The organism is Mesorhizobium sp. WSM4807 (genome assembly GCF_055811615.1).
Genome location: NZ_JBVVQY010000003.1, coordinates 337,949 through 389,627, shown reverse-complemented (window position 1 = coordinate 389,627; position 51,679 = coordinate 337,949). Strand labels below are relative to the sequence as shown.

38 protein-coding genes and 1 pseudogene (1 of these 39 only partly in view) are annotated in these 51,679 nt (G+C 61.0%); 10 read left to right on the top strand and 29 right to left on the bottom strand.

Going from position 1 to position 51,679, the window contains the following annotated elements; all coding sequences use genetic code 11:
• Positions 1-215, top strand: a 215-nt coding sequence (locus tag AC0L3N_RS06030) for a hypothetical protein (protein WP_473546335.1), incomplete at its 5' end; no start/stop codon positions are given.
• Here AC0L3N_RS06030 and AC0L3N_RS06025 read toward each other — a convergent pair.
• Entirely contained in the window at positions 198-776 is a 579-nt protein-coding gene (locus AC0L3N_RS06025; protein WP_473546333.1) for a DUF6931 family protein, read from the bottom strand. The genes AC0L3N_RS06030 and AC0L3N_RS06025 overlap by 18 nt on opposite strands.
• 194 nt (positions 777-970) lie before the next feature.
• On the opposite strand from AC0L3N_RS06025, the gene AC0L3N_RS06020 reads away from it, so the two are divergent.
• Positions 971-1,501 (top strand): OmpA family protein, encoded by a 531-nt coding sequence (locus AC0L3N_RS06020; RefSeq protein WP_473546331.1) that lies wholly within the window; start codon positions 971-973, stop codon positions 1,499-1,501.
• A gap of 85 nt (positions 1,502-1,586) precedes the next feature.
• Here the strand turns inward: AC0L3N_RS06020 and AC0L3N_RS06015 are convergent, their stop codons facing one another.
• The 7 genes from AC0L3N_RS06015 to tagH (AC0L3N_RS05985) all read right to left on the bottom strand — a co-directional run bounded on the left by AC0L3N_RS06015 (position 1,587) and on the right by tagH (AC0L3N_RS05985) (position 14,555).
• On the bottom strand, positions 1,587-3,920 hold the full coding sequence (locus AC0L3N_RS06015) for a M23 family metallopeptidase (RefSeq protein ID WP_473546330.1): 2,334 nt from the start codon (positions 3,918-3,920) through the stop codon (positions 1,587-1,589).
• Positions 3,917-4,300, bottom strand: a complete 384-nt coding sequence (locus AC0L3N_RS06010) for a DUF1036 domain-containing protein (protein WP_473546329.1) — start codon at positions 4,298-4,300, stop codon at positions 3,917-3,919. Before AC0L3N_RS06010 ends, AC0L3N_RS06015 begins: the two co-directional genes overlap by 4 nt.
• Before the next feature lie 134 nt (positions 4,301-4,434).
• Positions 4,435-7,038, bottom strand: coding sequence for a serine/threonine-protein kinase (locus AC0L3N_RS06005; protein ID WP_473546328.1), 2,604 nt, complete (start codon positions 7,036-7,038; stop codon positions 4,435-4,437).
• A gap of 5 nt (positions 7,039-7,043) precedes the next feature.
• Positions 7,044-7,811, bottom strand: a complete 768-nt coding sequence (locus AC0L3N_RS06000) for a PP2C family protein-serine/threonine phosphatase (RefSeq protein WP_473546327.1) — start codon at positions 7,809-7,811, stop codon at positions 7,044-7,046.
• Positions 7,812-7,970: 159 nt separating this feature from the next.
• Positions 7,971-11,534: a type VI secretion system membrane subunit TssM gene (tssM, locus tag AC0L3N_RS05995; RefSeq protein WP_473546326.1), complete on the bottom strand. Its 3,564-nt coding sequence runs from the start codon at positions 11,532-11,534 to the stop codon at positions 7,971-7,973.
• A gap of 22 nt (positions 11,535-11,556) precedes the next feature.
• Entirely contained in the window at positions 11,557-13,077 is a 1,521-nt protein-coding gene (tssL, locus tag AC0L3N_RS05990; protein ID WP_473546325.1) for a type VI secretion system protein TssL, long form, read from the bottom strand.
• 419 nt (positions 13,078-13,496) lie between these two features.
• Positions 13,497-14,555, bottom strand: coding sequence for a type VI secretion system-associated FHA domain protein TagH (gene tagH, locus AC0L3N_RS05985; protein WP_473546324.1), 1,059 nt, complete (start codon positions 14,553-14,555; stop codon positions 13,497-13,499).
• A 198-nt stretch (positions 14,556-14,753) separates the two neighbouring features.
• Here tagH (AC0L3N_RS05985) and AC0L3N_RS05980 point away from each other — a divergent pair, with 198 nt between their 5' ends.
• From AC0L3N_RS05980 to AC0L3N_RS05970, 3 genes are read left to right on the top strand one after another with little or no spacing between them, the layout of a single operon-like run.
• Positions 14,754-17,081, top strand: a complete 2,328-nt coding sequence (locus AC0L3N_RS05980; RefSeq protein ID WP_473546323.1) for a type VI secretion system Vgr family protein — start codon at positions 14,754-14,756, stop codon at positions 17,079-17,081.
• A 9-nt stretch (positions 17,082-17,090) separates the two neighbouring features.
• The gene (locus tag AC0L3N_RS05975; RefSeq protein WP_473546322.1) at positions 17,091-17,519 is read left to right on the top strand and encodes a DUF6484 domain-containing protein; all 429 of its coding nucleotides are present in this window, start codon (positions 17,091-17,093) and stop codon (positions 17,517-17,519) included.
• Entirely contained in the window at positions 17,519-18,604 is a 1,086-nt protein-coding gene (locus AC0L3N_RS05970) for a HEAT repeat domain-containing protein (RefSeq protein WP_473546321.1), read from the top strand. The genes AC0L3N_RS05975 and AC0L3N_RS05970 overlap by 1 nt, the downstream gene beginning before the upstream one ends.
• Before the next feature lie 16 nt (positions 18,605-18,620).
• Here AC0L3N_RS05970 and AC0L3N_RS05965 read toward each other — a convergent pair whose 3' ends face one another.
• From AC0L3N_RS05965 to tssA, 18 genes are all read right to left on the bottom strand, one after another.
• Positions 18,621-19,361: a hypothetical protein gene (locus AC0L3N_RS05965; RefSeq protein ID WP_473546320.1), complete on the bottom strand. Its 741-nt coding sequence runs from the start codon at positions 19,359-19,361 to the stop codon at positions 18,621-18,623.
• A gap of 11 nt (positions 19,362-19,372) precedes the next feature.
• On the bottom strand, positions 19,373-20,293 hold the full coding sequence (locus tag AC0L3N_RS05960; protein ID WP_473546319.1) for a type VI immunity family protein: 921 nt from the start codon (positions 20,291-20,293) through the stop codon (positions 19,373-19,375).
• A gap of 9 nt (positions 20,294-20,302) precedes the next feature.
• Entirely contained in the window at positions 20,303-21,292 is a 990-nt protein-coding gene (locus AC0L3N_RS05955; RefSeq protein ID WP_473546318.1) for a DUF4150 domain-containing protein, read from the bottom strand.
• Positions 21,292-22,347: a beta-ketoacyl synthase N-terminal-like domain-containing protein gene (locus AC0L3N_RS05950; protein ID WP_473546317.1), complete on the bottom strand. Its 1,056-nt coding sequence runs from the start codon at positions 22,345-22,347 to the stop codon at positions 21,292-21,294. Before AC0L3N_RS05950 ends, AC0L3N_RS05955 begins: the two co-directional genes overlap by 1 nt.
• Complete coding sequence (locus AC0L3N_RS05945; protein WP_473546316.1) at positions 22,347-23,405, bottom strand: DUF2169 family type VI secretion system accessory protein; 1,059 nt, start codon at positions 23,403-23,405, stop codon at positions 22,347-22,349. The genes AC0L3N_RS05950 and AC0L3N_RS05945 overlap by 1 nt, the downstream gene beginning before the upstream one ends.
• Positions 23,406-23,470: 65 nt before the next feature.
• Complete coding sequence (gene tagF / locus AC0L3N_RS05940; protein WP_473546315.1) at positions 23,471-24,013, bottom strand: type VI secretion system-associated protein TagF; 543 nt, start codon at positions 24,011-24,013, stop codon at positions 23,471-23,473.
• Complete coding sequence (tssM, locus tag AC0L3N_RS05935) at positions 23,995-27,531, bottom strand: type VI secretion system membrane subunit TssM (protein ID WP_473546314.1); 3,537 nt, start codon at positions 27,529-27,531, stop codon at positions 23,995-23,997. The genes tagF and tssM (AC0L3N_RS05935) overlap by 19 nt, the downstream gene beginning before the upstream one ends.
• 1 nt (position 27,532) lies before the next feature.
• Entirely contained in the window at positions 27,533-28,855 is a 1,323-nt protein-coding gene (gene icmH, locus AC0L3N_RS05930; protein WP_473546313.1) for a type IVB secretion system protein IcmH/DotU, read from the bottom strand.
• Between the two features lie 4 nt (positions 28,856-28,859).
• Positions 28,860-30,194 (bottom strand): type VI secretion system baseplate subunit TssK, encoded by a 1,335-nt coding sequence (gene tssK / locus AC0L3N_RS05925; RefSeq protein WP_473546312.1) that lies wholly within the window; start codon positions 30,192-30,194, stop codon positions 28,860-28,862.
• A 39-nt stretch (positions 30,195-30,233) separates the two neighbouring features.
• Positions 30,234-30,686 carry a type VI secretion system lipoprotein TssJ gene (gene tssJ, locus AC0L3N_RS05920; protein WP_352960720.1) on the bottom strand — a complete coding sequence of 151 codons (453 nt, stop codon included), beginning with the start codon at positions 30,684-30,686 and terminating at the stop codon, positions 30,234-30,236.
• 3 nt (positions 30,687-30,689) lie between these two features.
• Positions 30,690-32,162, bottom strand: a complete 1,473-nt coding sequence (tagH, locus tag AC0L3N_RS05915; RefSeq protein ID WP_473546311.1) for a type VI secretion system-associated FHA domain protein TagH — start codon at positions 32,160-32,162, stop codon at positions 30,690-30,692.
• A complete protein-coding gene (gene tssG, locus AC0L3N_RS05910) occupies positions 32,159-33,226 on the bottom strand; it encodes a type VI secretion system baseplate subunit TssG (protein ID WP_473546310.1) in 1,068 nt (355 codons plus the stop codon). Before tssG ends, tagH (AC0L3N_RS05915) begins: the two co-directional genes overlap by 4 nt.
• Complete coding sequence (tssF, locus tag AC0L3N_RS05905; protein ID WP_473546308.1) at positions 33,190-35,064, bottom strand: type VI secretion system baseplate subunit TssF; 1,875 nt, start codon at positions 35,062-35,064, stop codon at positions 33,190-33,192. Before tssF ends, tssG begins: the two co-directional genes overlap by 37 nt.
• 1 nt (position 35,065) lies before the next feature.
• A complete protein-coding gene (gene tssE / locus AC0L3N_RS05900) occupies positions 35,066-35,821 on the bottom strand; it encodes a type VI secretion system baseplate subunit TssE (RefSeq protein WP_473546305.1) in 756 nt (251 codons plus the stop codon).
• Complete coding sequence (locus tag AC0L3N_RS05895; RefSeq protein WP_473546358.1) at positions 35,808-36,257, bottom strand: Hcp family type VI secretion system effector; 450 nt, start codon at positions 36,255-36,257, stop codon at positions 35,808-35,810. Before AC0L3N_RS05895 ends, tssE begins: the two co-directional genes overlap by 14 nt.
• 60 nt (positions 36,258-36,317) lie before the next feature.
• Entirely contained in the window at positions 36,318-37,823 is a 1,506-nt protein-coding gene (tssC, locus tag AC0L3N_RS05890; protein ID WP_077382162.1) for a type VI secretion system contractile sheath large subunit, read from the bottom strand.
• Between the two features lie 3 nt (positions 37,824-37,826).
• On the bottom strand, positions 37,827-38,366 hold the full coding sequence (tssB, locus tag AC0L3N_RS05885; protein ID WP_123149512.1) for a type VI secretion system contractile sheath small subunit: 540 nt from the start codon (positions 38,364-38,366) through the stop codon (positions 37,827-37,829).
• 6 nt (positions 38,367-38,372) lie between these two features.
• The gene (tssA, locus tag AC0L3N_RS05880; RefSeq protein WP_473546303.1) at positions 38,373-39,542 is read right to left on the bottom strand and encodes a type VI secretion system protein TssA; all 1,170 of its coding nucleotides are present in this window, start codon (positions 39,540-39,542) and stop codon (positions 38,373-38,375) included.
• Between the two features lie 333 nt (positions 39,543-39,875).
• On the opposite strand from tssA, the gene tssH reads away from it, so the two are divergent.
• Positions 39,876-42,626 carry a type VI secretion system ATPase TssH gene (gene tssH / locus AC0L3N_RS05875; protein WP_473546301.1) on the top strand — a complete coding sequence of 917 codons (2,751 nt, stop codon included), beginning with the start codon at positions 39,876-39,878 and terminating at the stop codon, positions 42,624-42,626.
• Between the two features lie 354 nt (positions 42,627-42,980).
• On the opposite strand, the gene AC0L3N_RS05870 is transcribed toward tssH, so the two are convergent.
• Together AC0L3N_RS05870 and AC0L3N_RS05865 are read right to left on the bottom strand one after the other, a co-directional pair.
• Positions 42,981-44,426, bottom strand: coding sequence for a lipopolysaccharide biosynthesis protein (locus AC0L3N_RS05870; protein ID WP_473546300.1), 1,446 nt, complete (start codon positions 44,424-44,426; stop codon positions 42,981-42,983).
• Positions 44,427-45,120: 694 nt separating this feature from the next.
• Positions 45,121-45,276 (bottom strand): annotated as a pseudogene (locus AC0L3N_RS05865) (glucose-1-phosphate cytidylyltransferase); the annotation flags it as partial.
• Positions 45,277-45,408: 132 nt separating this feature from the next.
• Here AC0L3N_RS05865 and AC0L3N_RS05860 point away from each other — a divergent pair.
• Positions 45,409-46,233: a PIG-L deacetylase family protein gene (locus AC0L3N_RS05860; RefSeq protein ID WP_473546298.1), complete on the top strand. Its 825-nt coding sequence runs from the start codon at positions 45,409-45,411 to the stop codon at positions 46,231-46,233.
• A 1-nt stretch (position 46,234) separates the two neighbouring features.
• The gene (locus AC0L3N_RS05855) at positions 46,235-48,517 is read left to right on the top strand and encodes an FG-GAP repeat domain-containing protein (protein ID WP_473546296.1); all 2,283 of its coding nucleotides are present in this window, start codon (positions 46,235-46,237) and stop codon (positions 48,515-48,517) included.
• A 206-nt stretch (positions 48,518-48,723) separates the two neighbouring features.
• On the opposite strand, the gene AC0L3N_RS05850 is transcribed toward AC0L3N_RS05855, so the two are convergent.
• A complete protein-coding gene (locus AC0L3N_RS05850) occupies positions 48,724-50,064 on the bottom strand; it encodes a nucleotide sugar dehydrogenase (RefSeq protein ID WP_473546294.1) in 1,341 nt (446 codons plus the stop codon).
• 325 nt (positions 50,065-50,389) lie between these two features.
• Between AC0L3N_RS05850 and AC0L3N_RS05845 the strand changes: the two genes are divergently transcribed.
• Positions 50,390-51,352, top strand: a complete 963-nt coding sequence (locus AC0L3N_RS05845) for an NAD-dependent epimerase/dehydratase family protein (protein WP_123149518.1) — start codon at positions 50,390-50,392, stop codon at positions 51,350-51,352.
• Positions 51,353-51,375: 23 nt separating this feature from the next.
• On the top strand, positions 51,376-51,679 hold the 5' portion of the coding sequence (locus tag AC0L3N_RS05840) for a glycosyltransferase family 4 protein (RefSeq protein WP_473546292.1). The gene runs 986 nt beyond the window's last position; only the first 304 of its 1,290 coding nucleotides appear in the window; it begins with the start codon at positions 51,376-51,378; its stop codon lies off the right edge, out of view.

Below are 51,679 nucleotides of genomic sequence, written 5' to 3'. Positions count from 1 at the left end.
GAGTGGGGGGAGCGGCGGAGGAGGAGGCGGCTGGGGAGGATAGCGTTGAATGGCTGCTGCAAGTAAGCCAAGAAATTAGAGCATTTACGGCCAAGTGGAATCACTTGGCGTCGCAGGAAATGCGGCTAAATCAAACAGATAGAGCCGGATGCTCAGTTCAATTTGAACGTATCCCGCTCGCGGATCCGGGCTACGGTCTAATTCGCATCCGCTGATTGGCGCAGCGCCTCTGTCTCTGCCAACTGGATGCCCATTTCGACAAACGCGGAAAGAACTGAAAAGCGGTCCTCCAGTGCAACGCGTGCCAGCCCGGCCAGAACCCCCGCACTCACAGCGCGGGCGGGAGGTGCTGGCTGCAAGGCCGATACCGCTGACGCCTCCAGAGCCGAACCATTGCCATGCCGTCCTGCAGCCAGGGCAATCCAGGCGGCCGGCGTTGTTGGCGGCATTGCCGCAGCCTTGCTCACTTCCGGGCGATGGTGAGGGCTCTCCGGTTCGCTGACCCAGTCGCGAACAATCGCGAGCAATTCCTGATCCCTGCTGTCGAGCAGAACGGTGAGGTGGCTCAGGCATTCATGAGCCCACCACACCGCAGCCCGCTCGGGAAGCAGATAGGCACAGAACGTAATCGCCTCCTCGGGCACCCGCCCGGCCAGGAGGGCGCGGCAAAATTCGATTGAAGGCTGTTCGGTCGGAAGTGCCACCATGTCCCTGGAAACAGCGGGGCAGGCCATGAAAAGATCCCGTGCCGTTTTGAATCGAAGCTCATTGGCCATGGCCGCCACGCTTTCCCCAGGGAACAATCGACACTGAAGCCCTGGACAGGGCGCGGGTCAAGTCTCCAGTCCTGAGCAAGATGCAACTGCCCTTCACCACCCGTATGCTTGACGTTTATTGACAGACAATCGATTCGGAATTTGGTATTGTCCGCAGTCGATGAAATCGGATGCTCAAGACAGGAGTAACCGTCATGCAGTTGGGCAGTTTAGCCTTCGCGTTTACGGTCGCGCTTTTTTCGACCCATGCTTTTGCCGATCCGCTTCAGAAATCAGAAGACATCGTGAAGTTTTTTGACGCGGCGAGCGAGTTCGGCCCGTCGCGTGGAATTTGCGTCGGCACCGAGGAAGAGTGCAACAGCAAGAACAAGCAAGCGCCTGCCGAAAAAACCAGCCTCGACATGCTGATCAATTTCGGCCTGGATTCTGCGGAACTCGATGCGACTGCCCGCGCTGAACTGGACGAGTTCGCCAAGGCACTGAAGGACAGCCGACTGAGCACTCTGAACTTCGTTGTTGAGGGTCACACCGATGCAAGCGGCTCGGCTGATTACAACGAGGGACTGTCGGAACGAAGAGCGAGATCGGTAACGACCTTCCTGACCTCTAACGGCATCGATCCTGCCCGCATCAAAGCGACAGGTTTGGGCGAAGCGAATCCGCGCAACCCCAATCCGTTCGATCCGGTAAACCGCCGGGTGGAAATGCGGATAAGGACTGAGTAGACCAGACCCGCGCGTCCTGTTCGAGGCGAACCGAAGGTCAGCGCAGCAAACCAAACCGATTCCGATTTCCGGGCCATGCGCTGGCTCAAAGCGCATTCTGAACGGAACTCACCATAGCCGTGATCGCCTGCTTGTATTTTTCGAACTCGGGCGATGTCTGCCGGACTTCCGTCGTTGTCGTTGTCCGTTGGCTCGCTTCAACCATCGCCGGGCTCAGCTTCCGCCCCATTTTCCTTTCGGCCCAACTCACGACATAGCTGGCGGACTTGCCGGTGAGAAACGGGTTGGCTTGAATGACGGCCGATCCGAGCACGGCGCTCAATTGCGCCGAACCCGGCGACGACAACACTTGATGGGCGCCTTCCATTCCCAGGAAATGGCAGAGATAAAGCCGACCGGCTGTGATCTGGTGGCCGCGCGACCGAAGATAGGCTTCGCCTTCGCGCGCCAGATTGCTGACCATCTCGCGCGAGATGGTGGCGTCATAACGCAGAGCAAGCAGGTCGGCGGTTGACAGCGTCCGCGCAAGTTCGGGGCGGTAGGTGTTCATCATCCTGATCCAGGTCTTTGTTATGAACTGACCGGCGCCGGTCGCCGAAGACAGTGGGTTCTTGGCGCGGGCGCTGCCGCCACTTTCGACTTGAACGATACGGTCGGTCAGCGTTTCGACGGCGGAAGCGTCCGTTGCGATTGCCGTGACCGTACCCAGGGGATCGATCGCCTCGCCGTTGCGATAGAGTTCGAAATGCAGGTGCGGCCCAGTCGAGAGGCCGGTGGTGCCGATGTAACCAATGATATCGCCTGCTTTCACCTTCGCGCCGACACCGCCCTTGACCGCGAATTTCTGCATATGCGCATAGCGCGTCTCGCGCCCGTTTCCGTGCGAAATCTTCACCAGGTTGCCGTAACCCCCTCCATCGCCTTGAAAAACGACTTCGCCGTCGAAGGCGGCTGCAATCGGCGTACCCAAAGGCGCCGCCCAATCCACGCCCTTGTGAATGCGAACAGTCCCGAGGATTGGGTGCTTGCGTGGGCCGAAGGTGGACGTCATGACCCCGTTGACCGGGGTAACCATGCCGTTGGTGACTGTCAGCGAGCGAACCTGATCGTCGCCGCTAATGCATGCAAACTGGCCGTCGGTCTGCTGGAACACGAAACAGTCGAGGCTTTTTTCGCTACCCTGGACGCCAACATACAGCACCCGTCCGGCCGTCTCTTCCTTGCCGCGTGGCCTTTGCGAATAGATCAGCACCAGACGCTGGTCTTCGCTGGCGAAGGCATCCAGATCCTGTCCTCGCGAAAGATACATGATCGCTTCTCCGATCACGCCGGTCGGGACTTTGTTGCGCGCTGCTGTCGAGTAGATTGCGTCGAGCAGCCGGTATTGCCTTTTGTGCGTGCCTTGCGCCTGTGCACCCGAGTAGTTGAACAGATCTTCGCGGACCCAGGGGTCCACACCAGACACAAACACACCAGCGGCATTGCGCGTCAGCGTGCCGACAAATACGTTCTTGGCATAGATCGATACCTGCATGAGGGACATGGTTGTCGTCTCGCGCGTCGGCCTGAAACCGCGCATGGCGACGACATAACCCGGCTCAAGGCTTTCCCGATTGAAAAGCGCCTTCAGGGCTTCGCCTGCCAGCTTGGCATCCTCGGCGGAGAAACGAGCATCCAGCACAACGCTGTCCAAGCTGCGGTCGTTGAGAATCTTTACGAACGTGTCCTCGGTAGCCTCGTATCGTTGATGTTCGCTGGTGACATTTGCAACGCTGGTGTTGTTTTCGATCTGGGTTTTCCGGAATGCGGGAAGGGCTGCCTCGCCTGCATCGATTGTTTCGCCCCAACCTGCTTCGGCATCATCGGCGTCCACCAGCGGGTCCGAAGCAACCGGAGCCTTGTCTAGAACGGGCGGTGGCTGAACATCGTTTTGCAGATCATTGGAGGGCGCCGACGTGGTCTGTCGCTGTGCCTGGAAGAATGCAAAATCTTCCTGCGTGGACGGTATCGTTGTCATGAACTTTTCGCTGGCGCTAAGCATCATGTCAGTCAGAATTTCGATCTGGGGAGAAACTCCAGCCTGATCGAGTTCTGCCGGGCGCGGGATGACTTGGCTTTTTGTTGCGGCGCCGGTGTCGGGCGCAAGGGTGATCCACATCGGGTCGCCTGCGAGATCGATGATGGCAGGCACATAGACCGATGCATCGGCTGGGACATCGTCGGTTCCCTCGACCGCGTGCAACTCCTCATCTTCATCGCCAAACGACCAATAGTCCGCGGTGAGATAGAAGCCGGCAGCGATCGACAACAGGACAACCACAGCAAGACCGGCAAGGAGTCTGCGCCAGAGCCGGCGCCTGCGCTGGGCCGCGCGCGCCTGCTTTTTCAACCTGAAGCTTGTGTCGATACTGTGCGTCACGGATTGCTTCCGGTCAGGAAAAAGGTCCACCGCGCCTGTTCAAGTGTATCGACTTCGAGAAATCGTGCGGCGATATGGCCGCGCTGCCAGCATTCATTGATGCCGCGTATCGAAAATCGGCGCCTGTCGATGCACATTTCGGTCGACCCGGTCAGGGTTGCATGGCCAAAAACGTCCGTCGCATAGATGTAAATATAGCGGTTGGTGAGTTCCTCGCGGATCACGTTCACGCACTGATTTGCGCCGATGGTCCACCAGCCATCGGTCTGGTCCGCATTGTCGACCTTTTGGCCGACAGCGAGATTGACGACGTCGAGCGTCTGATTGCAGACGGTGAATTCGGCGCGCGCTTCGTGGGACGACAGGAGAGCCAGCAACATCGCGCCCGACGTGACCGTAAGTCTGATACGGCCTCTCAGGGTAAGTAGGCCGCGAAGCCAGTCACGCTGATTTTTGGGCGGGACAGCGGTCGGGAAGGAAAAACGCGAGCGGCGGCGGTCCATCGGCGTCCATGCTACCCGCCGAGCCGGAAGTACTTTGCAGTCGCGGAGAACTCAGATCGGGTGGTCGCGATCTCTTCGAGAATCCTGGGCAACAGCAGCGCGGCTGGTGTCGGCGCGGAGAACGCCGCAGCCTGAATATCCTGTGGACCCGTGATCACCATTATGATCTGCGGCACGACCTTGCCGGCCGCCTTGTCGGCTGCGCCGAGATCGATCGGAAAGTTGAACGTGGCCTTGCCAGCTTGCGCCAAGATACGACCGTCGAGGTTGAATGCCATGCCCCTGTGGTCGATCAGCAGCACGCTGGAAATCAGGCCGCCACGCGTCACCAGCGTGCCGCCGATCGGCGAACCGCTCGGCACCGTCGTTCGATCGAGAACAAGCTGCGGCTTGTCAGCCGCCGTCTGGTCCACAAAACGCAGAAAATTGGTGACTTCGCATTGAGCCGGTTCAATGAGGCGGACGCTGATGTCCGGTTCGACATGGAATCTTGCCTGGAAATCGGACAACATTCGTTCGAAGGGCTGAACCTCTGTGCCCAATCCTTCGATTGCGACGGCGGTCTCGGTTGCCGACGTCAACGTCGCATAGAAGCAGTCGCCGCCGTTGAACTCGCGCACCCAGGAGACCCGTTGCGCAGCCTTGTCGAGGGCAATTGCCGGCGGCAGCTCGAGTTCCGGTTTCGGCACGTTCAAGGTGATGGCGGGTCCGTCCGGCTGTTTGCCTGCCGCCGGTTCGTCCTGTTGCCCCTTTGCGCTCGCGTCGTCCGCCTGGCCTGCAGCGGGGTCGGGCACCTGGGTGGTGGCCTGCTGGCTGGCCGGCTGCTCGGGCTTCTCCATCACGTCGGGCTGGACCGCTGGGGGCGGTGAGACTTTGTCGGCCGGCGCTACCGGCGCGACCTGGACGCGCGGCGGAACAGCTTGCTGGCTATCGCTGGTCACGCTATCCGGCTGAATTGCCGGCGGTGGTTGTGCCTCGCCTGCCGCTGGCTCCGGGGTTTCTTCGGATGCCGCCGGCTCCGAGGTTTCCTCGGATGCCGCCGGCTCCGACGCTTCCTCGGTTGGTGAGAGGACTTCGGCGGGCCGTGCCGGCTCCAACTTTTGCGCCTCGGCATCTGCCTGATTTTCAGCTGGCGACAGCGCCTCGGCTGGCGCCGGCTCCGAAGTTTCCTCGGATGCCGCCGGCTCCGAAGTTTCCTGGGATGCCGCCGGCTCCGAGGTTTCCTCGCTTGGTGAGAGGACTTCGGCGGGCCGTGTCGGCTCCAGCTTTTGATCCGCTGCGGCAGCTGCCTGCTTTTCAGCTGAAGGCGCAGCGGCCTCTGTTTGTGACCGCTCAGGCGGAACTGCCTTTGCCGGCTCATCGCTCGGCGAATTTGCAACACTGTCCGTCGGGGCCGGCGTTGATGCTTCCGGTGCCGAGAGCTTTGTCTCACTGCCGGTCGGAGTGGAAGGCGTCATCAAGCCGCTTAGATAAATGCCTGCACCTGACGCGACAGCTAAGGCCGCCAAGGCAGCGATCACGATCGATCGGCTCTTGGCGGACTTTGCAGGAACCTTTGGCAAAACCGCCCGAGGACCGGCAACTGGCGAAGGCCTTGGTTCGGACAGAAGCGCCGGCCGGACATGCGGAACGAAGCGCTGTTCACCGGGAGCCGCCGGACGTTGACTTGGGAGCTTGGGGCCAGGCGCGGCGGTCCCCCCCGCTCGCGGCGTCCGGTCGCGCGGCGTGATCGACGTTGGCGGCGTTGTCTCCTGATCCGTATCGTCACGTGTCACCCTGGCGATGTCCGCCATGCTGATCGGCCGGTCTTGTGGATCCGGCTGCAGCATGGCTTCCACAATTCCACGAAAATCGCCGTCGATGTCGGACAGGTCCGGAACGGTTCGGCGCTTTTCCACGATCTCGAACTGGGAGCCGCCCATGTCGATCGGCTTCCCGCGCAGAGCAGCGGCCAGCACCAACCCCAGGCTGTAGATGTCGGATTGCTCGCTGACCTCGCCGCTGTACAGCCCGAGCTGTTCGGGAGAAACGTAGTTGTACTTCCCCGCGAACTTTCCGCCGATCAGCGTCTCTCCGCCGACGGTCGCCGACCGCGCGATGCCAAAATCGATGATCTTTGCGCGTTCCACCCGGCCTCCCGGCAGGATGATGTTATCCGGGGAGAGGTCGCGGTGTATTGCTCCCGCCTGGTGCACGGCGCTCAGGCCGGAAGCCAGGCGATGGCAGAGCTTGCGCACGTCTTCCGTCGGCATCGGGCCACGTCGCATGATATCGAACAGCGACGGGCCGTCGACGAATTCCATGGCAAGATAGGGGCGACCGATGCCGGGGTCGATCGTGAAGACGTGATAACGCACGACGGCGTCGTGCGACAGGTGATTGAGGATCGACGCTTCCTTGCGGAACAGCGACAGGATCGTCTGATCGCGGGCGAACTCGGGCAAGACGATCTTGATCGCGACATGGTCGCCGGTCTGAATGTTGTGGCCCCGGTAGACTTCGCCCATGCCACCGAATGCGATCCGCTCGTCCAGTTCATAGATGCCGCTGAGTTGCGTGCCTACGGCTGTGTTGGCGACGTTAGGCGATATTCGCGTCTTGTCGTCGGCGCTCATCAGCCTCAACCTTCCGCCCGGGAAGGATCAGGACGGGTCCCATTGCGCCCATCTCCGATCTTCACGAGCACGATCGTGACATTGTCCGTTCCCCCGCGCGCCAGCACCGTTTGTAGCAGGTTTTCGCATGCCGCCTGAGGCGTCGCCGACACCGCCGCCGCCTCGATCTCGGCGTCTGTGACATGCGCTGTCAGCCCGTCGGTACTCAACACAAATATGTCGCCCGGCATGATCTCGCCTTGCTGGAAGTCAATGACGATCTCGTCGCTGACGCCGACCGCATGCGTGATAACATTACGGCGCGGCCAGGTGAGCGCTTCGGCTGCGCTGATCATGCCCTTGTCGAGAAGTTCCTGAACTTCGGTATGGTCCTTCGAAATCTGGGAGATCGAGTTGTTGCGGATTAGATAGACGCGGCTGTCGCCCGCCCACAGGCAGGCAAACCGCCCATCCATCGCCAGCAGGGCGGCGACAGTGGAGCCGATGGTTATTCCGCGGGATTCCGATATCCTGCGAATTTCCGCATTGGCCCGGCTCAGCCGGTCCTCGAAGCGCGCACGAAGATCCGGTGCAGAGCTTGCAATGCCGATCGTTGCCAGATGATCGACGATGCTGGCCGAAGCGACTTCCCCAGCCTCATGTCCACCCATTCCATCGGCCACCACCCACAGGCCGGTTTCCGGCTCGACCAGATAGCTGTCTTCATTGAGCTCGCGGACACAGCCTCTGTGGCTAACGCCGAAGCTTTCAAAGGGAAGGGCGACATTGTTCACTTTGCCACCAAGCGCTTCTCAAGCGTCCTCTGCGGCGCACTGTCAGGCGCTCGCTCGCGCCAGTTTGCCACAGGCTCGAATATTAAAGTATCGAAATCAACGTCCGCGCATCTGTTGCTGATGAACAGCCTCACCGTATTGGAAAATTCAAAGGTCATCTCAAAACGCCTTTGGACAGCTGAACCCGGAAAGCGCAGGAAGGAAGAGAGGGTTGGGGTCCGAACTGGTCTGGATCGTATAGGCGACATCGCGTCCGCCGATCACGAAGCGGGCTTCCGTGTTGCCGCCGGTGCTGGTGATATCAGCCTTGTCCAGCAGGCGCTTCAGTGCCCACGGACCGTCGAACTTGATCGCGGACTCACGGCCCGGCATTTCCGGAATGAGGCTCAGGCTCGCGGACGCGGAAGCCATGCCGCTCGGCCAGGTCACCGTGCTTGGCGCGTTGCCCGCCTGGTTGCTTTGGACAATCTGGCCATCGACGTCGAGTTCCGCCGTATCGGCATCGCGATGCAGTGAAAACGGCGTAAAGGTGACGCTGACCGACGGCACCGAACCACCTGAAGGAAAGAAGGCGTTGCGGATTTCCGCGGCCAGCTGGAAGTTTTTCAAAGTCGACTTCGACAGGTCGCGCCCGAAACGCGCATCCTGTTTCCAGTTCCAGTCCTGGCCGGTCATGTCGATCAGCGAAGCGAGACTCTGTGCGAAGAACCGGTCCATCAGTCCGCCTGGAGCGAACAGTTTCGCGAAATCCGCCATCGCAATATCCTCCGAGCCATCGCTGGCGAAAGGATAACGGCCCTCGACCATCTCCTCGCAGGTGCGCGTGACCGTCTGGTCGAGCATCTGGTTCAAATTCGTTAGCGAGGTTTCTGCGACGTTGCCGTCAAGCTCGTCGGCGGTCGCGGTGACCATTCGGGCGAGTTGCTTGGGCAGACGCGAGACATTGGCGCGAAGGGTGGATATCTGCAGCTGCAGATTCATGTTGACGCGTTCCGTTTGCGAAGGGACGTCGGCCGCCAGTTGCAGGCTTTGGTAGATGTCGCGGAAATTCTGGGTCAATGCATCGATTGGGCGGCGTCCGGCGGGACCGTTCACCAAAGCCTGGAATGATCTGAATTGCGCTTCGACGTTCGCCCCAGGATTCTGGTTTTGCGCATTAGCGGACCCTATACCGGCCCGGCTTTGCGATTTGCCGCTGGCGACTTGAAGGCCGATGCGGGCCAATCCCCTGGCGACATCTGCAGCGTTCTGCGGCTGGTTTTGAAGCATGTCGGCTTCGGCCTCGGAGCCGAAGTCTTTGCCGGAACCAGCTTCTCGCGTCAGAGCTGTTTCGTCGGCGATCGCCGTAAAAAGCTGGTCGATTGGCGAGGTTGGTGACGCGGCAGCGGACAGCGCGATATACTGCGGCTTGTCCTTCAGCATCGCCTTGAACTTCAGCTTGTCGAGAACGCCGTTCCACGCCGCGGCGAACTCCCTCCCATAGCGATCGACAAGTTCGGGACCGAGTTTAAGCAACTCCTGGTCGATGCCACCTTGCTCGCCGCCGCCGCCGAGAACCCACTGGTCATCGACAAGCATCTGCGCAATGCGCGAGAGTTGTCCGAGATAGAAGTTGTTGAAGCCGTTATAGGTGTAGATACCGGGAACGCGAAGGCCTGACAGATCGCCACCATCGACACGCTCGAACAACAGCTGCGCTTCCGGGCCGCCTTTCACGGAGACGGAAAAATCATCCAGCGCTGCCGCGTATACCGCCGACTTGACCAAGGCGGAGGCACGATCGGCAAGGCTCATTCGTCCGAGCGAGCGTTGAGCGGCTTCGATAAGTGGCTGGTTGAGTCCGAAAACCGGATCATAGGCGTCGTCCAGCGCAAGCATGGCCCGCAGATGTTTTTCGAGTTGCGCCCGTCCCTCGCGGTTGTTTTCGCCCGGATACCGGTTCTGCTCCCAATCCTGCCTCATCCAGGACACGATCAACTCGTCGTCGACCTTCGGCGCCCTGCCACCAAGCATCAGATAGGTCTTCAGCGGTTCGTAAAGCGCGGCGGGATCAGCCATCTTGGCCTGGATGGTCCGTTCGGCCTGAAGCAGCAGGCGCGAACGGAACATGCGCTCCAGCGCCTGCCGGTACGCTGTTTTTGATGCCGAAAGCAGTCTTTCCCGCTGACTGAGCCCGAACGTCGCCTCGATCGGGGTCGGCAAGTCACTGGTGTCGAACCCGGCCGGCAGCTCGCGCAACTGGTCGAGCGGGCCAATGACGTTTTCGAGGTCGACATCGGCGACCGTCGGGGTTTTGAGGAGCGGGTCCGCCGTCTCGCGATAGCGGCTTACAGCTTGCGTCGTAGAAGCGATCAGCGACCTGTTGGCCGTAAAGCTCAGGGCCAAGGTGCCCAGAGCCGCGGCAGCGATCAATGTGATCAAGCCAAGGCCGCCATATCTGGCGATCGCTGCACGTCTTTCAGCCGATTTGTCGTATGAAACCCAGCCGGATTCCGCGAAAATGACGCCGGTCAGAAGATCGTGCAAGAAGAAGCTTTTGCCAGTGCCGGAAAGATGGGCGCGAGAAGCGCTGCCGAAACTGCGACCGATTGCGCCCAGCACCTGGTCGATCGGCGTCCCCTCCTGCGTGCCCGATGAAAAATAGAGTCCACGCAGGCTGACGTTCACCTGGCTGCGGGCCGGATCGAATACGCTTGCGATGAAACTGGCAATACGGCCCTTCAGCGCGCCAAACTGGGCTGGAAAGCCAAAGATGGATATACGAGCGACTGGATCGGTCTCTTCCTGCAGGCGGTCGGCCATCTCCTCCGCCAGGCGTTTTTCCAATGCGTCGAATTCGGCCGGTGCCTCACCGACCATGTTCTTGTTGCGATCGGCAGTCTGGAATGTCGCGCCCCATACTTTGCGGCGGCGCTGCTCGTCGAAACCGCCAAAATAATCCATGAAACCGGCGACAAGGTCGGCCTTGGTGAAGAGCAGGTACACCGGGAACTGGATTTTCAGCGTTTCGTGGATTTCGCGCAGGCGGCTGCGTATTTCAATGACATGGACGTCAAGCTGCCGATCATCGAGGCTGATGAGATCGGCAAGGCTGATGGCCAGGATAACCCCGTTTATCGGTTGCCTGGTGCGGTATCTCTTAAGCAGCGACAAGAAGGCGAGCCAGCTCTTCTTGTCGCTCTGCGCGTTGGAATCCTGCGTCGTGTAGCGTCCGGCGGTGTCGATCAGCACCGCCTGGTCGGTGAACCACCAGTCGCAGGATCGCGTGCCGCCAACGCCGGCCACCGGCTGGGCGTCGCCCGAACCGGCAAGCGGAAAATTCAGACCGGAATTGACCAACGCCGTTGTCTTGCCGGCACCAGGCGGGCCGATCACGACGTACCAGGGAACTTCGTAGAGGAAATTGCGCTTGCCGCTCGACCGCTTGAGCGCAGCGATGGCTTCGTTCATACGAGCCTCGAGCACCTGCGAGTCGTCATCCCTGTCGTCATTGCGGGCGACTATCGTCTCGAGCGCCTTTTGCGCCTTTCGCTTTCGCCAGAGGCGCAATCCATAGATCAGCGTCACGATCGCAACGATCATGCCGATGATCGCCACGCGGAGCCAGACGGGTGCCAGCGGGCGGGTGTCGGCAAAGCGGATCAATGGTCCGGCAAACCAGACGGCTGCCGCGAAACCGGCCAACGCGATCGCGCTGAATATCCGCAGCAGCCAGCGCGTCATAGGCGCTTCCAAATGGCCGTGCTCACAGCGTTTCCTCCTTGGGGATCATCAGGTCGACACGGCGATTCTGGGCGCGGCCTTCCGGCGTCGCATTGTCGGCGATCGGTTCGTCTTCGCCCTTGCCGTCGACCGTGATCCGGGAAGGCTTGCTGAACCGTGGCGCCATCATCGCTTCGACAGCCTTCGCCCGGGCGATGGAAAGGTCGAAATTGGATTTGAACGGGCTCGATTTTCGCGGCTTCACATTGTCTGTGTGGCCGACGATCATGATCGGTCCGGGCTCCGGTTCCAGCGCGGCGGCGATGTCCGCGGCGATCGGTCCAAACTCCGATTTTATCTCGGCCCTGCCGGACTGGAACAGCAGGACATTGTTGATCTCCACGACGATGAACTTGCCCTGCGTGCCGACGGTCAGCCCGCCGCGCGCGATAGTCTTGGCCAGTGCGGCATGGATGCGATCGATCTGAGAGGGGGTAGGGGCGACAGGCGGAGCGACTTTCACCGGCGCAGCCGACGGCACCACGCTGGCGCGTTCGATGGCGATCGGCGTCGATGGATCGAGCGCCAGCAACCTGCCGGCAAGGGCATCGCCCTCGTTGGTGATGAAGACCCGCAATGCGAAGAATGCCGCCGTCAGCAGCGCCGACGCTGCGGCCGCAACCACCCAGAGCGGCAACCGGGCCGACGACTGTGCGCTTGACACCGCCATGCTTTGCCAGTGGGGCGAGATGTCTTCGTCGGCGCGCGCCTTGAAGTAGCGAAGCGTCTCGTACACGTCGCGTCGAACGCGTTCGAGATTGTTGTCCTCGCGCGTAAGGCCTCGATATTGGCCTTCGAACCCCAGCGACAGGCAGGCATGCATCAATTCAAGCAAGTCGTAGTGTGCCTCCGGCGCGGCCAGTACCTTGTTCAGCGCTTCGTAGAAGCCCGAGCCGGTGGGCACGACGTGAAAGAACTGTGACAGCATGCTGTGCTGCGCCCAGGCGTCTCTCTTCGGCCAAGGCAGGTTGCCGATGAGGTCGTCAGCGGTTTCGCAGAGAGCAAATTTTGCGATCCGTGCATCTTCTTCGGGAACACCGGCTTTCTCCATTGTCCGGTCGAATTTTTCGATCGCCTCGGCAACATGTTCCGCCAGTTGTTCCGCCTGTCTTTCGACAGGCATAAGCCTGAGCTGGCCAAACAGCATCAGCAAAGGAGCGGCCGCAGCGAGGATCTGATTTGCTGCGGAATATCTGACACTGTCCGTGGCATTCAGCAGGATTTCCTGCTCAATGGCTGGCCTCGGCGTCGCCGCAAAGGAGCCGGTTGCCGCCGCTGCGCCGGGGTCTGCAGCCTGATAAATCGCGGTTCCGGAGGTCCAGCCCGGCGGTGCGTGCCGATCGACACCGGGATCGAAAACCGTTGAATCCTTGACCCGCGAGGAACCGGGCTGCCCGTCGTCGGGAACAGGTCTGTGAGGAGCCGGCGCTGATTTTTCGGCGCGGCGCGGTGCGCGAATGACGGTCTTGCCTGCTGGGCCGAAAGGATCGTCCTTCGAACTCATCGCCAAACGTCCGTCGACGCGGGGGCGCCGCGTGTGCGCCACATCAGGGCAAGACGGTCCCCGGCCAGGCGCAAGAACTTCAGGCGCAGGAACTGCAGGCGCTGCTGGCGAGGGCAGTGTCTGGAGAAAGGTCGGCTATATTTTTCTAACCCGCCGTAACATGACATGTGCCGCAGACCCCCAGGTCAATCAGCCTTACCCGCTGGCGAACTGTCGTAAGTGATCGTAAGCTTAGAAACGGTCGATTGGAACCAGATGCAGCGCTGCGAAAGGATTTTTCTTCGCCAACGACAGCGTCGCATCTTTGGGGCCCGCCAAGGACGCCCTGATACATTCCAGTTGGTGCTTGATCGGCTCCGCAGCCGAAGCTCAGCGCAGCAAACCGATCCGATTTCCGGGGCATCTGCCAGGTTTCCGGTCTATTTTTGCTTGTCGGCTTTGGCATAGGCTTCGCTGAAATAGGCCAGGAATATGTCCAGCATTCCGTTTTCGTGTGCTTCCTCCATGGTTCGCCATTTGGCGACGAAGGCGTCCCAAGCCAGGCTCTTCTTCGAAGTGAATGACGTGGGTGGGAGTTTTTTGCCGATCGCCTCAGGCGACAAATCGTCAAGCAGCCGTGAGAGCGCAGCTTGCATGGCTGCATAGGTGGCAAATTCGTGCGTCTTGAGATCGCGGAATGCGTCTTCGACACTGTGCCTGGCATCAAGGTAACCGGTTCTGCGCCGCGCGAACATGATTTCGAGGATGTCGTCGGTTCCCGGGACGAACTTCAAGGGGTTGTTATCGGCAGCGCTGATCATCGTCCGGTGTGTGCTCTTGGCCAGTATTTTCGCAGCCGCACGTGCCTTCAGCAGCAGGGCCAGCTCCTCGACAACCGTTCGAAGCACCGCGCCGATTTCGGCAGCCACTTCATGCGGATCACGCGATTGAAGCAATTCCGGCGAGATGCCGGCTGCGATCGCGATTTCCCGCAGCACCTCGTCTCTCGTCGAAGGGAGAGGCGCGGGCGGCGAAGGCGTCGACGCCGGTGCTCGCTGCCCGGGCCGTTGCTCCACCGGCTCGAAGAAAGGCTCGCCTCCGAAGTCCAGAGGCCGACCGGTTGCGACCGGCATTTCTCGTTGCGTCGAACCGTACCTGCTTTGAGGATGACCCATCGTGGCGCGCTCGTCATCGATCGATACCAAGATGACGTAGCGGCCGATCAGCAGCCGGTCTCCATGATCAAGCCGATGCGGGCCGGCCATGCGATGGGTCGATCCGTTGATGAAGGTCCCATTGCGCGAAACATCGTGCAGCCAGAACGCGCCTGCCTCGTATCGAACATCGCAATGTCGGCCGGAGATGAACTTGTCGGGATCGGGCAAGGTCCAGTCACAGGCCTCGCGGCCGATTTCGAAGCTGCGGTCACGAGCGGAGTAACCGGTCGACATACCGGCGGGCAGGGAGACGACATTGTTGATCTGCAGCCTGATGAACATTCAAAATCGCCGTCGATCCTGTCGGGAAACTCACTCAGGACACCCCATTATACCAGCAATTTGTGAGCGGCGGCACAGAAGCGTTCAAGTCGATAATTCCAAAGGCGACCAGGCTGCAGCCGCCAAGCGTCCCCTTTGGTCGGTGCGAGACATGTGCTAGGCTCAGGCAGAAACGAGCGGCGGGAGGGGGCACGACCCATGCCGAACGAACGTGCTACGGTTGTGCAGACGCCGGTTGGCGCTGACCTGTTGACTTTCACGCATCTCGTCGGGCGCGATGAGATTAGCCGTTGTCTGGCCTATACGGTCGGGTTCGTAAGCAGCAGCCCCGAGATCGATCCGCTGAAGATGCTGGGCGGTGCGGTTTCGATCGAAGGTGAATCCGATCCGAAACGCTGGTTCAGCGGCCTTGTCTCCGAGTTTCGGCTGACCCGGATCGAGGACCGGCTGGCATACTACGAGGCGGTCATCAGGCCATGGCTCTGGTTCCTCGGCAATACCACCGACTGCCGCATTTTCCAGAACATGAGCGTCATCGAAATCGTCGAAGAAGTTTTCTCGAAATACAGCACGGCAAAGTTCGAGAAGCGCCTGCAAGGGTCCTATCCGCCGCGCGAGTACTGCGTCCAGTATGACGAGACCGATCTCGATTTCGTGCAGCGGCTGCTCGAGCACGAAGGCATCCTGTATTTCTTCGAGCATGACGAGGGCAAGCACACGCTTGTGCTCGCAGACGCAATGAACAAGCTCAAGCCGGCGCCGGGCTATGAAAAGGTGCCTTATCACTTTGAAGGGCAGGGCTCCCGTCGCGATGTCGAATACATCACCGAATGGATTCCGGGCAGCTCCGTGCGGCCAGGTGCCTATGTCCATACCGACTATGATTTCAAGAAGCCGGGCGCTGACCTGATGGTCAAATCCGCCCAGCCGTTCAGTCACAAGCTGGCGGCGGGCGAGAATTACCGCCAGCCCGGCGCGCATCTCGACGTCGGCCGCGGCGACAGCCTGGCCGCGATCCGGCGCGAGGAAATCCAAGCCGTGCACCAGCGCATCGCTGCAGTCGGCACGGTGCGCGGCCTGTATTCCGGCTGCACGTTCAAGCTGGACGGCTTCCCAAGAGAAGACCAGAACCAGGAATATCTGGTGGTCAGCGCCGAATACAGGCTGTTCGATCCGGGCTACAGAGCCCTTGCCGACGTCGAAAGCGAGAACTTCAAGGTGATCCTCGGCGTGGCGCCGACCGCCTTGCCCTATCGTCCGCCGCGGGTGACGACACGGCCGATCATGCGCGGTCCGCAGACGGCGACGGTGGTCGGCCCATCCGGCGAAGAAATATTCACCGACAAATATGCACGGGTGAAGGTCCAGTTCCACTGGGACCGTCTCGGCAAGAAGGACCAGAACAGCTCTTGCTTCGTGCGGGTCTCGCAGACCTGGGCCGGCAGCGGCTGGGGTTTCATCCAGATCCCGCGCATCGGCCAGGAGGTGATCGTCGATTTCATCGAAGGCGACCCGGATCTGCCGATCATCACCGGCCGCGTCTACAACGCCTCGCAGATGCCGCCCTACGGACTGCCGGGCAGCGCCACGCAATCCGGCTGGAAATCCGACTCCTCGAAAGGCGGCGGCGGTTACAACGAGCTGATGTTCGAGGACAAGGCCGGTTCCGAACTGGTCAATTTCCAGGCACAGAAGGATCACAACCTTCTGATCAAGAACGACCGCACCAAGCTGGTGCAGCACGACCAGTCCGACCGCATCGACCACGACGCCAAGCACTCCGTCGGCCACAACCTCGATGAGGACGTCGGCAACAACAAGACGGTCAAGGTCGGCGTCGACCAGACCACGGATATCGGCAACAACGACACCGAGACGGTGGGTGTCAACCGCTCGCTGACGGTGGGCTCGAACGAGACGATCAATATCGGGTCGAACTCGACGGAGACGATTGGCGCCAATCATACGCAGACCGTGGCGCTCGTGCAGACGATCACCGTGGGCACGGCCCGCATCGATTCAGTCGGGGCCACTGAGACCCGAAGCGTGGGGGCGGCGCAGATGAACACTATTGGGGCGACGCGGTCGGTTAGCGTGGGCCTCGACCAAAGTCATGAGATCGGCGCGTCGGATAGCTGGACTATCGCGGCGGCGCAAAGCGTCAATGTGGGCGCTGATCAGAGTGTCACTGTTGGCAGCGCCCAGACTTTCAAGGTCGGCGCGGCGCGTAGCGCCAACGTCGCGGCCGACGATTCCACAAGCGTCGGCGGTGCTCATTCGCTGAGCGTTGCAAAGGATAGTACGATCAGCATTAGCGAAAATAGCTCGATCACAGTAGGCAAGAAACTGGTGATAGACGCGGGCGACGAGATCCTGATCAAGTGCGGCTCTGCCAAAATCATGATGAAGAAAGACGGCACGATCGGCATTGAGGGCAAAGATATTTCCGTGAATGGGTCCGGCAAAATCAACATCAAGGCTTCCAGCGACATCACGATGAAAGGCTCGAAGATCAGCGAGAACTGAGGGACAGCGATGAATGACATTCGCGAACGCATTGACGGTGTGATGATCGGCATCTTTCTCGGTTTCGACTCCGCCGCTTCGCCGCTGGTGGTATTCCCGGGCAATCCGGAAGAGACGGCCTTGCCCGCGCGCAGCTTGACCGGACTGACCTCCGAAATGATCGGTTCTGAGGTGGCCTTGCTCTTTCAAGAGGGCGATGCCATGAAGCCGCTTATCGTCGGCCGCATCGTCGAGCCGGCGCGCAAGACCGCCACGCCGCAAGTCGTGCGCGACGGCGAGCGCGTTCGCATCATCGGCGAAGAGCGCATCGAACTGCGCTGCGGCAAGGCAACGATCCTCATGGAAAAAGACGGTCGCATCACCATTCGCGGCACATACGTCACCAGCCAGGCGAGCGCCGCCAATCGTATCCGTGGCGGATCGATCGATCTCAACTGATGGTGGCGGCAACCGGAAATCCGAAATCGGAAGGCGCGTCGGAGCGGCGAATCGTTCCCGATGTCGTCAGGCAACACGCCGAGCAGGCCGCGTTCTTCTGGGCGCAGCGCGACACTCTGATGATGGACGATCCGCCGGACCTTGATGTGGTTGCCGGCGTCGACCGGCGCCTGGAAGCCAACCTCGATGGCCTTCGTATCGCCGGCCCAGCCGCTTGGCCGTTTGTCATCGCGGCGTATGAGGATTTTCCCGAGAAGGGCGAATTGTTCCTCTTCGGATGGATGGCGATCGAACAGAACGACGCGCGCCGCGTGGCCGAGGCGGTCGAGTTCGGCCGTCAACGCGATGACGACGCTCGCGGGTTGGTCGATGCGCTGGCGTGGCACGAGCCCACAACGATCGCTCCACTGGTGCGGGACTGGATCGGGGCGCCGGATGCGTTCAAGCGATTTCTCGGCGTATCTGCCTGCCTCGGGCATGGCGTCGACCCGAAGCAGATGCTGGCTCGACTTGCGCGCGATCCGGATGCGCGTGTTCGCGCAGCGTCCCTGCGGCTTGCCGGAAAGCTGGGACGAGCCGATCTTGTTCAGGAACTAAGGGCCGCGTTGCACGATGCCCAAGAGCGGCCGCGCTTCTGGGCCGCCTGGTCGCTGGCGGAGCTCGGCTCGGGCGACTTGGCCAGCCCCGAACTTCGCAAGGTTGCCATCAGCGGAAGCGCCGACGCAATGACGGCGCTCCGCGCTGCGGTCAAGGCCGCGCCCGACAAGGACATCCGCGCCTGGATGGGCGGGTTACTCAAATCGCCTGAAACCGTGCCTTTGGCGGTGCGCGGCGCCGGCATGCTGGGCGACCGAACTCTCTTGCACTGGCTGATCCACCAGATGCGCACGCCGGCTCTGGCGCCGGCAGCCGGCGCGGCATTTTTAGAGCTCTTCCCCGAAGCACGCGCGGCGGATCTGTTTACCACGGAGCCGAGCCAGGCCGGCAGGGCCTTCGAGGATCACTTCGGCGACGATGTTGCGAAAGTGCCATTTGCGGATAAAGTGAAGGAGTGGGGCGTAGCTTTACAGTTGTTGTCTGCGTAGCAGATCGATGGATGCGTTACGGACCCAGGCTGACGGATCGAATGGGCGCCACATTTTGATGGACCCATTCCAGCAGGTTTAACAGGCTGTCGAGCGCGCTCTCGTCGGCGCGCATTATTTCGATGAACCAGGCTATGTAGTCGGCCTCGACGTTCATGACGTCCGGCCCAAGAAAGATAACGGAATCCTCGGGTTTGAACATCTCATTCGCGAATCCTCCTCGATGAGTCGCGAGCAGCCAAGCCGAAAGCGCATCCACAACTCGGTCCGTTACCGCTTTTGGCTGCGGTGCTGTCAGCTCAATCTCCAAATCGATATCATCGATCAAATCGCCTACCTCGAGATCGTATGAATATCGCGGCCATGGACCGGGAAATTGAGGCTCGTCAGTGCTGACCACCTTTTCGTTGGCTGGCCACAGGATGCTCACACGCTGCAACGGGATTTTCTTCTCGTGGAGCCAATGCAGCATATTGGCTAGTATGAACAAGCTCGCTGGGTCGACGACTATATCCCGAAAGGTTGCGCTTACCGTTTTCTCCCGGAGATCAGTCGTGCTGACAAGTGCTCGTGCCATGCCTGGATCGTGGGTTTCCCCTGCCAATCCTCCACATTCCGCCAAACCCTGAAAGGCTTTCAACACATCGGCAATTCCAATCAACGCCTGATCGTCGGGTGAGCGTGCCAGTGCCAAGTTGACCACCAGCTCGCGTTGGTGTGCATTCGGTAGAACCGACAAGGCAAAGGGCCTGTTCATTAGCATTCCGATCAATTTACCGGCGGGTCAAAGCGGTTCGGCCACCGCGTTGCCAAATCGAGCTCACTTGGCCCCAGCATCTCCAATTCGATCCTGACAGGTTTGGTGATTTCGGCTAATTTTCGCAGACCCTTCACGTCGGCGGCGCCGCGGTTGACATCGCCAACAATCGGCAGGTCTGCAGCACGGATGACCAGAGCCTCCCCTACATCGAACATTGCTAGTTCGCTTTTACCTTGTTCCCGCAGCTTATCCTTTCCGCCCAACTCAGCCAGGATGCCTGGCCCGAGAGCGGTCAGCCATGAAACATTGTAGACCCGACCTCGAGCCCAAATCCTTATCGCGTCTTCCGGGACGTCGAACCCAGTGTATCTCATTGCCTTGCGCGCGATGAATTCGAGCGCCTCGTTCGTAAATGTCATGAACAGGTGCTTGAATGCATAACCGCAATAGCCTGAATCGGGTGCTCGGATTCTGACAATCCGCGCAAAGAACTCGGCAAGCCGCTCTGCTGCTGGTAGCGCGGCAAACTCCATCGGAAATTCCAGATGGAGTATATTTGCTTCTTTGTCGAAGAACTCGTCATCCAGGGGACCGGCCTTGAAGTGCGCACCATAGTCGCCGACATTGCCTGCAGGCTCCTGGCCAAAATGAAACTCCGAATAGTTTCCTTCTCCAACGTCCAACAGATTTGCGAAAACCGAGTTGAAGGTCCGTTGGGTCGCCTTCTTCCAGCTGCCGCTATCAGACAGGTAAGTCTGCAATGCACCGTCGGGGATAAATTTAAGGTACTCCTCCAGGATTGTAGCCACATCCGGACCGATCGTATCAGCCGTATCAGCATAGATAAGGCAGATCGACAATCCAGGACGCACAATCGTGTAGTCACCGTCTGTCGTATTTATGATGAACGTCAGGTCGCTATCTCGCATCTGGTGAACCTATTTCTTGCAGCGCTTGTTGGTCAAAAGCTCTGGTGGATTCTTTACCTTCGGATTCTGCTTGGCCCCTAGCTTTATCGTTCGAGTTCTTTGGTCTTGTTTGGTGATCTTACCTTTCCTGTTCTTTTTGGCGGGAGTCCAGCTGGTGTCCGCTGTCCCCTGCGAAGGCTTCTTCCTCTTTCCGCCTTTGGTCTTTCCCGTCGGCGTTCCTGCGGGGCATCGGAACTTGTATTCCACAAATCTGTTGATCGAACCGTCCGGGTTGAGCATGGCGGCATCAGGAAAGATCTTTCCTGAAATGCCTGCGAAATAATCTTTCGCTTCCATCCCGGAAGGCCATTCCCGAGATGCGCTAGGGTCGTGCTTCCCGGTCTTCTCGTCATAACCCTTCTCGGGATCAAACTTGGGCTCTCCGCCGACCTTCTTTACAGCGTCATCACAGCATTTATGTTTGGCATCTCCAAGCTCCTTGCAATTCATCATCTTCTGGTTTGACGCTTTGAGCTGCGCCTGCTTGGCGTCCACTTGGCGGTTGCATTCACAAAGGATGTCTTTCAGCTTTTGAATGCCACGCGCAGCGACAGCAGGGTCGAGGTCTCCCGCCAAATTGACCGTGTTCTTGTCATTATGGAACTTCTTGTCAGTGTGGCGGCAGGCATTCTTGCCATCCATCTTCACGTCGAACGAATAGGTGATCCAGTCCGTTGCTTTCTTGAAGACATTCGACTTGACGCCGCCGACCGTGCCAGGTTCGTCGCCGGTGCTCATGCCGTATTGCGAGCCCTTGATGGCGATCATCTTGCCGCCCTTAGCAAAGACGGTCGTCGTTCCGTCCTTCAGTGTTCCCTGGTTTGCGAAGTTGGGATATGGCAATGGCACGGGGCCGCCAGGCGTCGGCGTTTTGCAGACGTCGGGTATCGTCGCGATCGACACGCCTATCGTTCCCTTGTAGGTCAAGCCGAGGCTGTTGACGACGATGTGGGTGGGCATCAGGCGGCTCCCCTCGGTCCGCCCAGCAGCACGGCGGCGCGGGCGCCATTTTCAGAACCTGCCCAGATCAGCGACAGCGGCGCGTTCTGGTAGTTGCGCGCTTCGGCCTCGCTGATCAAGCTCACGAACAGAGGACCAGACGCCGCGCCGACATCACCCCAACAGTCGGCTGGCGTCTCGAAGTCCGCCGCATCCTTGAAGCGGCCCGGATTGCGGATCACGGCGAAGCCGTATTCGTTGCCACGATAGCGTTCGCCGTTCATGTCGCAAATGATTCGACCAACCGGATCGATCGGCGCATCCTCGAACAGAAAGCGGAAGGCCGCGCCCAGCCCTTCGCCGAGCACAACCGTCTCGGTCTTGACCCTGTTCTCTTCGCTCGCCGTGGAAGCGCCAACGACCTCAAGGAGAGGTTGCAGCCCATACGCCCGTGCCGTAGTCAACATCGTCAGCAGACAGAATCCTGCCGCCTCCCCAGGACAGAAGCCGTAGATGTTGCCCTCGGAATGGAGCTGTTCATTCTCGTCTAGCCACTCCAGAGTTTCCGGCTCTAGATAGGTATCGACCCCGCCTGCCAGGCAGAATTCGGCTTTGCCATCACGCAATGTTTTGCAAGCATGGTAAATGGCGAGCAGTCCTCCGGCGTGACCGCCTGCGGTGGACCCACCACCTTCGAGGACGACGTGCTGGGCCAGTCGGCTGCGCAATTTGGCGTTAACCTGCGCGGCGAACCCCTCAGCCTGTCCCGGTCGGGCCTCACCAGTTGAGAGGATGAGCGAAACCCCAGTTGCCTGCCGCGCAGCTTGCAAGGACTGCAACGCGTCCAGTGCCGGCGAGACTGCGATTTCCACCGCACGGTCCGGGCCGGTAAGGGTCACATCGACGCCAATGTCACGAGTGACCTTCATCCGCTCGCCGAACCGGTCGATCATATAGGGATGATCCTGAATGGCGGATATTCCGGCGCGGACCGCCGCGGCACTTGAGGCCGCGTCGAAACCCAGCGGCGTGCGCGCCCCCACGCCGACGACGACAATCGTGTCTGCCTTGGCCATCATTCGTCTTCGTCCGCCAGCCAGACGCCGGTCGCCGCGATTGTTGGTGAAATGCCGGTGCGCTCGCGGACGCTAAGGGTCGTCATCTTCAGGCGCTCCTCGTCGTAAGGCACTGCCATGGTCGACATCCAGGTGATCGAGAATTGCCTGAGATCGGGTTTGATGCGCAGCGTGTGGATGACCGCTTCGCCGTTCTTGCGATCCGGGCGGTTATAGAACTCGGTGGTCATGTCGAAGGTGATGCGCGGCAGGAGAAACTGCAGGAAGCCATCCGCAGTGAAATTGCCGAGCCGCACATCTTCATAGCCGATGAGCGGCGTCCTGGTCTGCTGGTCCTCCGGCGCGCACTGATAATACATGCGGCTGAAATCGCGTGGCAAAAGTGGATCGCGCGTTTTCTCCCATTCCTCACCATAGGTGCCGGCATATTTCATGCGCGGCTGCCAGTGCCGCGCCACCGGACCGAATCCGGCCGGCGTGCCGCTTCTGTGGTCGCGATAGGGCGCGTCGGGATACTCAAAGTTGGGCCCGGTCTTGCTGATCAGCCGCTGCGGGTCGACTGCAAATCCCGTACCGACCGGATTACGCTGATCCCAGTTCGGCTTCGATGCCTCCATATCCGTGCCGCCGTATGTCCGGCGCCAGCTGATCGGCATTTTCGTGAATGGTTCTGCCCGGCTCATCCGCACCGACACCGTGCCGGGCATGAACACACGGTCGCCCACGACGTTGATGGTCTTGTCCAAGTCGCCGACTTTCATGCGCGCTGCGCTCTCAATGCCTGGACGTCCGTCGGGCACATAGACATGTCCTTCGACCAGAATGTCGGTGTGCTTTTTCTCCAGATTGAGATCCGTCTCATCGAGAAGCTCGTTCGGATCCGCCCCGTGCACGGGCGCCAGGTTCACCGGCGTCTGGTCTTTCAAGAGCCGCTGTTTGCCGTCGGGATCGATCTCGAAGGACGCCTTGATCGCGATCAGCCAGACCTCATGTCCGCGCTCATCACGCGTCCAGCTTTCCTGGGCGGCGAATGGCGTCTCGTTGGACAGTATCCACATTTGAAACCACGCATCCTTACCCGATGGTGAAACGGCGAGCCTTCAACTGTCTTGGAAAGATTGCATCAGCTGGTCTCCCAACTTGCCGCAAAGAGCTGCTCCAGCGTCGCTTGCGGCGACAGCGGATCAACATCGAAAATGTCCGAACGGGCTGTCCACATCACCATGTCGCAGATGACCTCTTCGCCCGGCTCGACAGGCGGCACCGGCAGTTCGGTCAACGCGATGTCCAGTTCATCAGGCGTCATCTCGCCGCGCTGGGCGGCAAAGGCAGCCTCTTCAATCCCGGCAAACCACGCCTCGGCGTCGGCCAGCCGAACGGGTGCGTCAGGAAGCTGCGCGACGACGGTGAGAGGGAACTGCCTGCCTACCCGGTCGGCGCTCTGCAAGATGATGCCGGCCGATCCACCGAAAGAAGCCGGGCCCGCCAGGAAGCGCAGCGCGGTGGTGCGCGGCCAGGTTTCCAAGCCGATCAGCGGGACGATGTGCTGCGCCAGCCAGCGGTCCCAGATGCGCACAAAATCCCCCGGCAGCCGCCGCGTGACGAAATCGCCGGTGGCGGGCATTTTGCCGTAAAAGCCGGGCAGGTTCATATCTGCGGCGGACATGAGAACTTCTTGAACATCTGCAAATTGTAGGGATTTTCGACGCTTGCCGCCTTGAGCTCGAAATCCGCGTACATGCCTTGCGTGCCCAACCGCAGGCTGTAGACGTCGGACAGCGAGGTGCCGGTGAAGCGGCCACTGCGTAGCAGCCTCAGCCACGCCCAGCTGCCGGTTTCGTTCAACATGACTTCGGGCGAGCCGTCGATCGGCTGGAAGGCGAGCGAGATGACGCCGGTCCCGTCCTTGCCGGGCCAGGTCATCGGCTGCGGCCGCGTCGCGTTGTTGTAATAGACGAGGTTCTGGCCATCGAGATTAAGGGTCACACGCGTGACGTTGGGCGACAGGTCCTTGGGTTGGAGCGTGAAGCTCATCACTGGGCCGGTACCGCCTGGAAAGAGATCGTCTCGGATCCGCCTGGCCTGTTCGAACGCCGCCAGAGCCGCCGGGTCGAGCCCAAAATCGGCGCGCCATTTCCATGGCTGGGTGGCGGTGTCGACATAGCTGATCAGGTGGTCGTTGATGAAGGCGTCGATCATCCCGGCCGGCCCGAACAGGCGGGCGAAATCGCGGACATTGACGTCCACGGCACTTTCGGGGCTGAACGGATAGCGGTCGTTGAGCGCCGCCTGGCAGAACGGCAGGATGTCGGCGCGCCAGATGGCGTTAAGCTCCGAGGTGACCGCCTTCTGTGTCAGGCCGCTGGTGTCGCCGGCAATGCCGCCGAGCCAGTCGTCGACCGGATCGGGCAGGATCTGCGCTTGCCTGGCGACCGCTCCCGTCAGTTCGGCCAGCCCACCCTGCTTCTTGATGGCGTCCTGCGGATCGGGATTGGCCGTGACCGTCTGCAGCACGTTCGAAAGTGCGGTCAGCGCCACCACCGCGGCGTCGAGCGCCGGCGGCTGGCCGTCGACCTCGGCGATCGCCCCCTTGAGCGGCTTGAAGTGTTCGGCCACCAGACTGCCTGTTAGATCCACCTTGTTGGCGGATCCTGCGCGTGGCAGCAGTTTTGCCCCTGTCTTGGCCAGCTTGCCAAGCTTGCCGAGTTTGCTGAGCAGTTTCGAGCCGCCCTTGGCTGCTGCCTTGTTGTCTGCCGGCGCTTCATCGGATCGGGTCAGCTCGGTCTCCTGAACGACTGCGGTAAGCAGGCGCTTCAGCGCGGAATCGGCGCTCGAAAGGTCCTTTAGGTTCTCGCTGGCGACATTCAGGTCGGCCAATGGCGCGAGCCTGATATCGCGCAGGATGCTGTCCCATTGTGCGATATAGTCTTCGTAATAGAGTTTTAGAATGTCCTCGGACAGCGCCGAGACGGAGGTTTCGGAATTTTCCGAACAGCCTCCGGCAAAGACCGCCCGATCCAGCGCCGCCTGGGCGGCGACATCCTCGACCCGGTCGAGAATGGCATCGTGGAAGCCGGAATAGGTGAACGCGCCCGAAATGCCGACGCGTAGCGTCTTGTCGGAACGCCGTGCAAAAACCTTGGCGCCGTTGGGGCCGGCGAAATTCGCCGGGACCCATTCCTTGAGTTCGGCCACCGCCGGGTCGGCCAGCAACTGCCTGTAGGCACGCGCCGGCAATGAAATCGTGCAAACTGTTTTCAGCGCCTCGGCAACCAGCGCCTGATCCGGGGCGATGTAGCTGTCGTCGACCGCCATGCGGCGGATCGCGGCAAGCTGGTGCTCTTCCGCGTCGGCGGTCGGAAAGGGCGCCGCCGGTGCGAATTCTGGCAAATCACTGACCCACCAGTTCTGGACGAAATCGGCGTCCATCTGCGACAGGCCCGTCATCATGCGATAGGTCTTCAGCGCCCCCAGCATGAAATCCGGATCGCGGATCTGCCGCCACATGGTCGCCTCGAGCAAAGCGACCATGTGCGGCTCGAGGACATTGCGCAGTGCGTGGTCGTAAGTGTCGGTCTGCGCCCGCAGCAGTTCCGCCGAGGCCGATGGCCCCAGCAGATCCTGGGCACTGCTCGGCGGTGCCGTTCGGGCATTTGCGACCTCGGCCATCGCATTGAGCGCGCCATCGATGGCGGGCTGCTCCACCGATGCCGGGCTCGCGGCTGCCGCGGTCAGCGGCGCCTGCAGCGCTTCGAACTGGCTCGCCTGCGCTGTAATCGCATTGCGGTTGTCATAGTAGGACCAGGTGAACATCGCACCGGCCAACAGGGCTGCGGCGGCACAGGCGGCCGCGGCGCCACGCCAGATCCAGGCGCGGCGGCGCTGCGCCAGCGGATCGAACGTCCCTAGGCCGGCTTCCCTAAACATGACCTCGGTCAGCAGGTTCTTCAGGAAAAAGCTGCGTTTTTCAACGCGCGGCGCCGGCATGGCCCGTCGCGGCGGAAGACCGAAGGATGAAGACAGCGCCGCGGTCAGCCGGTCGATGGGCGCCCCTTCCTGGGTCGCCGACGTCAGATAGAGGCCGCGCAGCCAGGCGGCTTCTTCGTAGCGGCTTTCGCCGAACATCGCCTCGACCAGCACCTGGATAGGCTCGGACAGGCTCGTCAGCTGGGCGGGAAACCTGAAAATCTCGGCGCGGGCGGCGAGTTTGTCCTCGTCCTCCAGGCGCGGCACCAGCCGCCGCTCGAGTTCCGTCGCAAGGGTGGCGATTTCCCGTTCTATGGTCTTTGCGTCGACACGCGCATCCAGCGCGAAGGTCGTCCCCCACACCTGCTCGCGCGAGGCCGTCGACAGGCCGCCGAAGAAAGCCTCGAAACCCTTGACCAGATCGGCCTTGGTCAGCATCAGATAGACCGGAAGACGGATTTCGAGCCGGTCGTTGAGCTCTGCCAGCCGACGGCGGATCTTGCGGCCGTGAGCCTTGATGGCTTCGTCGCCCTCTGAAAGCGCATCGATCGACAGCGCGACGATCACGCCGTTCAGCGCACGGCGGCCGCGGTGCTTTTTCAGCAGGTCGAGGAAGCCCAGCCATTCCGCCGCATCGACGTCGGGCTGGCTCTCCTGCTGCACATAGCGGCCCGCAGTGTCGATCAGAACTGCGTTCTCGGAGAAAAACCAGTCGCAGTTGCGCGTGCCGCCAACGCCCTGCAGGTCGTCGGTGAGGTCGATCGGAAAGTTCAGGCCGGACTGGCGCAAGGCCGTGGTCTTGCCGGTGGCCGGCGGCCCGACGATCACGTACCAGGGCATCTCGCGCAGGAACTTGCGTCCGCCCAGTTTGCGGCGCTTCAATTCGACCATCACCTCGGCGAACTTGGCGCCGACGGCGGCGACGTTCTCTTCGCCGGGGCTCAGCGGTTTTTCCACCACTGGCGCAGCGATTTCGGCGACGAACATGCGGTTGGCTCGGATCGCCCGGCGCTGCGCGACGATCAGCCAGATCAGCCAGAAGATGACCAGCAGCGCAATGATGACAATGCGGACATTTTCCGAGGCGAAGGGTTCGTAAGCACCGACCCTGACGATCGGGCCGAACACCCAGATAACCAGAGAAAGCAGCGCGATGCCGATCAGCGTCCACAGCCAGCGCGATGTCAGAACCGCCCAGAGGAAGCGCAGGATGAACATCTCACAGCCTCTTTTCGACCAGCACCTCGACGCGGCGGTTTAAGGCCCGTCCCGCGCGGGTGCTGTCGTCGGCCACTGGATCGGTAGCTGCACGTCCTTCGAAGCGAATGCGGTCCTGCGGCACACCGTTCTGGACCAGCATCTCGGTAATGGTTGCTGCGCGCGCTTCCGACAGCCGCTGGTTGGTGGAAAGCGGATTGGACCGTTGCAAAGGAATACTGTCGGTATGGCCGACCACGGTGATGTTTCCGATCAGTTCCTGATTGGCGAGGATCACTTTGGCGATTGAACCGATCAGCGGTTCGAAGCCTTCCGTCAGTGTCGGCCGCGACGACTGGAACAGTTCGGGGTTGGAGGCCTGAATGATCAGCCTGGCCAGCGAAACGCTCTCGGTGCCGCTTAGCGCGGCTCTGAGATTTGCCGGCGCTCCGGCCTGAAACTCCGGCACCAGCGCGAAATCCACTGCCTCCGGCGGCGGCGCGTCGACCGGTGGCGATGTGCGGCTGATTTCGCCGCGCGTTGGCGGCGGCAAAGCACGAACGAGCGTGGAAAGCTCGACCGCCTGACTGCTCAGTCCCATCGACAGCCCGAGATAGATTGCAGTGGCGATAACCGCCGCACCGAGCCCCATCACCCAGATCGGAACGATGAAGCGCTGCGGCTCGTCGGATGCGATCACGCCTTTCCAGTTCGGCGACAGCGGCGCGCCGTCGGCATCGGCATCGCGCAGAAAGCGCGCCGCAGCAACGCGAACGGCATTGAGCGAGCGGTCGCCCGACCGGCCTGGCACACGATATTTGCCGCGGAAGCCGAGCGCCAGGCAATGATATTGCAGTTCGAGCAGTTCGCGATCCCGGTTCGGGTGGCGCTCGAGTTCGTCGAGACGCGTGAAGAACTGCGTGCCGGCATCGACATCGCCTCGAAGCATCACCACGAGCGGCTGGCGCGGCCATGCGCTGGCGCCGCCCCATGGCGTGTTCAAGGCCAGATCATCAAGCAACGCCGCCACCACCCAGGCTGCCTGGTCGGCTCGCTCCAGAGAGGACCCCGCCGCCATTGCCGCGTCACGTGCCCGAACCAGCTCATCGAGCAATCGGGTGCGCAACGCTTCCGGGTTTTCCGGCGGCAGCGCGCTTTCAAGCTCGGGCGCGAATTCGAGCAGGGGCGCGAATGCGTTGACAAGCGTGTTGGGATGCGTACGCGACCGTTTGATTGGCACACCCGACAGGAGTGGCGTCATCGGTCGCGGCATCGGCGCACCGGTCAGTCGTATGCGAGTGCGTTCGCGATCCTCCGACAGTCCGAAAGGATCATCCCGGCTCATCGTCTCACCTGTTTACCGAATAGCAGTCCACCTGCGGCTCGCTCGGCAGTACACCCGACACGCCAATGACGAAGCCGGGGGCATCGAGCAGCGAGGCCCAGTGCTCGCTTTTCTGATCCAGCTCAAGGCACAGCCGATCGCCATCGTAGGGGATTTCGCGGGGCTGGGAATGAAGCGGTTTCAGCGGAATGCCGGGTAGACGGGATTTCCACAGGCCCTCGAACTGATCGGCCGAACCGACAGTCGCCTGGTTGACGAAAATCTTGCGCAAAGCGTCTTCCGACAGCTCGGAGCCGACCCGGATGACGATCCGGCTGGCCACCAGCAGCTTCGGGTTGTCGATGCGGATTTTCCAGACGTTGGTCGAATGCCGCATGACCGGCAGTGCGCGTGATTTAGGCTCGATGTAACGCAGGCTCAGGATGAGCGAACGCAAGGCGTCCGCCAGCGCCGAATAGGCGGGGCCGGGCGCCATGTGATCGTAGGCGGGCAGCTCGCTCAGCCGCCGCGCGCTCGAGCCATAGGTCGCCATTGAACCGGCAAGACCGGCAAGCTCCAGGTAAAGCTCGGCCGGATGGAAAACTTCCTGAGCCAGCATGTGGGCCAGTCGCGGACGCGCCGCATTGGCGAGATTGAGCATCAGCAGGTCTTCGACGCTGCGCCCTGGCCCGCCCATGACCATTTTACCATGTGCCTCGGCGATCTGGTCGAGGCCGGTGACAACTTCCAAAAGCAGTTGCCGGTACCAGGCCACCGCTCCGGTAACCAGTGTCGGCGGCAGGAACGTCTCATCCAGGGAGACGCCGCCATCGGCTCGCACCCCTTTGATGTCGGCTATCGGCAGGGCGGTGTAGCCACCAACCGATTTTCCGGGGGCAAGCAGCAGCGCCTGCGGACGGGCGATTTCGATTTCTTCGGGATCCGAACCGCCCTGGACGGCGTCGCGGACGGAAACGATGCGCCCATGATAGCGCGCGCCGGTGGATGCGGCGTGCGCCGAATCGAAGCCGACACCGCCGGCAGGCTCGAGCGGCAGGGCGACCAGCACCGGTCCGGCGCCTGTATCGGCAGTAACCGGCAGCGGTCGTGGCGCGTCCATCAGGTCAGGGATGGAGAAGGGGGTTCCATCCGGAAAGATGCCTCGTGCGGACAGGATGGAGACCTGGCCGGCATCAAGCATTGCCTGGTCCAGCGACAGCTGCTGAAAGCCGAACGTATGGAGCTGCCCGGCCTGCAACGCGCCGCGCACAGTCGCCTCGAAAAAGCGATCCTGCTGTTGAAAATGCTGGGTCCGGAGAAACAGGCCTTCGGACCACAGCACTCTGTTTGCATCGCTCATGCCGCTACTTCCTGCATCGAGCACCCCTTGTCTTGGCCGCTAGGCGGAAATGCCGCCACTGCCAAGCGTGACGTTGACGGTTACTTTTGACCCCGGCGACACCGACTTGGTCGTACGCCAGTTCCGGCCGCCAGGCTCGCGAACGAGGGCAACGAAGCCCAGCGCAGCCGCGTCCGGCTCGACCGTGATGGTTTTGGATGCGGTTTTTCCAGGTCCGATGGAGATCTGGTCCGATCCAATGAGATCGCCTCCGAGTGCGGAGCCGGCATCCCCCTGCAGCGCGAAATAATCGGCCGAGTTGAATTTACCGGTGCTGCGCAGCCGCATCACGAGGACCGTCACGGGCCGGTCGCCGCCACCTGGTCCGGGGTTCATGCCGGCCGCGCCGGTCAGGTTGACGGTGACCGCGGATGGTTTTGGCGGACCGCTCTGGCAAGCCGCAAGCAGCCCGGTTGCGCCCAGGGCAACGATAAATTCACGGCGATCGATCATGTTTCACTCCTCCTCATATGCGTCCCGAAAATCAGCGCCGATTTCGCCGAGGAAGCTCGATTCCGCACTCTGGGCGATTTCACGATGGCGTTTCTGGTATAGCTCCCACAGCTTGGCGCTGCGCCCGCCCGAAAGCAGGGTGCCGATCGCGGAACTCGACTTGAGCTCTTCCTCGATCGCTGCCGGGTCAAAACGGTCAATCATTCGCCGCAAGGCCGACTGCACGCCTCGCCAGGCGCGCACGTGATGATGCGCGAGATCGCGGACCGCGTCGGCGATTGCCGCTTCGCCGGCCAGAAATCCGGGGCTGCGCTCCGCGATAAGGGTCACGATGGCGTCGTCGACCGTCGGCAGAAACTTGAGCGGATTAACTTCAGAGGCCCCCACCACCGTCTGGGCGACGCGAGCATTTCCCTTTTCCTCGGCTCGCTTGCGCAGCAGCTGCATTAGGCCTTCCATCATGAGCCGGTACTCGCGACCGAACTTCTCCATTTCCGCGACGCTGTCGCGTCCGGGAAAATCGGCTTCCTCAATGCCCATGCCACGCAAGAACGCGGTGCGAAGCGCCGTGTTCGCCTGTTGCGCTGCTGCCGGGGAAGGAGCGGGTCTGGGAGCAAGGCCGGGACGTGGCGGAGGAGGGATCTCTGCCGCCTGGCCAGGCAAATCCCAGGGATTGGCCGATTGCGGCCTTCCGGCAACGTGTTTGCGTTGACCGGCCGAGCCGGCGCCGTTCCTCCAATCGGGCGACGCGGCCGGCCCGAAACCGAAATCGTCATCGAATTGGGATGACCTTCCTGGAGCGGGCTGGCCTGCAACGGGCTCGCTTGCACCGGAAGGCGTCGGATCGAGGCTGAATGGATCTGCTGGGCCCGACCCACCACGTGATTCGGAATAGCTAGGGCCATTCGGTGTGGGCGTTGATACCGGGTCGAGACTGAACGGGTCGTCGAAGGCAGGCGAACTGCGCTGGTTGGCGCGCTCGAACGCTCCTGGAATCGGCTGCTCGAACGGGTTCGGCAGATCGGCGGGGCGCGGTCGTCGCGGCTCTTCCTCGACCGCGGCTGAAAAGAAATCATCGCGGCCGATGCTTACCGGCGCTCGTGATGCCTGTGGCGACGGTTCCGCGAACGATTGGCTGGCTGCCGGTGCTTGAGCGGCCGACGTCTGCAGATCGACGCATACGATGTAGTCGCCCAGCCTCAGCCGCATGCCGTTTTGAAGACGGACCGAGGTGCCAGCGCCGAGCGGGCTGTCGGAGTCGTTTATGAACAAGCCGCTGCTTGATGTGTCGGTGACGAAATATCCATCCCGCCCGCCGGTGATCCTGCAATGGGCGCGCGAAACGAACATGTCGGGATCGTCGATCTGCCAGCCCGCGTCCGCGCTACGGCCGATCACCAGTTCACCCTCGTCCAGCCGGGTCTGCCGTACCGCCTGGGTGCGTGGTCCGTGCTCCAGCGTCAGCAGCAGACTCATGCCGCGACCTCCGCCATTTCCGGCCGCCATCCGACAATTGTCCGCAGCCGCATGTCGTCAGCATCGCCCCTTTCAGCGGGCCGCGCAAGCCAGGTGGTTCGGCCGAGTTGTATCGCTCCAATACGGGGCGGCGGCACCGCTTCACGCGCGAGCACGATCCGCAGATCGACGTCGAGCGATTCCCCGACCATGTCGCGAACCGCCTGCTTGAACATCTTCAGACGTTGACCGCCCGGCAGGAACGTCTTGAACTCCTCATACCCGAGCGGGCCAACGCGGAGTTCGATCCTGCTTTGGCGGCTGAAAACGCGCGGGCCGATCGTCGCCCCGCGACCCAGCACCGCGTAAGCTTGGGCAAGTCGGGTCTGGAGCGTCGCCGGTATGGTCATCCAGGCGGCAACGAACTCCTTGATCTGGACCGGCACCTTGAACGCTTCCGCCAGGAACAGCGTCAGCCGCTCCGGACCGTCGACCTGGCTGGCGAGCGACGCCGCCTGGCGAAGCTTCACGGCGTCGAGATCGGGATTGTGGGTGCCAGGAAGTCCGATTCCCGCCATGGCTTCAAGCATGGCCCTTACCCGGCCGCCGACCGCACGTTCGACCTGTACCGCCGGATGCGCGTCGGCCCAGGCCCGATAGTACAGGGCGATCATGCGGTGCTGGAGAATATTGACGAAGTCCACGAACGTCGTGTCGCTGGTCTGCCGTGCGTCAGCGCCGGTGAACCAGCGCTGCGACAGACGATCGAGCACCCAACGTGTCAAATGAAGCGGCATCGGGCCTTCCGGTCCCATCAGCCCGAGATTTGCAACCGTAACCCGGGCCGGCGTCTTGTCCTTCGCCTGGCGGAACGCAACCACGTCCTTGGCGGAAAAGCTAAGACGCACATGCTGCCCGAGCCTTGCCGGCTCGCGATCCGCGTGGCCGGAATAGCCGAACAGCCCGCCCCTGCGTTCGAGCCGGCGCAACAGTTCGAAAAAATCGAATGTATCATCCAGCTCTTCGACCCGGTCCAGGTCGAATTTGTCTAGATCAGGTAGCGATTGCCGGGCGTCATCGGCCATGGCACATCCTCCTGCTTCTGCAGCAGCCGCGTGCGGGTCCGCACAAAGCCGTTTACTCCGGCGTGACGGGCAAACAGCCGTGCAAGCAAGGCTGAAAGCAGCAATGTGCTTTGCCCTGCCAGCACCGACTGGTCCACATGCAATGTCACTTCCGTGCCTCGTCCAAAGCACATCGGCCCATCGATCTGCAGCCGTTCGATGACGGACCGCGAGTCGATGCGAACGATCGAGTGCACATTGCGGGCGAGGCTCGGATCTCCCCGGTCGGCATAAAGATCGAGCAGCGCATGCAGCGGATCGACGCCGCGGCCTTCCTTGGCAAGGCTGAGAAAGTTGAGCGCCAGCTGCGCCACCAGCCGCCAGGCAAGATTGTCGGCGCGGGATTCGCCCTCGGCGCCCGCGGGCAGCGCGGCGGGGATAGCCGGCTGGGGCGGGCGCAACGCACCGAGAAGCCGGACCGTTTCGACCGGGTCGCCTGTCTCCAGCGTCAACGTGGGGTTGTCGTCGAGGATCGGCAGGTCGCGGTTGGTGCAAAGCGCCATGATGTCGACACGCTTCAGCGGCCGGTTCGCCGGGCTTCCGACCGGCCGCGAAACCGATAGGAAAACGTCGTCTCCGGTGTATGAAGTGCGGGTCAACCCGTCGCGCCGTTCATCTTCGGTGGCCCGGCGAGGGCGCCGTTCGGTGGAATAGACCCAGCCATTGCCGCGGTTTTGCCCCAGGCTGAAGAGCTCCGGAATTTCGGCATCGGTCCCCTCGGTGTCGGCGTCCTCGACGCGGGTCACCCGATAGATTTCGAAGTCCCGAGCCCGCGTGCGGTCGGCATGCAGCACTTGCCGCGTTCTGCGCGGATCAAGCTCGATGACGTTGCAGTCGCGCTCGAAGAGGTTGATGATCGGCGTCGCAAAAAGTTCGAAATCCGCCGGCGTCACATCGGCAAGTTCGGGTACTGGACGCCGGAACATGAAGATGATCTCGAGCCCGGCCTCGCATCTGCGCACGACCGATTGCAGTCCTGAAACCCGCACGTAGTGAAAGCGCTCGGGCATCATGAAATATTCGCGCAGCAGACGGTACCCTTCGAATGTCGGACGGGTACGAGGCATCAACGCCTCGTCGTCGCTGATGCCGACCATTTCGGGGCCTGGCAAAGGCGCTAGCGGATTTGCCTTGCCCTCGGCGCGTGCACCAACGGCCGAGCAGGCGCCGAAAATCGCGTCGAACAGCAATGGCGCTTTGGTGCGCCCGGCAAAATAGAAATCAAGTCGGTCAAGCGCCAATTCGTCGAGCTTGCCTTTTCCGGCCCGACCCAGCGTGATACGCAGCGCCGCTTCGCCGCCAACGCCGCCGATCGGTGTTATGCCGGCCGCTGCCAACCCGCTGCGATCCTGGAAATAGCTGACCGACGTAATCGTTATCGGCCACAGCGTCGTTTCCTGCGCGGTGGTGAATGTGCAGCGCGTCGACAGCCCGGGTTGCAGACTGGACACCAGACGCGTGTTCCGCTTGACGACATGGCCGGCAATCATCGACTGGACCTGCTGGCCGGGTTTCAGCACTGCCATCGCCGTTGCCGGCGCCGGCGTAACCAGATCGGGATAGAGGACATCCAGGACGCTGCGTGAAAACCGCGAACGCTCGGCATCGACTTTCAATCGGGTGCGCGCAGCGAGGAAAGCGACGCCGTCAAGCAGCCGCTCGACATACGGATCCGGGCAGGGGACCGTATCCAGCGAAAGATTGCGCGCCACCGCCGGATGCATGTCGGCGAATTCCGCCGCGAGTCCGCGGATATGGGTCAGTTCCTCCTCGTAATATTCTACGAAGACCCGATCCATCTCAGCTGTCCCTGAATTCGGTCCGCGCCAGGCCGTTATCGAGATTGATCGTGGTGCGCAGGCGCATGCGTTCCGGCGTCGGCGTCATGATCAGAACGGCGTCTATCTCGATCTTCAGGCCGACACTTTTGTCACCGAGGGTCACCGTTACCTTTGTTGCGCCTTCCTTGAGACGGGGCTCGAAGGTGGCAAGGACCGAGCGGATCTCGCGCGCCAGGGTCTCGCGATCAAAGTCGCGGGACGAACGGCCCGAAAAGGAAGGCACGCCGTAGTTGACCACACTTCGGCGCACCTCCGGAAAATCGGCCAGCGACGGCGGATTGTCTGCGGCCTGTTCGCATTCGAAATCGGAAAGAAGCGGAACAGCTTCAAAACGCTCGGTGTTGAACAAGGCCTCGATGTCGCGCCGCACTGCCTCCCTGAGGACGCGGGCCGATACGACCACGCCACGGTTTTCGATCTCCGCGCGGTGTTGGGTCTGAAAGGCCAGGCGGTGCAGGCGCCGCTTCTGATCGGGAGTCAGCTCCGCGTCGGCGTCGATGAGCCGCGCACTGCCCGCAACGAAAGCGTCCAGACGGTCCGCACCCAGCTCGTCCTGCAAGGCATGGCGCAGACCGTCTATCTCGGAGGCCACGCCCGGCAGGTCATTGACGAGGCGATCCCAGAGAGAGGGCTGGACCGCTTCGCGTTTCGCTCGCGAACTGCCGGCAACCTGTAGCTTGTCGGCGCCGGGCCGCCGGGCCTCACTTGCCGACATAGACATCCATTTCACATTCGTCCTTGCCGTCATAGACGAATTTGATCGTCTTGTAGGCGAAGCTGACCTCTTCCTCGATCAGGTCGGCCTCATCTTCGGCCTGCTGCATGCCGTATTCCATGATCGAGGCCTCGGTCAGGGTGACGACCAGGTAATCGCTGGTCTCCCCATCTATGGTCCGCCGTGCTGAAAACACCACTTCGCCCAGAAGCTTGTTGTCGAACAGCGCCTTTTTCAGATAGGGCGAGGATTTGTCATAGTGCTTGGTAAACTTGATCATGCCCAAGGAGACACGGCCGCGGCGCGAGATCGAATTCGGATCGTATGGCGAGACCATTTTGTAATCGACCCCGTGGATTTCGATTTCCTCCTCGTGGCCGTCTCGAACGCTTGGACCTGGAATATCCGGAACCTTTAGAAAGCCATCGATCTTCATTGATGTTTGCATTGTCTTTCTCCTCCGCTTTTAAACAGAACAAGGTGTTGTTGCTGCGAATCAAGTCTTCACGGACGGTAGTTCCGACACCAGCCTGAGCGAGGCGTTGATGCCTTCCAGCTGGTAGTGCGGACGCAGATAGAAGCGGGCATTATAATAGCCCGGCCGCCCCTCCACGCTGTCGACCTGGACCTCAGCCGCGGCAAGCGGGCGCTTGGCGCGCGCCTTGTCGTCGGCAAAGGCCGGGTTGGCCAGCACGTATCGGTTGATCCACTCGGTCAACCAGATTTGCATATCGGAGCGTTCCTTGAACGATCCGATCTTGTCGCGCGCAATGGCCTTGAGGTAGTGCGCAAAGCGCGAAACCGGGAAAAGATAGGGCAGGTTGGCGCTCAGCCGTTCATTTGACTGGGCGTCGGGATCGACCAGCCGCCCGGCGCGCGTCTCGTCGTCCTGCAGCGAATGCGCACCGATAAAGGCTGCGAGATCGGTGTTCTTGCGGTGCAGGATGGGCATCAGGCCGAGCTTGGCCAGTTCCGCCTCGCGCCGGTCGTCGATGGCAACTTCCGTCGGGCATTTCATCGCGATCGATCCGTCGTCGGTGGGGAAGGAGTGCACCGGCAGGTTGATCACTGTGCCGCCGTTCTCGACGCCGCGGATCTGCGTGCCCCAGCCATAGAGCTTGTGGCTGCGGTTTATGTTGACGCCCATCGGGAAGGCGGCGTTCATCCAGACATATTTGTTGTGGTCGCCGTGGACCTCTTCCTCGAAAGTGAAGCCCTTCACCGGAACGGTTTCCGAGCCATACGGCAGTCGCGCCAGAACACGTGGCATGGTCAGGCCGATGTAGCGCGCGTCCTCGCTCTCGCGCAGCGATTGCCACGAGGCATAGGCCGGGTTCGAGACGATCATCTGCAGGTCCTGCGGGTTCGGCAGTTCCTGCCAGCTGTCCATGCGGAACAGCCGCGGGTCGGCGGCTGCGATGAACGGCGTATGGGCGGAGGCACAGATGCCCGAGATGTTGCGCAACAGGCCGACGTCACGCGGATGGTTCGAGAATTCGTAGGCGCCGATCAGGCAGCCGATCGGCTCGCCACCCAGCATCGAATACTCGTCCGTATAGACCTTCTTGAAGATCGGGCTTTGATCCCACATCTGGCCTTCATAGTCTTCAAGCGTGTCGGCAAGCTGAACCTTGGAAATGTTCATCACCCGGATCTTCAGCTTCTGATCCGTCTCGGTGTTGTTGACGAGATACCACAGGCCGCGCCATGTGCCTTCCATTTCGCGCACTTCCGGCGCATGCAGAATCTCGTTCACCTGGGTCGTCAGCATCTTGTCGATGCCTGATATCAGCGACTTGATCGACTTGATCGCGTTGGACGAGATGGTCGTGGTATCGGAGCGGGACTGCGCCGCGAGCGCAAGATTGCGCACGAGTTGCTGCAGCTTCTCGCTGTCGTCCTTCTTGACCTTGAAATCCTTCTCGAGGAGCCCGCTGAATTCTCCGAGGTCGATGGCTTCCGCCTCAGCGGCAACGGCTGCGGTTTTTTGTTGTTCGGCCATGATTTACTCCTGAACCTTGTCGTCGTCGGATAATGCCTGGTTGGCGATCTTGCCGAGAAGCGGCTCGTTGTTCAGAAGTTGCGCTATACGCTTTTCGGCGTCGACACGGCCGTCCATGAAGCCGAGCAGTTCCTCGAGCTGACGACGCATCTTGAGGATTTCGGCCAATTGCGGAACTTGCTCGGCGATCTTGTCCGGCGCGAAATCACCCATTTTGGTGAAGGTGAGGTCAAGCGCCAGTTCCTCGTCCCGTTCGGCGCCTTCAGCCTGGGGTAGTGTATTCTTCACTCGGGCTTTGACGCGTGGCCCGAGTGCCTCCATGAACTTGGGGAAGCGGTTGGCGTCGGTCTCGACAAAGGCGCGGTCCAGCACCGATTTCGACGCTTCCCTGGTCTGTGAGGCGCCGGAGAGGTCGGCCATCACACCCATGACAAACGGCAGTTCGATCGTCGTCGGGCTGCCGTAGGTCTCCACGTCATAGGCAATCTGCACGCGCGGTGCGCGATTTCGTTCGATGACCTTCGCTTTGCTTTCGGCTGCCATGGCTTGTTACCTTTCATCCTTCTGGGCCGTCTTCTTGGCATCGGGAACGCCGGCAAGAAGCCGGAATTCCTTCAGCCCCGACGGGGCGAGATCTTCCATCAGTTCAACAAAATCCATATGCACCATCCGGCGCACGCGGCGAGCGAGGTGCGGGATCGGGCTCGACGGTTCGGTGCGGTCATAGAAGGCGACGACGAGGTCGAGGCATTTGACGACGTCGTCGCGCGAGGAAATCCGGTCGGGTAGGCTGCTGCTGGCGGGCGCCGCGTAGCTTGCCACACTTGCCATAGGATCGGCTCCATGACCGTTTCGAGCAGGCGTTGCCGGTTCCGCAGGCGCCGAAACTGGCTTCGCGGCGCCATTCGCGGTGGCCCCGGCGGCCGAGTTTCGTTCGAGGGTCGTCAGTACACGCTGCAGAAACCGTTTCAATTCCGGAGCGGTGGCGCCACCTTCGACGCGAGCGTTGAGGGCGGCCTCGACCGCATCGAGAGCCGCGATCGCGGCGCGGGCGTCGGCGATGAGCGACGTCATCTCCGCGCCGGCCTGATCGATCTGTGTCGCGCATGCGCTGCGCACCCGGTTCAACAGTTGGCTGTGCGCGCTCGCCAGCGCTGCCTTTTCGGCCGCGTTCAGCCCCGAGGCAGCCTCAAGCAGCATGACGCGCTCTTCGAGGGAACCCTTCTCCAGGTCCTCGCCGAGGACCGGCCCGATGGCGCGCGGCGCGAAAAACGTCATTTTCCGCAGGTCCTTGAGCAGGCCATCCTGGCTGTTCTGAAGGTCAGTCAGCGCATTGATGCGGCGCAGGGCGGCGTCGCGTGGCGTGGCACCGGACCGCAGGGCCGGATGCATGGTTTCCCAATGCTGATCGAAGGTTTGCACGATGAGGGTCAGGCCGTGAGTCAGCCCGGCAAGCCGATGCTCGTTGGCCAGAGCACGCGTGACGATGACGAGGAGGCGCAGGTCTCGGCCGTGCGTACGCAGCTCTTCGGCCTTGGCGAGCACCGCGGGCCAGTCGATCGGAACATCGACTTCCGACTTGTCGTTGCCTTGATACTCGACCTTTTTTTGTTGTTCCGTGAGGCGCTCCAACTCATGAAAGGCTGGATCGTTGCGCAAGTCTTCCCCTGACGGATTTTCACCGTCCAGCGGATTCAGCCAGAGTGCGAGATCGATCACACCATCCCCCAGCGAGCGGCTCTTGGGCCGTGCCTGACCCAACGTTACCACACCGCGACACTTTACCACAATTTAGTTGTTGCTCAATCTTAATGGAAGCTTGCAAGCCGGTACCTGAGCTCGAAATCGCTGGTGCGATTGTCGAACCCCGTATGTGAATGCATCGCAAACAGGCGGGGCCTTCCATGGCTGTTGTAGCCGATGTCGCCGGCTTCTGCCGGGACGGAAGAAGTCGATTGAATCGAACACCCGGACGCCCGCTCATAAACCCTCTTTGTCAAGTCGCTGCTTATGTGGCAGTTTGTTGGCTGGCAGATTGGAGGGGCAAGTTCGATGGAACAGCGCCGGTCGTCGCAGAGCTTTAAACGCAAGGAACTGGTCGCCAAACTCAATCCTGTCTGTTTGCGCGCCTTCAAGGCTGCGGCCGACACCGCCAAACTGCGCGGCAATCCCTATGTCGAGCTCGTCCACTTCGTCGAACAACTGGTGCTTTCCGAGCGCTCGGATGTGCAACAAATACTGGCAGACGCCGGGGTGGATGCGAGCCGGCTCACGGCCGATATGACCCGCGCAGTCGACAAGCTGGCTTACGGCGCCACTTCAATCGAGGAATTTTCCGATCACATCTTTCACTCCATCCAGGAAGCCTGGAGCCTGGCGGGGCTGGAATTCAGCGTCGAGGAAGTCCGCAGTGCGCATATTCTGCTCGCCTGCCTGAAGACGCCGGTGCTGGAAGGGCTGCTGTCAAAGATAAGCGGCGAATTCGACAAGATCGATGCACAGGCCGTCATTGCGCGGTTCGCAGATGTCATGGAGGGTTCACTCGAAGCTGGCGCCTCGACTGCGGTTCCCGCCTCCGAAACACCGCGGCGGGCTGCGGGCGGGGATTCGGCGCTGGCGAAGTATGCAACCGACCTGACCCAGCGCGCCCTCGACGGCAAGATCGATCCGGTCGTCGGGCGCGATCCTGAGATCAGGCAGATCGTCGATATTCTGATGCGACGCCGGCAAAACAACCCGATCCTGACCGGCGAGGCCGGGGTCGGCAAAACCGCGGTCGTCGAGGGCTTTGCCTTGCGCATTGCTGAGGGCGACGTGCCGCCGACGCTGCAGGGCGTCAGCGTGCGTATGCTCGATGTCGGCCTGATGCAGGCGGGCGCAAGCGTAAAGGGCGAATTCGAAAAACGGCTGAAGGCGGTCATTGACGAGGTGCAATCCTCAGAAACGCCGGTCATCCTCTTCATCGACGAAGCGCACACACTGATCGGCGCCGGCGGCGCGGCAGGAACCGGTGATGCGGCCAATCTGCTGAAGCCGGCGCTGGCGCGCGGTGAGCTTCGCACGATCGCAGCAACGACCTGGGCCGAATACAAGCAGCACATCGAGAAGGACCCGGCGCTTACCCGTCGCTTCCAGGTAGTCAAGATAGATGAGCCGTCGGAAGCGGTGGCCGTTCTGATGCTGCGCGGTGTCGCCGGTGTCCTCGAGCAGCATCACAAGGTGCAGATCCTCGATGAGGCGATCGAGGCGGCGGTCAGCCTGTCCCACCGCTACATCCCGGCGCGGCAACTGCCCGACAAGGCCGTGAGCCTTCTCGACACCGCCTGCGCCCGTGTCGCCATTTCGCAGCATGCCACTCCTGCCGAGGTGGAGGACATTATGCGCCGCCGCCAGGCGCTGGAGGTCGAGCGCGCCATTATCGGCCGCGAGGCGGCGATCGGCATCGGCGTGGCCGACCGGCAGGCTCGGGTCGAAACCGGGCTTGCCGAGACCGAATTCACGCTTGCTGCCGCACAGCAACGTTGGGATCGGGAAAAGGCGCTGGTTGGCGAGATACTCGAATTGCGCGCCAGGCTGCGCGGCGAGGGTGTGCCGCTCGATGCCGTGGAGACTCCGGAGGCGGTCGCCGAAACACCAAGTGCGGATGCGCCTGAGATCGAAATGCCTGAAACCGATGCGAATGCAACGGGCACTGCCGGTCCTTCTCCCCCCGACCCGGCTGCCGATCTCGCGCGGTTGCGCGAGCTGATGGCCGAACTGGCCGAAGCGCAGGGCGAGACGCCGCTGATCCTGCCGTCTGTCGACCGCAATGCCGTGGCTGCCGTGGTGCAGGACTGGACCGGCATTCCGACTGGCCGGATGCTGTCGAGCCAGACCGAAAAGGCGCTGCGGCTCGCCGCCACTCTGTCCGAACGCGTGGTCGGTCAGGACCACGCCATGGAAATGATTGCCAAGCGCGTGCAGACCAGCCGGGCCGGGCTCGGCGCGCCCGAAAAACCAGTGGGGGTTTTTCTGCTCTGCGGTCCCTCGGGCGTCGGCAAGACGGAAACCGCGCTGGCCCTGGCCGAGACGCTCTACGGCGGCGAGCAGAACCTCATTTCGATCAATATGTCCGAGTTCCAGGAGGCGCACACGGTCTCTACCTTGAAGGGGGCGCCACCCGGATATGTCGGCTACGGCAAGGGCGGCATCCTCACCGAGGCGGTCCGGCGCAAGCCCTATTCGGTGATCCTGCTTGACGAGGTCGAGAAGGCGCATCCGGACGTGCATGAAATCTTCTTCCAGGTCTTCGACAAGGGGATGATGGACGACAGTGAAGGCCGGCGGATCGATTTCAAAAACACGCTGATCCTGCTCACCTCGAACGTCGGTTCCGAAGTCATCATGGACCGGACCAGCAGCGGCACGGTACGGGCGGGGCTCGACGATCTCGACACCGCATTGCGTGCCCCGCTATTGAAGGTTTTCCCCGCGGCCTTCCTTGGCCGGGTGGTAACCATCCCTTACTACCCGCTCTCGGACATGATGATCGAAGCGATCACCCGCCATCAGTTCGCCAAGATCGCCCGCCGGCTGCGCTTAAGCAACGATGCCGAGTTGGTGATCGGTGACGGTGTCATGGATCTGGTCAAGGCCCGCTGCACCGAGATCGAATCCGGCGGCCGAATGATCGACGCCATTTTGACAAACACGCTTCTGCCGGAATTGAGCCGCGGCGTGCTGAACCGGTCGCTCGAGGGCGAAAAGATGACGAAAGTGACTGTCGGAGCCTCCGAAGGAGGATTCACCTATTCCTTCGAATAGCCCAGGAGCAATTCTATAGCTCCAGTGCTTGGCACCGGAGCCGTAGGACCGCCTGGGGTGGAGGGGGGCCATTTACTGAGCCGTCTCAAAACGCTGTCGCGAACCTTGTCTCACGCATAGACGCGGTTGCGGTTTGGGAAAGCGGTTCGATCTCGCAAACCCTTGCTGCAGCAGCGCGGGATGCCCAAGGTCTTCTCCCATTTCCCGTTGCCCTTTCCCGGCACACTAGGCCGCCCAGCGAAGTCGCAGGCATTCCGTGCTCTGGCCAAAGCAGGCCCAAGGTGCATCAAAGAGGATGGAGGGCAGTATCGGTACCTCGAAATCCCGCATCTACAGGCCGCGCCCGACACCAAACTAGCCGCGAAGCCTGAGGAACAAGTCTCGCGCATTGAACAGGTCAGAGCGCACCAGCACGAAGAGAGCCGTACCATAGACAGAGGCCCCAAGGACAATTGCGCCAATAAGGAGTGTCTCCTGGGCGGCGTGCTCAGGCGCGCTGCGTAGCCACGCGCTGATGGCGCCGAACATCAGGAGGGCGGCGAGAGCCAGTCGTGGGAAGATCTCAAGGGGTCTCAGCACGTCGATACGCGCGATGCGCTGAGCGTAGAAGAGGAAGATGGGTAGGAGGACCAGGCTGCAGGCTACGAGCGCCACCATTGTCATCTCGAGGCTGATCTGCGCAGTGACGGACAACAGCATCGTTGCGACAACAGAGTAAGCTATGTTCAACTTCAGGATCAACCTGGAGTGACCCATTGCAAGGATCGTAAACGCGCAGAGGCTGTCAATAGTGCGTTGCAGGCCCAGCAGCATGAGAATCTGGACAGCGACGACCCCGCTGGCCCATTGCGGGCCGAAGATAAAGGGAACCGCGATCGGTGCGATCGCGGCAAATCCGACGAATGCAGGAAATCCCGCTATCCCGGCCATGCGGACGATCGTGTTGAAGAAACGGTCGATCTTTTCGGGTTGATCTTGAATCCGTGCCACGGTGGGCATTGTGACAGCCATCAGCGGACTGAGGAATACTTGCACCAGAAGGTCGAGCGGACGACGGGCGAGAGCATAGACTCCGACCGCATAGGGGCCGAGGAACGTACCGAGTAGGACCTTTGGAATTTCCTCGTTCAAAAAACTCCAAAAAGTCTGGACGATAAGCGGGCCGCCAAATCCTAATAGGTCACGAACCTTTGCATAGGAGAAGGTCAGACCGGGCCGCCAAGAACTGCCAAGGAGAAGGACAGCGGTTTCCACAGCCGCTTTCGCAAGGTGCATCCAAATCATGCTCCATACCCCGAAACCGGCTATTGCCAAGACGATGCCGAGTGTGCCGCCGACGACGGTGCCGGCAAGTGTACGCAACGCGAACAAGCGGAACTCGAGTTGGCGCTTCAACACAGCCGCAGGTACCGACGAGAGAGCCTGAATTACGACGACCACGCTGCTCCAGCGGATGAGATCTTCGAGAATGGGCTGTCCGAACGCTGCAGCAATCAAACCGGCAGACGTCCAGATGAGCCCGCTAATCACCGCGCCGGTCGCGGTGAGAAGCCAGAAGGCCGAGTCAAAGTGTGAGGACTCGATTTTAGGATGCTGGATGAGTGCCTCCGGTATTCCGATCGTGACCGGAACAGCAAGAATGACGGGTACAACCATGGAGAGGGCGGCGAGGCCGAATGCTTCAGGTCCGAGATGCCTGGCCAATACGACAAAAACGGCAAACATGGCTGCTTGCCGACCCCATGTTTCGACTGCTGCCCAGGCTGCGCCGCTGACAATCTTCGCGCCGATCGATGTCATCGCACGTCTCTTTGCCCGTTGGCAGACAGGCCTGCGACTTTCGATCGCGCAGCCAAGGCTTTCCGTCTTCGTCTCACGGCTGCGCCGCTAGCGATCTGGCCTGGTCTACGTGAATAAAAAGGAGAGCCGTCGACCTCTCTCCAGCTATCGTTTGTCGAGCTGGAACCTCGCGAACGCAGAGCCGTCGCGGGACACGGACGGCGTTTAGCGTGCTTGCTCGTCATTCTATTCCACCACCCACAAGCACCCATGGCTGAGGATACTGTGGTTGGAGAGGAAGGGTGGCTGCATCCAGTTCTTATTGGTCATAGGCAGCTCCTCTGGAGATCCTCTTTTTAGCGCAATCAAATTAGGCGGTGTTACGGCTGATATCCTGATGTCATCGCGGCGGGCGCGTTGCTGGGATTGGAATTCGTTCGAGTGCATCGTGCCAAACCTTACGCCGGAGCGTGGGAACGTAAACGTCCCCAAACGGCGTATGTCTGTTTGGTGCACACTGATTACCGATTGACCATCCCGCGTTCCACACGCCCACCCGCGCGGGCGATCAAGAAGCGGGCTTAGCAGCTGTCTCGGTCCGCTCGGCGATGACCTTTCCAGGCTATATCCCTGCTCGACCATCTCTTTCAGCGCACGCCAGTCACGCAGCGTGGCGTTTCACATCCCTGGGTTGCGGCGTGGACCGTCAAGCTGTCTTGATGTACTCGCCCTTGTATCCAAGCGCGATGGCAAAGTCGCGATGGCCGTAGCGGTGGTAGTGCATCATGATGTGCCACAGGATCGGCATCGGACCGATCTCGACCATCGGCTTGGGCGGCTCTCCTGTTTCCTCGGCCGGCCGTGTCCCCAATCCCCCGCGGGGATCCCCACGTTCATAAAGCCTTCCCCACCAGCAAACACGGGTCTCGAACGCCCGTGAGTTCTGTTACCATGGGCGATCGGCGTTCAACGACGCGAGCGAACGGATGATGGAAGCGCACCGATGTGGACCTTTAGGCAGACCTTCAGCACCATGCTTGATAGTCAATTGCGACTGCGACTTAGGCCGTTTGAGATAGGCGACTGGTCAGCGTCGGCTGTCATTGTTGCGCCGCATCCGGATGACGAGACGCTGGGTTGCGGTGGCGTTGCGGCCAAAAAGATTGCCTCGGGCGCCCAGGTCCGTTTTGTTTTCGTCACCGATGGCGCCGCGTCTCATCGCCACCTTATGCATCCTGAAACCTTGCGGGCGACACGCGAGGCCGAAGCCATCGAAGCAGTTCATCGTCTGGGCGTATCATCCGAAAGTGTTACATTCTTACGCCTTCCAGACGGGGCGGCCAATCATCACGTTCATGAGATAACAGATGCGGTCGTGTCGATGCTCAACTCATGGCGGCCGCAGAGCGTTTTCGTGAACCATGCAATGGATCCGACTTCCGATCATGTCGCCGTCAATGCAGCAGTTCGCGCGGCGCTTCGTGCCTATGGTCGCCCTGTCACGGTATTCGAGTATCCAGTCTGGTATTGGTACCATTGGCCATGGACAAGTCTGTGGGGCGATTTGCCGAATATGTGGCGTGTTACTTTGCGGCAAACGATCAAGACGGCGGCAGGGCTGCGGGCGCCGTCCACGCTCAATAGCCTCGCCTATGTTGGCGATGTTATCGGCGTAAAGCGTGAAGCGCTGGCGGCGCATGCGTCGCAGATGCAGCGCCTGGAGAACCAAGATGAATGGCGGACGCTGTCGGACTTGTCGGGGGGAGATTTCGTCGAGCGATTGCTGGCCGACTACGAAATGTTCACACGCTACGAAATCAACATTTAGCATGTTTGGCCGCCTGATCGCGGTCCTTATGATCGGGTACACCCTCGCAAGTTGCGACGCCGCTCAGGGACAGGGACCTCCCGAAGAAATTCTAGAGTCGGGTCTTGTTTTTGAACGCAAAGAGATCGCCCCCTATTCAGGAGACGTAAAGCTTGTTGGCGATATAGACGGCGATAATCGACTAGATTTCGTTCTTGGCGGCTTCCCCGAGGATGCGATGTCTTGGTGGCGGTGGCCCGATCTGGTCCACACCGTAATCGCGAGGCCCCGCGTCGAGTTCACCACCGACGGCGTGCTTGCCGACATTGATGGGGACGGTGATCCCGACATCGTCACGGCCGATGGGTCCGAAGCTGTCAATCTCGTCTGGCTCGAGAACCCGCGGCCGAATGATAACCCGACCCACGGTCCCAGTTGGAAGCGTCGGGAAATCGGTGCAGTCGGCAGCTGGGGCAAAGACATCAAGGCGGCCGATTTCGACGGGGACGGCCTCGTTGATATTGTCGTTCGGGCGCCTGGCGAAGTGATGATTTTCTTCCAAGAAAGCCCCAGCTCCTGGACCCGCGTGGGTTTGTTCTTCTTCAACTTTGGCGAAGAGGGAATGGCAATCGGTGATATAGACGGCGATGCTGATGTCGATCTCGTCCTGCACGGAGTATGGGCGTCGAATCCAGGAGCAGCGGCAGCACGCGATCCAGCACTATGGCGCAGCTACGAGCTTGGTCCGTTCAATCCTGCATTCAAGGCGCTCGTCACCGACCTTGACCAGGACGGCCGCGCCGACATTCTGACTTCGAGTTCCGAGCACACTGACGACGTCGCCTGGTTCCAGCCCCTCGCCGGACCGACGGGCCGCTGGATCCGCCATGTCATTCAGCCTTCTGTCGCGGGCGCCCATACGCTGCAGGCAGCCGACATGGACGGAGACGGGGACAACGATGTTGTGGTCGGGCAGATGCATACGACCGAGGAGCGCAAACTCGCGATCCATTACAATATTGACGGGCAAGGAACGCGCTGGGCCCGTCAAGTGATCGACGATGTGGGTCTCCACAACGGTGTCGTCGCCGATGTCGACAGGGACGGCGATTTTGACATCTATGGGGCGAACTGGGTGGGCAACCCGCCTGTCAGAGTGTGGATCAATCGGCTGGATCCGCCTGCATCGGTCCGCCTCGACCGCTGGACCTATCATCGTATCACGAACGGGCAAGTCCGCTCCTTTGGGCTCGCTTTTTCCGCCATGGATGGTGATGGTCGCACAGACATCATCTCGGGTCCGTTCTGGTACCGTCAACCGTCCGAAGCCTGGATCACAGAATGGGAACGGACCCCGCTTGCCGAGGGTGTGGACGCGGTCGCAGCCTTGGACCTCGATGGTGATGGGCGCGGGGAGGTCATAGCACAGCGCGGCGGAGGCAGGGCGCTGCACCTGGTGTGGCTCCATGCCGAGGACATCGAAGCGCACCGCTTTGAAGTGCACGGGATCGGAGAGGTTCCCGCCGCCAGTCATGAGCTCGGCTCTCAGGGCCATGCGCTAGCCCAGATCGTAAAAGGTGGGAAGCCGGAGCTGGCGGTCTCGAGTGGCGGTGGGGTTTTCTATTTTAAGATTCCTGACGATCCAACAGTCGAGCCATGGCCGCGCACCCGCATCTGCGTCGAAGCGTCTGATGAAGGGATCGCATTCGCCGATATCGATGGCGATGGTCTACTTGACCTTGTCGCCACGACCGGCGATGCAAAGACGGCCGCATGGTGGCGCAATCCAGGTGACGGCTCGCCAGACTGGGAGCTTCGGCATGTTGGAAAAGTTCCTGAAATGGTCTATCCCGACCGCGTGGCGGCCGCCGATCTTGATGGCGATGGACGTGCGGACATCGTCGTGACCGAGGAAAATGGCAAAGCCGACAGCGCTAAGGCGTATTGGTGGCACAACCCCGGCGACAGCTCCTCCGACTGGGAGCAACACGAAATCACCTCGCGCGGTTCCCTTAATAGCCTTTCCGTGTCCGATATGACCGGGGACGGCAGGCCGGATCTTATCATGGGCGAGCATCGCGGCGCACTTCGCCTCTCGAGCTGGCATAATCTGGGTGGGGGACGGTTCATCGAGCAGCTGGTCGGCGAAGGGATGGAAAGCCATCTGGGAGCAAGGACGGTCGACCTCGACGGTGACGGGGATCTCGACATCGTGTCGATCGCATGGGACGCATTCGAAGCGATCCATGTCTGGCGGAATGACGCGGTCGGCAAGCATGCTGATGGCGACCAAAAGGCCCGCTGACGGGGAGGGGGAGCTTCGGCCGGCGCCGCATGAACCGTAGCGACCTCGTCCGGCACCACCTGTTTACACGGCTGCGCGGGCGCTCATGCCTCGACGCTCAAGTCCGGGAAAATGCGATGCGCTGAATGAATTCAACCGCTCGACGTGTTAAACCATTCGACGTTGTCGATAGCAGGTTGACCAAACCAGTGCGCAAGTCGGGCCGCTCATGCCTTTACGACGTTGTCGGTGCGTGACTGACTACGCGCACAAGCATTTCTGGTATCGAGCACCAGCTTTGCGTGCTTGGTGATGTTCTGCCAATCAATCGCATCATGATCTGTCGAGATGACAACGGCATCATACGATGCCAAACTGCTAGCGCAGATATCCACAGAGGGGCGACCTGCCAGGGTGGCGTACTCTCTTGTTCCGGGTATCTCCGGTACGTAGGGATCGTGGTAATCAACGACTGCCCCGCGTCGCTCCATGATGTCGATCAGCTTCAACGATGGGCTTTCTCGTGTGTCACCCACGTTTTTCTTGTAGGACATCCCGATCACCAAGATCCGCGAACCGCTCAGGCCGCGGCTGGCTCGCCGGTCCAAGGCCTCCACAAGGCGGTCAACCACATAATGCGGCATGTTCGTGTTGATTTCACCGGCAAGCTCAATGAAGCGTGTTGTTATTTCGTACTCTCTTGCCTTCCAGGTCAGGTAGAATGGGTCGATCGGGATGCAGTGCCCGCCGAGGCCGGGGCCTGGATAAAACGCCATATATCCGAACGGCTTGGTCTTGGCGGCTTCGATCACCTCCCAGACGTCGATGCCCATCCTGTCAAAAATCACCTTTAGCTCATTGACCAACGCAATGTTCACAGAGCGAAATATGTTCTCGGTCAGCTTCACAGCCTCTGCCGTTGCGGTGGAGGCCACGGGAACGGTTTGCACGATGATCTGGTCGTACAGTTCCTTGGCAACCTGTAGGGACGATGGGTCGTCGGCGCCTATCACCTTTGCAACTGTGGCGGTGGTGTGTACGTCGTTGCCTGGGTCCACCCGTTCGGGCGAATAGGCGAGAAAAAAGTCCTTTCCTAGAGAAAGATTCGTCGCCTCGAGCAGCGGCTGCACGACCTCTCGCGTCGTTCCTGGCCAGGTCGTCGACTCCAGAACGACAAGTTGACCAGGGCGCAGCCGCTCCGCGATCGCACGTGCGCTGTTTTCGACGAACGACAGGTTCGGCTCCCGGTTTTTGGTGAGCGGCGTTGGCACCGCTATCAAGATCGCGTCGGGTTCGCTTAGGTCGGCGAAATCGCTGGTAGCGCGAAACCGCTTGCTGTCGACAGCCACTTTGATGGAAGCACCAGGCAGATGATCTATGCCTGTTTCTCCGCGGTTAAGAAGTGCAACCCGAGACGCGTCGATGTCGAAACCGATGACTTTGAACCCCGCGTCCAGCGAGATCATGGCGAGCGGTAAACCAACGTAGCCGAGGCCCATGATGCCAACGGTGTAGTCCCGCGTTCGGATGCGGTTAACCAGTTCCTGAAGGTCTGGAGCAGTCTGCATGAGATGCTGGCAACTTTCGCTTCAATGTCGACAATAAAGGATCGCCTCAATTACCGCGGGGAAGCAGTCCACAGCAATCAGCAAAATGTATGCGCTTAGCCAACCCCAGAGCTGAAAATAGCATGGATTGCACCATTGGGAGAACAGCCGAAATGCTTACCCCAAGCCACGTTGTCAAATAAACCTTGCGCTGCCACATTTAACTTTCAAGCGACATCCTAAAGGATCTGGGAGCCACCTTCGCTCGCGAGATCGAAGATGCCGCGTTTGGCGAAGGGACGCACACTGCGTCAGTCGATTAAACTGTTCGGTCGAGGTGGGGAATATGACGCAATCGATCCTGGTAACTGGTGGAGCGGGCAATATCGGCAGTGCCCTCACTCGCGCGTTGGTCAAGCTACCTCAGACCCAGGTGGTCGTCGCTGACAACCTGTCGACCGGAAGTCGAGACAAGGTACAAATAGACGCGGGCAATCTGACCGTAGTAAAGGCGGATGCGAACGATTTCGACGACATCTCATCGTTGTTCTACCGCTTCCATTTCACCCACGTCTTCCACTTCGCAGCCGTGGTCGGTGTGCAGCGGACTTTGGCAAATCCGTTGCTCGTGCTGCGCGACATCACCGGTATCGAGAACGTGCTGAGGCTATGCAAGAACACCGGCGCCGAGCGTGTCTACTTCGCTTCGTCATCGGAGGTATATGGCGAGCCTTTCGAGATTCCTCAAAACGAGAGCACCACGCCGCTTAACTCTCGTCTGCCGTATGCAGTGGTGAAGAATCTTGGAGAGGTCTATCTGCGCACTTTTCAGCGTGAGTTTGGACTGCCATTTACCATTTTTCGCTTCTTCAACACCTACGGACCACGTCAGAGCGAGGATTTCGTTCTGCCGCGATTTGTGCGTGCCGCCCAGCGCGGCGAGCCCCTGACGATTTACGGGGACGGTTCGCAGACCCGCACCTTCTGCTATGTCGACGACACGGTTGACGCTTGCATCGCGGTTCATCGAACGCGCGCGCACGAGAACGAAGTGATCAACGTGGGCAGCGACGTGGAAATGAGCATTCGACAGCTGGCCGAGTTTGTCATCGACGTGCTGGGCTCGTCATCGAAGTTGGAATTCCGACCGCCCCTTGCGGAGGGCGACATGACGCGCCGCTGTCCTGACACGAACAAGATGAAGGCTATATTGAACCGTCCCCTGGTGCCGCTCGAAGAGGGCATTCGCCGCCTCGCCGACCACCTCTCCCGACCGGAAGACCGCCCTGCACTTAGAAGAGTCGCCTGAACGAGCTGACGGTGGGGAGTGATATGAAGCTCGTATACGTCGGCCAGCCGTACGATAGACTTTTTCCGCCTGTTCAAAACTCAATCGGTCTGATCGTCTACAATACGGCGCTGCGGCTCGGCGAAGGCCTGCAGATTACGCTCTATGGCAAGCATTATCGAGACGACACGGTGCCCGCGGACCTGCCGTTCGCGGTGCGGCGGGCTGCGGCGCGGCGTGACCGCGCGCTGCAGCGGATCATCCACCAGTTTCCGCGCCTGGCGCGCTGGCTGCGGCTGGAAGGGAAGGCCGATGACCACTCGCAATATCGTAACAAGGTTCGTCGCT

Bases quoted from the DNA above. Each gene is read 5' to 3' on its own strand.
- AC0L3N_RS06025 (WP_473546333.1), bottom strand. From the start codon at position 776: ATGGCCAATGAGCTTCGATTCAAAACGGCACGGGATCTTTTCATGGCC.
- AC0L3N_RS06020 (WP_473546331.1), top strand. From the start codon at position 971: ATGCAGTTGGGCAGTTTAGCCTTCGCGTTTACGGTCGCGCTTTTTTCG.
- AC0L3N_RS06010 (WP_473546329.1), bottom strand. From the start codon at position 4,300: ATGTTGCTGGCTCTCCTGTCGTCCCACGAAGCGCGCGCCGAATTCACC.
- AC0L3N_RS06005 (WP_473546328.1), bottom strand. From the start codon at position 7,038: ATGAGCGCCGACGACAAGACGCGAATATCGCCTAACGTCGCCAACACA.
- tssM (WP_473546326.1), bottom strand. From the start codon at position 11,534: ATGACGCGCTGGCTGCTGCGGATATTCAGCGCGATCGCGTTGGCCGGT.
- tssL (WP_473546325.1), bottom strand. From the start codon at position 13,077: ATGAGTTCGAAGGACGATCCTTTCGGCCCAGCAGGCAAGACCGTCATT.
- tagH (WP_473546324.1), bottom strand. From the start codon at position 14,555: ATGTTCATCAGGCTGCAGATCAACAATGTCGTCTCCCTGCCCGCCGGT.
- AC0L3N_RS05980 (WP_473546323.1), top strand. From the start codon at position 14,754: ATGCCGAACGAACGTGCTACGGTTGTGCAGACGCCGGTTGGCGCTGAC.
- AC0L3N_RS05975 (WP_473546322.1), top strand. From the start codon at position 17,091: ATGAATGACATTCGCGAACGCATTGACGGTGTGATGATCGGCATCTTT.
- AC0L3N_RS05970 (WP_473546321.1), top strand. From the start codon at position 17,519: ATGGTGGCGGCAACCGGAAATCCGAAATCGGAAGGCGCGTCGGAGCGG.
- AC0L3N_RS05965 (WP_473546320.1), bottom strand. From the start codon at position 19,361: ATGAACAGGCCCTTTGCCTTGTCGGTTCTACCGAATGCACACCAACGC.
- AC0L3N_RS05960 (WP_473546319.1), bottom strand. From the start codon at position 20,293: ATGCGAGATAGCGACCTGACGTTCATCATAAATACGACAGACGGTGAC.
- AC0L3N_RS05955 (WP_473546318.1), bottom strand. From the start codon at position 21,292: ATGCCCACCCACATCGTCGTCAACAGCCTCGGCTTGACCTACAAGGGA.
- AC0L3N_RS05950 (WP_473546317.1), bottom strand. From the start codon at position 22,347: ATGGCCAAGGCAGACACGATTGTCGTCGTCGGCGTGGGGGCGCGCACG.
- AC0L3N_RS05945 (WP_473546316.1), bottom strand. From the start codon at position 23,405: ATGTGGATACTGTCCAACGAGACGCCATTCGCCGCCCAGGAAAGCTGG.
- tagF (WP_473546315.1), bottom strand. From the start codon at position 24,013: ATGTCCGCCGCAGATATGAACCTGCCCGGCTTTTACGGCAAAATGCCC.
- tssM (WP_473546314.1), bottom strand. From the start codon at position 27,531: ATGTTCATCCTGCGCTTCCTCTGGGCGGTTCTGACATCGCGCTGGCTG.
- icmH (WP_473546313.1), bottom strand. From the start codon at position 28,855: ATGAGCCGGGATGATCCTTTCGGACTGTCGGAGGATCGCGAACGCACT.
- tssK (WP_473546312.1), bottom strand. From the start codon at position 30,194: ATGAGCGATGCAAACAGAGTGCTGTGGTCCGAAGGCCTGTTTCTCCGG.
- tssJ (WP_352960720.1), bottom strand. From the start codon at position 30,686: ATGATCGATCGCCGTGAATTTATCGTTGCCCTGGGCGCAACCGGGCTG.
- tagH (WP_473546311.1), bottom strand. From the start codon at position 32,162: ATGAGTCTGCTGCTGACGCTGGAGCACGGACCACGCACCCAGGCGGTA.
- tssG (WP_473546310.1), bottom strand. From the start codon at position 33,226: ATGGCCGATGACGCCCGGCAATCGCTACCTGATCTAGACAAATTCGAC.
- tssF (WP_473546308.1), bottom strand. From the start codon at position 35,064: ATGGATCGGGTCTTCGTAGAATATTACGAGGAGGAACTGACCCATATC.
- tssE (WP_473546305.1), bottom strand. From the start codon at position 35,821: ATGTCGGCAAGTGAGGCCCGGCGGCCCGGCGCCGACAAGCTACAGGTT.
- AC0L3N_RS05895 (WP_473546358.1), bottom strand. From the start codon at position 36,257: ATGAAGATCGATGGCTTTCTAAAGGTTCCGGATATTCCAGGTCCAAGC.
- tssC (WP_077382162.1), bottom strand. From the start codon at position 37,823: ATGGCCGAACAACAAAAAACCGCAGCCGTTGCCGCTGAGGCGGAAGCC.
- tssB (WP_123149512.1), bottom strand. From the start codon at position 38,366: ATGGCAGCCGAAAGCAAAGCGAAGGTCATCGAACGAAATCGCGCACCG.
- tssH (WP_473546301.1), top strand. From the start codon at position 39,876: ATGGAACAGCGCCGGTCGTCGCAGAGCTTTAAACGCAAGGAACTGGTC.
- AC0L3N_RS05870 (WP_473546300.1), bottom strand. From the start codon at position 44,426: ATGACATCGATCGGCGCGAAGATTGTCAGCGGCGCAGCCTGGGCAGCA.
- AC0L3N_RS05860 (WP_473546298.1), top strand. From the start codon at position 45,409: ATGTGGACCTTTAGGCAGACCTTCAGCACCATGCTTGATAGTCAATTG.
- AC0L3N_RS05855 (WP_473546296.1), top strand. From the start codon at position 46,235: ATGTTTGGCCGCCTGATCGCGGTCCTTATGATCGGGTACACCCTCGCA.
- AC0L3N_RS05850 (WP_473546294.1), bottom strand. From the start codon at position 50,064: ATGCAGACTGCTCCAGACCTTCAGGAACTGGTTAACCGCATCCGAACG.
- AC0L3N_RS05845 (WP_123149518.1), top strand. From the start codon at position 50,390: ATGACGCAATCGATCCTGGTAACTGGTGGAGCGGGCAATATCGGCAGT.